The 52,795-nt window shown below is 69.5% G+C and carries 36 protein-coding genes and 8 pseudogenes; 24 read left to right on the forward strand and 20 right to left on the reverse strand.

Translation table 11 applies throughout. From position 1 onward, the window contains the following. Positions 1–1,080 precede the first annotated feature (1,080 nt). Both ACWCQ6_RS22820 and ACWCQ6_RS22825 read right to left on the reverse strand, forming a co-directional pair. Entirely contained in the window at positions 1,081–2,337 is a 1,257-nt protein-coding gene (locus tag ACWCQ6_RS22820) for a PP2C family protein-serine/threonine phosphatase (protein ID WP_451091920.1), read from the reverse strand. A 626-nt stretch (positions 2,338–2,963) separates the two neighbouring features. Then, positions 2,964–3,344 carry an antibiotic biosynthesis monooxygenase family protein gene (locus ACWCQ6_RS22825; RefSeq protein ID WP_451091922.1) on the reverse strand — a complete coding sequence of 127 codons (381 nt, stop codon included), beginning with the start codon at positions 3,342–3,344 and terminating at the stop codon, positions 2,964–2,966. Between the two features lie 732 nt (positions 3,345–4,076). On the opposite strand from ACWCQ6_RS22825, the gene ACWCQ6_RS22830 reads away from it, so the two are divergent. Then, positions 4,077–4,874, forward strand: a complete 798-nt coding sequence (locus ACWCQ6_RS22830; protein WP_451091924.1) for a hypothetical protein — start codon at positions 4,077–4,079, stop codon at positions 4,872–4,874. Positions 4,875–5,433: 559 nt separating this feature from the next. Next, positions 5,434–6,462, forward strand: coding sequence for an endonuclease/exonuclease/phosphatase family protein (locus ACWCQ6_RS22835; protein WP_451091926.1), 1,029 nt, complete (start codon positions 5,434–5,436; stop codon positions 6,460–6,462). Between the two features lie 228 nt (positions 6,463–6,690). Here the strand turns inward: ACWCQ6_RS22835 and ACWCQ6_RS22840 are convergent, their stop codons facing one another. Further along, positions 6,691–7,224, reverse strand: a complete 534-nt coding sequence (locus ACWCQ6_RS22840; RefSeq protein ID WP_451091988.1) for a helix-turn-helix domain-containing protein — start codon at positions 7,222–7,224, stop codon at positions 6,691–6,693. Positions 7,225–7,413: 189 nt separating this feature from the next. On the opposite strand from ACWCQ6_RS22840, the gene ACWCQ6_RS22845 reads away from it, so the two are divergent. The 5 genes from ACWCQ6_RS22845 to ACWCQ6_RS22865 are packed head-to-tail and all read left to right on the forward strand — an operon-like array spanning position 7,414 to position 12,804. Continuing rightward, entirely contained in the window at positions 7,414–8,871 is a 1,458-nt protein-coding gene (locus tag ACWCQ6_RS22845; RefSeq protein WP_451091928.1) for a Na+/H+ antiporter NhaC family protein, read from the forward strand. Positions 8,872–8,920: 49 nt separating this feature from the next. Next, on the forward strand, positions 8,921–9,859 hold the full coding sequence (locus tag ACWCQ6_RS22850; protein WP_451091930.1) for a dihydrodipicolinate synthase family protein: 939 nt from the start codon (positions 8,921–8,923) through the stop codon (positions 9,857–9,859). After that, entirely contained in the window at positions 9,852–11,054 is a 1,203-nt protein-coding gene (locus ACWCQ6_RS22855) for an NAD(P)/FAD-dependent oxidoreductase (RefSeq protein WP_451091934.1), read from the forward strand. The genes ACWCQ6_RS22850 and ACWCQ6_RS22855 overlap by 8 nt, the downstream gene beginning before the upstream one ends. Continuing rightward, a complete protein-coding gene (locus tag ACWCQ6_RS22860; RefSeq protein ID WP_451091936.1) occupies positions 11,051–11,341 on the forward strand; it encodes a 2Fe-2S iron-sulfur cluster-binding protein in 291 nt (96 codons plus the stop codon). Before ACWCQ6_RS22855 ends, ACWCQ6_RS22860 begins: the two co-directional genes overlap by 4 nt. Further along, positions 11,341–12,804, forward strand: a complete 1,464-nt coding sequence (locus tag ACWCQ6_RS22865) for an FAD-dependent oxidoreductase (protein WP_451091938.1) — start codon at positions 11,341–11,343, stop codon at positions 12,802–12,804. Before ACWCQ6_RS22860 ends, ACWCQ6_RS22865 begins: the two co-directional genes overlap by 1 nt. A 299-nt stretch (positions 12,805–13,103) precedes the next feature. Here ACWCQ6_RS22865 and ACWCQ6_RS22870 read toward each other — a convergent pair. The 7 genes and pseudogenes from ACWCQ6_RS22870 to ACWCQ6_RS22900 form a co-directional block, all read right to left on the reverse strand. Beyond that, positions 13,104–13,259 (reverse strand): annotated as a pseudogene (locus ACWCQ6_RS22870) (mycothiol transferase); the annotation flags it as partial. 255 nt (positions 13,260–13,514) lie between these two features. Further along, a pseudogene (locus tag ACWCQ6_RS22875) lies at positions 13,515–13,757 on the reverse strand (YybH family protein); the annotation flags it as partial. A gap of 327 nt (positions 13,758–14,084) precedes the next feature. Beyond that, the gene (locus tag ACWCQ6_RS22880) at positions 14,085–14,867 is read right to left on the reverse strand and encodes a GntR family transcriptional regulator (protein ID WP_451091940.1); all 783 of its coding nucleotides are present in this window, start codon (positions 14,865–14,867) and stop codon (positions 14,085–14,087) included. A 288-nt stretch (positions 14,868–15,155) separates the two neighbouring features. Beyond that, a complete protein-coding gene (locus tag ACWCQ6_RS22885; RefSeq protein WP_451091942.1) occupies positions 15,156–16,115 on the reverse strand; it encodes a sulfite exporter TauE/SafE family protein in 960 nt (319 codons plus the stop codon). Continuing rightward, the gene (locus tag ACWCQ6_RS22890) at positions 16,112–17,539 is read right to left on the reverse strand and encodes an MBL fold metallo-hydrolase (RefSeq protein WP_451091944.1); all 1,428 of its coding nucleotides are present in this window, start codon (positions 17,537–17,539) and stop codon (positions 16,112–16,114) included. Before ACWCQ6_RS22890 ends, ACWCQ6_RS22885 begins: the two co-directional genes overlap by 4 nt. Before the next feature lie 209 nt (positions 17,540–17,748). Next, complete coding sequence (locus ACWCQ6_RS22895) at positions 17,749–18,951, reverse strand: FAD-dependent oxidoreductase (RefSeq protein WP_451091946.1); 1,203 nt, start codon at positions 18,949–18,951, stop codon at positions 17,749–17,751. Positions 18,952–20,243: 1,292 nt separating this feature from the next. Then, complete coding sequence (locus ACWCQ6_RS22900) at positions 20,244–21,788, reverse strand: FMN-binding glutamate synthase family protein (RefSeq protein WP_451091948.1); 1,545 nt, start codon at positions 21,786–21,788, stop codon at positions 20,244–20,246. A 1,139-nt stretch (positions 21,789–22,927) separates the two neighbouring features. Here ACWCQ6_RS22900 and ACWCQ6_RS22905 point away from each other — a divergent pair. Beyond that, entirely contained in the window at positions 22,928–23,326 is a 399-nt protein-coding gene (locus tag ACWCQ6_RS22905) for a hypothetical protein (RefSeq protein WP_451091950.1), read from the forward strand. Between the two features lie 574 nt (positions 23,327–23,900). Here ACWCQ6_RS22905 and ACWCQ6_RS22910 read toward each other — a convergent pair. Both ACWCQ6_RS22910 and ACWCQ6_RS22915 read right to left on the reverse strand, forming a co-directional pair. Beyond that, positions 23,901–24,323, reverse strand: a complete 423-nt coding sequence (locus ACWCQ6_RS22910; protein WP_451091952.1) for a hypothetical protein — start codon at positions 24,321–24,323, stop codon at positions 23,901–23,903. Further along, a complete protein-coding gene (locus ACWCQ6_RS22915; RefSeq protein WP_451091954.1) occupies positions 24,320–24,754 on the reverse strand; it encodes a MarR family winged helix-turn-helix transcriptional regulator in 435 nt (144 codons plus the stop codon). The genes ACWCQ6_RS22910 and ACWCQ6_RS22915 overlap by 4 nt, the downstream gene beginning before the upstream one ends. Between ACWCQ6_RS22915 and ACWCQ6_RS22920 the strand changes: the two genes are divergently transcribed. Next, the gene (locus ACWCQ6_RS22920; protein ID WP_451091956.1) at positions 24,753–25,175 is read left to right on the forward strand and encodes a hypothetical protein; all 423 of its coding nucleotides are present in this window, start codon (positions 24,753–24,755) and stop codon (positions 25,173–25,175) included. The genes ACWCQ6_RS22915 and ACWCQ6_RS22920 overlap by 2 nt on opposite strands. 245 nt (positions 25,176–25,420) lie before the next feature. Here the strand turns inward: ACWCQ6_RS22920 and ACWCQ6_RS22925 are convergent. Together ACWCQ6_RS22925 and ACWCQ6_RS22930 are read right to left on the reverse strand one after the other, a co-directional pair. Further along, positions 25,421–25,611 (reverse strand): annotated as a pseudogene (locus tag ACWCQ6_RS22925) (cation transporter); the annotation flags it as partial. Between the two features lie 176 nt (positions 25,612–25,787). Further along, positions 25,788–27,065, reverse strand: a complete 1,278-nt coding sequence (locus ACWCQ6_RS22930; protein WP_451091958.1) for an MFS transporter — start codon at positions 27,063–27,065, stop codon at positions 25,788–25,790. A 500-nt stretch (positions 27,066–27,565) separates the two neighbouring features. On the opposite strand from ACWCQ6_RS22930, the gene ACWCQ6_RS22935 reads away from it, so the two are divergent. From ACWCQ6_RS22935 to ACWCQ6_RS22950, 4 genes and pseudogenes are all read left to right on the forward strand, one after another. Continuing rightward, positions 27,566–28,957 (forward strand): MBL fold metallo-hydrolase, encoded by a 1,392-nt coding sequence (locus tag ACWCQ6_RS22935; protein ID WP_451091960.1) that lies wholly within the window; start codon positions 27,566–27,568, stop codon positions 28,955–28,957. A 65-nt stretch (positions 28,958–29,022) separates the two neighbouring features. Next, positions 29,023–29,637 (forward strand): rhodanese-like domain-containing protein, encoded by a 615-nt coding sequence (locus tag ACWCQ6_RS22940; protein WP_451091962.1) that lies wholly within the window; start codon positions 29,023–29,025, stop codon positions 29,635–29,637. A gap of 558 nt (positions 29,638–30,195) precedes the next feature. Then, entirely contained in the window at positions 30,196–30,462 is a 267-nt protein-coding gene (locus tag ACWCQ6_RS22945) for a hypothetical protein (protein ID WP_451091964.1), read from the forward strand. Positions 30,463–30,523: 61 nt separating this feature from the next. Then, positions 30,524–31,465, forward strand: a pseudogene (locus ACWCQ6_RS22950) (alpha/beta fold hydrolase); the annotation flags it as partial. On the opposite strand, the gene ACWCQ6_RS22955 reads toward ACWCQ6_RS22950, so the two are convergent. Then, positions 31,417–32,541: an SMI1/KNR4 family protein gene (locus ACWCQ6_RS22955; protein ID WP_451091966.1), complete on the reverse strand. Its 1,125-nt coding sequence runs from the start codon at positions 32,539–32,541 to the stop codon at positions 31,417–31,419. The pseudogene ACWCQ6_RS22950 and the gene ACWCQ6_RS22955 overlap by 49 nt on opposite strands. 166 nt (positions 32,542–32,707) lie before the next feature. On the opposite strand from ACWCQ6_RS22955, the gene ACWCQ6_RS22960 reads away from it, so the two are divergent. Further along, a complete protein-coding gene (locus ACWCQ6_RS22960) occupies positions 32,708–32,974 on the forward strand; it encodes a hypothetical protein (protein WP_451091968.1) in 267 nt (88 codons plus the stop codon). Positions 32,975–33,951: 977 nt separating this feature from the next. On the opposite strand, the gene ACWCQ6_RS22965 is transcribed toward ACWCQ6_RS22960, so the two are convergent. Together ACWCQ6_RS22965 and ACWCQ6_RS22970 are read right to left on the reverse strand one after the other, a co-directional pair. After that, a complete protein-coding gene (locus tag ACWCQ6_RS22965; RefSeq protein ID WP_451091970.1) occupies positions 33,952–34,224 on the reverse strand; it encodes a DUF6225 family protein in 273 nt (90 codons plus the stop codon). 158 nt (positions 34,225–34,382) lie between these two features. Beyond that, a complete protein-coding gene (locus ACWCQ6_RS22970; protein ID WP_451091972.1) occupies positions 34,383–34,811 on the reverse strand; it encodes a DUF6083 domain-containing protein in 429 nt (142 codons plus the stop codon). Between the two features lie 508 nt (positions 34,812–35,319). On the opposite strand from ACWCQ6_RS22970, the pseudogene ACWCQ6_RS22975 reads away from it, so the two are divergent. From ACWCQ6_RS22975 to ACWCQ6_RS22985, 3 genes and pseudogenes are all read left to right on the forward strand, one after another. Beyond that, positions 35,320–35,430: pseudogene (locus tag ACWCQ6_RS22975) on the forward strand (DUF5959 family protein); the annotation flags it as partial. Between the two features lie 158 nt (positions 35,431–35,588). Beyond that, positions 35,589–35,864 (forward strand): hypothetical protein, encoded by a 276-nt coding sequence (locus ACWCQ6_RS22980; protein WP_451091992.1) that lies wholly within the window; start codon positions 35,589–35,591, stop codon positions 35,862–35,864. Beyond that, positions 35,861–36,421, forward strand: coding sequence for a cysteine hydrolase family protein (locus tag ACWCQ6_RS22985; RefSeq protein WP_451091974.1), 561 nt, complete (start codon positions 35,861–35,863; stop codon positions 36,419–36,421). The genes ACWCQ6_RS22980 and ACWCQ6_RS22985 overlap by 4 nt, the downstream gene beginning before the upstream one ends. Before the next feature lie 750 nt (positions 36,422–37,171). Here the strand turns inward: ACWCQ6_RS22985 and gap are convergent. Both gap and ACWCQ6_RS22995 read right to left on the reverse strand, forming a co-directional pair. Further along, positions 37,172–38,170: a type I glyceraldehyde-3-phosphate dehydrogenase gene (gap, locus tag ACWCQ6_RS22990; RefSeq protein ID WP_451091976.1), complete on the reverse strand. Its 999-nt coding sequence runs from the start codon at positions 38,168–38,170 to the stop codon at positions 37,172–37,174. 102 nt (positions 38,171–38,272) lie between these two features. Next, positions 38,273–39,229 (reverse strand): GlxA family transcriptional regulator, encoded by a 957-nt coding sequence (locus ACWCQ6_RS22995; RefSeq protein ID WP_451091978.1) that lies wholly within the window; start codon positions 39,227–39,229, stop codon positions 38,273–38,275. Between the two features lie 163 nt (positions 39,230–39,392). Between ACWCQ6_RS22995 and ACWCQ6_RS23000 the strand changes: the two are divergent. Beyond that, positions 39,393–39,617 (forward strand): annotated as a pseudogene (locus ACWCQ6_RS23000) (carboxymuconolactone decarboxylase family protein); the annotation flags it as partial. A gap of 170 nt (positions 39,618–39,787) precedes the next feature. Beyond that, the gene (locus ACWCQ6_RS23005) at positions 39,788–40,513 is read left to right on the forward strand and encodes a class I SAM-dependent methyltransferase (protein WP_451091980.1); all 726 of its coding nucleotides are present in this window, start codon (positions 39,788–39,790) and stop codon (positions 40,511–40,513) included. A gap of 341 nt (positions 40,514–40,854) precedes the next feature. Here the strand turns inward: ACWCQ6_RS23005 and ACWCQ6_RS23010 are convergent. After that, positions 40,855–41,034 (reverse strand): annotated as a pseudogene (locus tag ACWCQ6_RS23010) (DUF4240 domain-containing protein); the annotation flags it as partial. A gap of 368 nt (positions 41,035–41,402) precedes the next feature. On the opposite strand from ACWCQ6_RS23010, the pseudogene ACWCQ6_RS23015 reads away from it, so the two are divergent. From ACWCQ6_RS23015 to ACWCQ6_RS23035, 5 genes and pseudogenes are all read left to right on the forward strand, one after another. Next, positions 41,403–41,552 (forward strand): annotated as a pseudogene (locus tag ACWCQ6_RS23015) (aminopeptidase P family protein); the annotation flags it as partial. Positions 41,553–41,975: 423 nt separating this feature from the next. Further along, positions 41,976–42,995: a proline racemase family protein gene (locus ACWCQ6_RS23020; RefSeq protein ID WP_451091982.1), complete on the forward strand. Its 1,020-nt coding sequence runs from the start codon at positions 41,976–41,978 to the stop codon at positions 42,993–42,995. Positions 42,996–43,997: 1,002 nt separating this feature from the next. Further along, a complete protein-coding gene (locus ACWCQ6_RS23025) occupies positions 43,998–44,660 on the forward strand; it encodes a lysophospholipid acyltransferase family protein (RefSeq protein ID WP_451091984.1) in 663 nt (220 codons plus the stop codon). A 212-nt stretch (positions 44,661–44,872) separates the two neighbouring features. Beyond that, positions 44,873–45,055 (forward strand): LuxR C-terminal-related transcriptional regulator, encoded by a 183-nt coding sequence (locus ACWCQ6_RS23030; RefSeq protein ID WP_451091990.1) that lies wholly within the window; start codon positions 44,873–44,875, stop codon positions 45,053–45,055. 68 nt (positions 45,056–45,123) lie between these two features. After that, a complete protein-coding gene (locus ACWCQ6_RS23035) occupies positions 45,124–52,752 on the forward strand; it encodes a type I polyketide synthase (protein ID WP_451091986.1) in 7,629 nt (2,542 codons plus the stop codon). The last annotated feature ends 43 nt before the right edge of the window (positions 52,753–52,795 follow it).

Here is a 52,795-nt window from a genome sequence, read left to right on the forward strand (position 1 = left end):
TCCCCAGCGCCAGAACCAGCCCGAGCGGCACCAGTACCCAGGCCGCGACTCTCAGCCCGCTGCCCACTCCCCGCTGCTGCATGAACACCCCTCCCTTGAACCGCCCGAGGCTGGGCGAACCAGCAGAGGCTAAACGGTCTCGGGGCAAAAACGCACCTCACTCCCAAGACCGCATAGGCCGGTGGAGTCTTGGGCCCAGTCAAGTGCTGGCGCAGGGGCCTGTAGCACCAGTTTGGAAGACGCCGTATGCAGACTGCGGCTGACCTGCCAAGTTCCTGACCTGGTCCGGAGCGCGACTGTCGCCGCTGTTCCCCGTGCGTCTCCGGAAGATCCCGCCGGACCGGGCATGGAACGGGCACGCCAGCCACACCCCGCTCCGCGGGGCTTTAAGGCGCCGCGCCCCGCCCGCCCGTCCGGCGCCAGGGCCGGACGGGCTGCCCTCGCACTTCTTCCGCTCCTCCCCGCATGACCAACCAGAAGATCATCCCACCTGGTCAGCCAACGTGACAGTCCCCACCTAAGGGCTGTCCCGTACGCTCCCCGCCGTAGACTTATCAGGGGAGCTTGAGCCTTGCCAGACGTCCACAGGCGGGCCCCGCGAGATTGATCCCGCCAAGGGCGGCAGGATCGAAGTTTCCCACGGCTCCGGCGATCGCGGGCTCTCTCTCCAATGAGCGGAAGCCTCTGCCTCGCTTTGTGAGCGGTGGAATCCCCTCAGAAAGGACGTGGGCCAGATGAGCCGCCTTCTGAGCCAGGCGCCCATCAGTGACATCACACTGGCCGCTTCGGCTGTGCGCTGGATTTTCCCCCTCGGTATAGCAGTGGTCGTAGTCGCTGTTCTGCTTGGCCTCGTCTGGTGGGACGCGCGCCGTCGGTCTCGGGCACGACAGCAGGGACCACGGGCCGAACGTTCCTCCCGAAGCAGCGAAAACTTGAGGGCTGCAGATGATTTCGGGGAAGGTCTCAGCCCATATGAGATCAATCGCCCCTCTTCGCCAAAGGACGTACCCAAGGATGACAACGGTGGGGCTTTTGGCAGTGGAGGACCCGGCGGCTGACGGGTCGGCGACATCGGCGGCACTAGAGATGGCGGCGGCGAGCTGAACTGCCCGGCGCCGCACCGGACTTGCTGCACGGGGCGAGGCGCCTCATCCGTTGCGGACGGTCGTCACCGTCTCCTCGATCTGGCGAGGCTCGTGCACTCGCCCCCTCCGGCTCGATGGGGAACTTGCTGTAGGTGTGTTGGAGGGCGATCACGGCGGCGTCGTCGGCCAGGTGCCCGCCGACGTGGGCGAGCAGGTCGGTGCGCAGGCGGCGGATCAGTGCCGAGGGGCTCTCGTCCGTCCAGGCGGCGGCGCGCTCGGCCAGCGGGTAGAAGACACCCCGGGCATCGCGGGCCTCGATCAGGCCGTCGGTGTGCAGCAGCAGCACATCGTTCGGCTCCAGCGTGAAGGTGTCGACGTGATAGTCGGGGCGGCTCAGCTCACCCAGGCCCAGCGGCGGCGCGGGCCGGAGAACAGGCAGCGCGATGACCTGCCCTGCGTGCAGCAGCAGAGGTGGTGGGTGCCCGCACGTGACCATCTGCGTCCGCGAGGTCTTGTCGGGGATGTCGAGGACGGCAGCGGTGATGAAGCATTCCCCGGCTGTCTCCACTTCGGCGGGCTCCGCCAGGTTCCAGCACACGCTGTGCTCCAGGTAGGCCATGAGGGCGGGCAGCGCGGCCTGTCGGTGTGCGGCCTCGCGGAAGGCACCCAGCAGCAGGGCGGCGTCGCTGATCGCGGTCAGGCCCTTGCCCCGCGCATCGCCGATGATCAGCCGGGTGCCGGTAGGGGTGCGGACGGCGGCGTAGAGATCACCGCCGATCACGGCATGCTCCTGCGCCGCCAGGTACATGGACGCCACCCGCAGTGGGCCGATCCGGCGTGGCAACGGCCTCATGACCACGTTTTGCGTGGCTTCCGACACTGTCCGCACTTGCGTCAGTTCACGGATGTGCCGCACCTGCAGATATCGGAACACGGTCACGATCACCGAGACCACCAGCAGGGAGATGATCTGCGAATTGAAGTACAGCGTCCCCAGGAGGTTCTCGTGTGCCAGGCCGATGCCCAGCAGGGCCGCCACCGCGGTGCCACCCATCACTCCGGTCAGGACGGGACCGGCGAATGACGCCGTGATCGCGGGCGCCACGATCAGCAGCGGCCCCAGCGGCACACCGCGCGGGCTCAGCACATCGGCCAGCACGATGGCCACGATCAGCCCGAGCGGGACTGCCAGCAGGGCATCGGACGCTTGCCGAGTGCGCCGCCAGCGCGGAAGCCGCTCCCGCAAGCCCATAGGCCCAGGTCTACACCCACGAGGCCAGCCGCGCAGGTCGGGTCTCCTGACCCCGGATGTCTGGACACACGAGACACTGGATCCTGAGGATTCGAGAACGGACATCTCGTGGCCATCAAGAACTACCCGCCGAAGTTCAAGGCGGACGCGGTCGCGCTGTACGTCGCGGCCCGAAACGACAATCCGGTCGGTCGCCGCCGACCTGGGGGCCAATCCGGAGACGCTGCGGAACTGGGGCAGAGCAGCCGGAGCAAGCCGTCCGCGGGGACGGCGGACGCAGGAACCCGCCCAGCAGCCAGCTCCGCTGGAGGTCGAGAACGCAGCCCGGCGGAAGAAGGTCCGTGAGCTGGAGGAGGAACGCCAGATCCTACGCAAAGCGGCGAAGTATTTCGACGGGGAGACGCGCTGGTGAAACGCTTCCAGGCGGCCGACGCCCGCCTGACGGGCCGGGATACGGGCCGTGCACCGAGATTCCCGCCGCCAGGTCACCACCGAGCCGGTGCCCTTGCGGATGATCCGCAGCATGCGCTGGCCCCCGTCGCCATCGATCTCGCGGACGCGTACTCCGGCCCCGGACTACCTGGCGGGACGGCGCTTGCCGCGGACCAGGAAGTGGCTTCGGCCGGTCAGCCTGCTGTCGAGCGCTGCGGGACCGACGCTCGCATGAACCCGTGGCTCCGCTCCACTTTCGCCACATGCAGCGTGTAGCTCTGGTACCACTCGGCTCGCCCACGCTTTTGCGCCGCGCGGTGCTCGGCGTTGCACCGCCACTCCGTGAGGGCGTCGGCGTCGCGGAAGTACCCGACGGTGATGCCCAGCCCGCCCGGAGTCTGCGCGTGGTCCATCCCCAGAAACCCTGGGATGCCCTTCACCAGATCTTCCATGCGTGTGTTGGTCTCGCTGTAGCCGCTCTGGTCCTGGGTTCGCACCGTAGTGAAGACAGCTACGTAGTAGGGGGGTTCATACGCCTCGACGGGCGCGACAGGCGCTTCCGAGTGATCGCTCATGGCGCCACCGTAGGCGGGATGTGCCCAACGATCCAGCGTCTTTCCTGAATGGGATACATGAGGGATCGGGCCCTTGACCGAAGCCGCCTGAGCTCTCCCCAAGCTCCCGGAAACGGCCATGAGCCCACCGGCTCACAGAACGGCGCAAGGGACGGGGAACACCAGGGCGAACGTTGGCTGATGCGGCACTGGACTGCCGCATCGCGTTCGAGCAGACAGAACCCGGAGCAGTGGAACGATCACGGATTGACCGGTGTGATCACGGTGTCGGAGCCTTCCTGGATAACCCCGTTCAGCGAGCTGAGCCCATTCGCGCTCGCCGAGCATCTCGACCGCGCAGGGATCGCAGCATCCGTCAGCTCGGGCGGCGACGCCTACGGCTGTAAGGATGGGGGTCACCGTCGCCGGGGCGGCCTTACTGGTGTTACGACTGCCCCCGGGTGTCCTTGCTGTTGATCTGTCGGTCACTCCGGCGGGGGGATGCGGTCCGTCGACCGCGCGGGCAGTGACCGAACAGGAGCCTGTTGTCCCAGGCACTCGTCACAGTCCTCTCCTCCCGCCCGGCCGACGGTCTCGCGCTGACCGCCGCTCTCCGCTGCCTCAAGCGGTACCTGGCCCGGGAGGTCTACCAGTACATCAAGACCAAGCAACCGCCTGTGAAAGCGACTCGCCGAACCGTAAGAGCGCCTGTGAGCGCGTCCATTGTCAGTGCAGTGCGCTTCACTGTCCGCCATGAAGCTCACGCAAGGCACCGTAAACGACCTGCTGGCCCAACTCGGCCCGGCGGACGGCTTCATGTACCTGCCCAGCAGCCTGGCCCCGCAGGACCTGATCGACCTCCTCGACAGCAGGTACGGCGCCCCGCGCACCCTCATCCTTGATGGCTCCACCGACCCGACGGTCGACGAGTCCGGGGGCGCGGCTCTCCTCGTCCCTTTCGAAGACCGGGCCGTGACGATTCGGGCATGGGCGTACGGGGATCAGTGGATCGGCGCAGGTACGGCGCGGGACGCCGAGGAGGCCGAGCGTCCGGTGCTGGTGGTCGCTCGCAGGGAGGTGCAAAAACCCTTGGCAGTCGCTCCGGACGAGGACGTCGACTGGATGGAGCGGCTCAGACGGATCACCGGCTGGACACAGCCCGCCCAGCGGCCGGACATGAACTGGGCGGAGGTGGAGTCGCGCCTGGACACCGCGCTGCCGAGCGACTACAAGCGCATGGTCGAGACGTTCGGCGAGGGCGCCTTCGACGGATACCTGGACCTGAATCAGAAGCCGTGGACGGGTCTCAGGGAGGACGGTCTGCTCATCTGGGCGGGCACTGAGCACGAGGACCTGTACTGCTGGAGGGTCGATGGGGACAACCCCGACTGTTGGCCTGTTGTGGTCCGGTCCTTCGACGGCGAGGATGTCCCCTTCGACTGCCAAGCCGCTCAGTTCGTCTGCCGCATCCTCATCGACCCGCACCACCCGTACACGATGGCCCGCTATTTCGACACGCATTGGTTCATGAACTACCGGGAAAGCGGCTGACCAAGCCCATCCGCCAACGCATCCGCAGCCTGGCCGGCAGCGCCTTCGGGGAACAGGGCAGAGAAACAGACTCGCCTCGGCGCCGCCACCGGGCCGGCCATGAAGAACAACCCGATCGATGTCCTGGAGTCCCTCGTCCGGGAGGCCGGCTCCACGGACGTGGCGGCCGGCGATCTGCGGCCGTGGATCCGCCACGTCACCGCCCGCAAGCCCGCCACGCCGGGGACGCCTCGTGAGCCGCACGCCTGCAAGCGTCCATGCTCTGCGGTTCATTGCGCTGCCGGTCAGGCGGAATCGGCGTCCACTTGTGGCTCGGCACCAAGGCCGGCCTCGCCGCCGCCCTCGGTCGCCGCTGGTTACTGCGGCGCGGCCGTACTGGTCCCGGCCGTGACGTGAAGCAGGGGCCAACCGTGCGGTCAGCATCGGCTGCTGTCGCCGAAGCAAGGGGTGCGATCGTCCCTCTCCGCGTGAGTGGAGGACATGGCACGCGCATGCGGGAACAGAAACTGATTCGCCTGATGGCTCGTCCTGGAAGGCGAGGCCGAGTGGATGGGAAGCCATGGTGGAGCGGGCGGACAGCAGTGTGACATCGACGGTGAAAGCAGCACCCCGGAGGGCGCGGTGCCGGGCGGGGCTGTGTGAGGGGCGCGTGAGGGACCGGCCGACCTGGACGCGGGACGGAGTCCTCGCCGCGCTTGCGGTGCTGACGGCCGGGCTGTTGGCGTTCCACCGGGCCGTCCCCAACTTTGTGGGCCGCCTCGGAAGTTTGCTGGAATCCTTCCTGCCCTGGCTCGGTCTGGTGGTCGTAGTACTGCTCGGCCTGGCGCTGCTGCGGCGTTCGGCCACCGCGCTGGTGGCCTTGCTGCTGCCCGTGGCGGCCTGGACGTACCTCTTCGGCGGGCTGCTCCTGCCCGGGGCGGAGCCCGGCGCGCACAACCTGGTCGTGGTGCAGCACAATGTCAGCGACGAGAACACCGACCCGGCGGGCACGGCCCGCGCCCTGGCCGACGCCGAGCCTGATCTCATCGCTCTGGAGGAACTGGTACCCCCGGCGCTGCCTGTCTACAAGAAGATTCTCGCCCCCGGCTACCCGTACCACACAGTCCAGGGCACCGTCGCACTCTGGTCAAGGCATCCGCTCGCCGATGCCCGGCTGTTGAACATAAAACCCCAGGGGATCGCGGAGGCCTGGAGTCGCGGACTGCGGACCGTGGTCCACACACCGCACGGCGAGATCGCGGCATACGTCGCACACCTGCCCTCGGTCCGGGTCAGGGCGAGCGGCCTCGCATCCTCCTGGCGCGACGAAAGCGCGGGCCTGCTGGGCAAGGCCATCGCCGCTGAGAAGGTGGAAACGGCGATCCTGCTGGGCGACCTCAACAGCACGGTCGACGACCGTGGGCTAACCCCACTGACCTCACAGATGAATGTGGCAGAACGGGGCTTCGCCTTCAGCTTCCCCGCCGCCTTCCCGCTGGCCCGGATCGACCAGGTCATGGCCCGCTCGGCGACCGTCGACCACATCCGCACCTTGCCCGCCACCGGCAGCGACCACCTGCCGGTCGCCGCCCGGATCACATGGGGCTGAAGGAACGGCCTCGGTGACAACAAACCCGCGTATGCGACAACCAGCGTGCTTCGGCACAGAGCACTGGATCCACCTGCAGAAGACCAACCGAGGGGACGAAGCGCCGGACTGTGGTCATGGGGTTTCAGCGCCAGGCGTGGCGGATCTTCAATCGTCCGAATCCTCTGGTCCCGGAGATTCGATTCTCCGGCCCGCTGGGGCGGGAACGCCGCGGGGCCCTCGATGCGGTCAGGGCGTGGGTGGTGTCACCGACGTCAGGTAGGTCGCCGGCTCGTCCGTATTGTTGGTATACCGGTGGGGTCGTGTGGCGTCGAAGGTCAGTGCCTCACCCGCCTGTACGTCGTAACGCTGATCGGCGACGTGCACGGTGACCGTGCCGGTGATGACGTAGGCGCACTCGACCGCGGCATGGCTCCACCCCTCGTCACTCGAGGCCTGGCCCGGTCCGAGGGTGCCGAGGAGGACTTCGAGCTGGCCGTTGCTCGGGGTCAGGCGTTCGTACTGCACGAGGCCCTTCGGCATGAGCAGGCGGGGGCGTTCGTGCGGGCGGCTGTGGTGGGCCGTGAGCGGGGCCTGGCCATGGAACATCGCGGCGGTCGACGGGCCGAAGACGGTGCTCAGGGCACGGAGGGTCTTGAGGCTCGGCTCACGGACGCCCCGCTCGACCTGGCTGAGCAGGGTCGCGGACAGGCCGGTCTGCGCCGCGAGGTCGCGCAGGCTGAGTCCCGCTTCCGTCCGCAGGGTGCGTAGCTGGTCTCCCATCACGGCGGTCAGCCTAGCGGAGCCGTGCACTCTTGTGTACGCGAGTTCATGGGAGGCCTTGGACGCGCCAGCACGTTTTTGCTGGAGAGTCAATGGGTTGACAGAAGAGGCGCCGTGCATTTTTGTGTACTGGTGTAAATAAGTACACGCCTGGGTTGTCCTCGGCGTTTTGGAGAGAGGTACACCGCCATGAGCGCCGACCAGCATCTGGTCTTCCGCGGAGGAAGGGTGATGGCGTTCGTGCCGGTCGCCGTGTTCCTCGCGTTCTGTGTCGTCTTCTTCGTCGTGTTCAAGACGTTCGACATGACCGCGCTGGCCGCGGGGGGTGTCGTCGCGCTGCTCGTCGGCGCGCTGTTCGCCAAGCCGTATGCGGCGTACTGGTCCGCCGTGACGAAGGGGATCGGATCGTCCACCGCGGTGACGATCGTGATGATGCTGTTCTGCGTGGGGCTGATGTCCGCCCTGATCAAGGAGACCAACGTCTCCGGCGGGTTCGTGTGGCTCGCCGAACTCCTCGGCGTCAGCGGTGGCACCTTCACCCTGTTCACGTTCATCGCGGTGTGCATCATCTCGATGTCGACGGCGTCGTCCATCGGGACGATGTTCACGGCGTTTCCGATCTTCTACCCGGCCGGTGTGCTCCTCGGCGCCGATCCGGCGTTCCTCGCCGCCGCGATCATCTCCGGCGCGATCTTCGGAGACAACGTCGCCCCGATCTCCGACACGACCGTCATCTCGTCGTCGACGCAGACGTTCCGCCGGAAGTCCGGCACCGCGGACATCGCCGGCGTCGTGCGGAGCCGCGCCCGCTTCGCCTTCACAGCGGCAGCCGTCTCGGCCGTCGGGTTCTTCGCGCTGGGGTCGTCCGGCCACTCGACCGACTCGGCACACTCGCAGAAGCTGCTGGAGCAGGCCTCCGACCCGCTCGCGCTGGTGATGCTCATCCCCGTCGCGCTCATGCTCACCGTGGCGCTGCTGACCCGCGACATCTTCAAGGCGGTCACGGTCGGGCTGGCGACCGGGATCATCACCGGCCTCGCCTCGGGCCTGCTCACCCTTGACGGCATCATCGGCGTCACCGACGGGGCGCCCACCGGATTCCTGATCTCGGGCGTCAGCAACATGCTCAGCGTGATCGCTCTGGTGGTGACCGTGTTCGGCATCATGGGCGTCCTCACCGCCGCGGGCATTCTCGACTGGCTGGTGACCGCCCTCACCCGCAGCCGCCTGTCCAGCACCCCGCGCGGTGCGGAGTTCGCGATCGGCATCGGCATCTCGGGCACCACGCTGCTGTTCGGCGGCGTGAACTCGGCCGCCATGCTCACCTTCGGCCCGGTTGCCGACGAGATCGGCGCCCGCGTCGGCCTGCACCCCTACCGCCGGGCGGTCGTCATGGACTGCTTCGCGATGGGGCTCGCCGCCATCGTCCCCGTCCTGAGCTCCTATCTGTTCATCGGCGCGCAGCTCACCACCGGGATCAAGGGCGTTCCCGCCCTGGCCACGACGGAGATCTTCGTCGCGATGCTCTACCCGCTCGTTCTCACCGTCGTCATGGTCGTGGCGGCCGCAACCGGCTGGGGCCGCCGTTTCGAGGGCGCGGACGGTGTCGAACTGAAGGAGCCCGAGCGCACGCCGGCCCTGGTCTGAGCAACACCCCCCGGCAAACACCGCAGGACGACCGGTCATTGGAGGACCCATGGATCGCAACACAGTCAACTGGCGCGGCTATATCCCCGCCATCACCACACCGTTCACCCGCGACGGCGCGCTCGACATCGACGCGTTGCACGTGCAGGTGGCTTGGCTCGCCGACGAGGGCATCCAGGGGACGATCCTGGCCGGCACCAGCGGCGAGTGGTTCTCCATGTCCGTGAAGGAACGCGCGGAGCTGTTCGCGGCGGGCGCCGAGCACCGCAGCGACGCCTTCCCCGTCCTCGGCGCCTGCAACGCGTTCACGCCGGACGAGGCGGTCACCCACGCCCGTGCCGCCGAGGCGGCGGGCCTGGACGGCATCCTTCTCACTCCTCCGCCCTACATCGTGCCCAACCGGAAGGAGATCGTCGCGTTCTACCGGGCGGTGAGCGATGCCACCGACATCCCGATGACCGTGTACAACTGGCCGCGGGGCTGCGTCGTGGACATGGACGTGGACCTGCTGGCCGAGCTCGCGCAGATCGAGAACGTCGTCGCGGTCAAGAACTCGACGGGAGACTTCGCGAGCTTCCTCGCCGGGATGTACGCGCTGGAGGGCGAGGTGCGCTACTTCGGCCTGCCCACCAACGCGCTCGGCGCCGACCTCGCGATGCTCGGCCACGGCGACGGCCTGATGGGAACGGGCGGCATCCTCGGCCGCGACCAGGCCGACTTCTGGAACGCCGTCGACGCCGGGGACCGGGAGCGCGCGGTTCAGCTGGGCCGCAGGGACCGCGTCTACATGGACGCGTGGTTCCGTCCCGACTACGGCGTGCAGTTCGGCAACCAGCAGGCGATCATCAAGACCGCGCTGCGGCTGCGCGGCATTCCCGCGGGGTTCGTGCGGGCGCCGCTGCTCGAGCTCGCTCCGGACGAGGTCGCCCGCATCGAGGCGACCCTGCACGAGCTCGGCATCGAGACCGTCCCCCTCGCCGATGACTGAGCGCTACGACGTCGTCGTCGTCGGCGGCGGCCTGCTCGGCTGCCTCACGGCGTGGATGGCCGCCCGCGACGGTGCGCAGGTGCTCCTGGTCGACAAGGACCAGGTGAACCAGCACGCCTCGGGACAGAACGCCGGGAGCCTGCACTTCCAGCTCGAATACCGGATGGTCGAGGCGGGCGAGGAGGCCGCACGCGTCGCGGCCGAGGCGATGCCGCTGCATCTGGACGCCGCCGCGATGTGGGCGCGCCTGGAGGACGAGATCAAAGAGCCGCTCGGCGTGCGCCAGACGGGCGGGCTCATGGTCGCCGAGAACGCCGACCAGGTCGGGATGCTCGAGTTCAAGGCGGAGCTGGAACGCTCCTGGGGCCTGGACGTGCGTACGCTCGACCGCACCGCACTCGACGACTTCGCACCGTACCTGTCACGGGACATCGTCGCGGCCAACTACAGCCCGCTGGAGGGAAAGGCGGACGCCCGCATCGCCGCTCCCGCGGTCGGCCGTGCGGCCGTCGCGGCCGGGGCGACGGTGCGTGCACGCTGCCGCCTGGCCGGCGCGCACCGCGTCCCGGCCGGGTGGGACATCACCCTCCAGGAGACCGGCCGCGCAGGAGAGGAACGGACCCGCACCGTGCGGACCGCCGCGGTCGTGCTCGCCGCCGGTGTGTGGACGACCGAGCTCGGCAGGGTCTTCGACGCCGACCTGCCCACCGTCCCCCTCGCCCTCACGATGACCGTCACCTCGAAGGTCCCCCGGTTCATCCCCCACCTCGTCCAGCACGCCGGCGCGCGCCTGTCGCTCAAGCAGTCGCTCGACCACACGGTCCTCATCGGTGGCGGATGGCCGGCCCGGCTGATGAGGGACGCGGACGGCGTCCCGGCGTTCGACCGCAAGCACCAGCTCATCCCGCAGTCGATCGCCGGCAACGCACGCGCGGCCGTGAACACCGTCCCGGCGCTGGAGCGGGTGCCCGCCGTGCGCAGCTGGGTCGGCGCGACCACTGTGGCACCCGACCAGCTCCCGCTCGTCGGCGCGGTCAAGGGCGCGCCGGGCGTGTTCGTCGCCACCGGCGGATCGGCGTTCACCCTCGGGCCGAGCTTCGCTCGGGTGCTAACCGGCCTCATCGCCGGGCGCTCACCCGATATCGACCTGGCACCCTACGATCCGGCCCGCTTCACGGAAGGGAGCACCTCATGACGACGGGCGATGCCTGGCGCCGCACCGCACACGAGCGCGGCGACGCTGTGACGATCAGCGTCGACGGCGAGCCGGTCCGCGCCTGTACGGGCGAGACGGTGGCCGCGGCCATGCTCACCGCAGGGGCCGCGTTCGAACGAGACCGCAACCTGGCCCCCCGGGCGCCGCTGTGCAACATGGGCACGTGCTTCGAGTGCGCCGCCACCGTCGACGGCCGGCCGCTGACCCGCACCTGCCTCGTGCCGGCGCGCGCGGGCATGATCATCGACACGCCAGGGAGGCTGTGATGTTCGATCTCGCGATCATCGGCGCGGGTCCGGCGGGCATGTCGGCGGCGCTCACCGCAGCCGATCACGGTCTGACGGTCGTCGTCATCGACGAGCAGCAGCGGGCGGGCGGGCAGATCTTCCGCCAGCCGCCCCAGACTTTCGCGGGAAGTGTCCTGCACCCCACCGCCGGCTACGGCTGGGCCACCGATCTCATCCGGCGCTTCGAGACGGACCCGCGCCTGACGACGGAGTTCGGTTGGTCGGCGATCGGTGTCCTGCACGACGACGCGACCCCGGACGTTCTGCGTGTGGCGATCAACCACCCGGAACACGGCACTCGCGTGATCGGCGCGCGTCGGCTGCTGATCGCCACCGGCGCCTACGACCTTCCCGTCGCATTCCCCGGCTGGACGCTGCCCGGCGTCATGACCGCCGGCGCCGTCCAGACCCTCGTCAAGGCACAGAAGATCGCACCCGTCGGTGACGTCGTGCTGGCAGGCGCGCACCCGCTGCTGCTGCTCGTGGCCGACCTGCTCGTGCGCGACGGCGTCCCGGTGCGCGAGGTCGCGTTCGCGCAGAGCATCCCCACACCGGCGGAGCTGCGCCACGCCCTGGGCGCCGTACCCGGTCATCTGCGGATGCTCGCGGAGACGGGCGCGATCGTGGCGCGGCTGGTTCGCAAGGGCGTCCGCGTCTCGCCCCGGACCATCGTGACGGCCGCCCACGGCACGGAGCACGTTTCCCGGATCGAACTCACCCGGGTCGACCGGAAGTGGAAGGCGACGGGCGCACCCCGGGAGGTCGCCGCCTCGCATCTCGTGCTCGGGTACGGCTTCTCCGCGTCGACGGAACTCGCCCGTCAGATCGGTTGCGACCTCGTCTTCGACTCGCCACGGGGCGGCTGGGTGGTCGCACACGACGAACGACTGCAGACATCCGTCCCCGGAGTGTTCGTCGCCGGCGAGCCCACCGGTGTCGCCGGCGCCGACCAGTCCCGCGCCGAGGGCACGCTCGCGGGCCTCGGGATCGCCGCCGGCCTCGGACGCGCCGTGCCCCCGGCGGCGTTCACCGAAGCGGAACACGGTATCCGTAGCGCGACGCGATTCTCCACCGTGGTGCAACGCATGTTCGAGCCGGTCCGCGAGGCACTCGGCGACCTCGCGACACCGGAAACCACGGTCTGCCGATGCGAGATGGTCACCCGCGGCACCCTCGACGACTTCCTCGCATCGTCACCGTTCGTCAGCAGCGTCAATGCCGTCAAGCTCTCCTGCCGCACGGGCATGGGCCCCTGCCAGGGACGCTACTGCGAAAGCAGCGTCGGCACGATCCTTGCCTCGGCACGCGAGCAGCCGATCGGCCTCGGCGGACGCTTCTCCGCCCACCTGCCGGTCAAACCCGTGCCCGTCGGAGACCTCCGAGCCCTCGACGCGGCCCCCGAGCAGCCCGCACCGGACGGACCGGACATCCCGTGTCCATGACCGGCGTGCCACGCCCGCCGCGAGGACAGCGAGCTTGCCGTTCAGCTCGGTGATCTCGGCCTTCGCCGCGCGAAGTCGTCTGCGGAGTCCGGGGGTCGTCTCGTCGCGGGCGACTTCGCCGGGCGTCCGCAGGACGGGATTCGTCGTGGCCGCCTGCGCCGGCGCACCGCTGACGACGGCGGCCCGCCCCCTCCTCCTCCGCACGTCCACCGCCCGCACGGTGTTGGTCACGCGCGGGCCACCGTGTGTGCGGATCGGGGGAAGCCGCGCGGCAAGGTTCGCGTCCCGGAGAAGGTGGATCAGCGGCCGGTCGTGCCGTCGATGAGTTCGCGGAGGATGTCCGCGTGGCCCGCGTGTCGGCCGGTCTCCTCGATCATGTGGGTGAGTGCCCAGCGGATGCTGGGAGCGGGGCGGTCCGGCCGTGGTCGGGGAACCGGTGCGCCGAGCTCGGTGCACCTGTAGAGAAGGCCTTGCTGCGCCTGCTGGACGCAGCCGGCCTGTGAATCACCCACCGGGTATCGGGCGGGATCCCCTCCTTCTGGTCCCCACCACGGCCATGGTGCAGCCTGGTCCCCGCCACGGCCATGGTGCAGCGAACTCCGTCGGCTCTGCTGCGGGGCGCGGTATCCCGGGACCGGTCAGGATGCCGTGACAGCACTCATGCCGGTGCAGGCGGAGGGCGGGCCGGACGGTGCTTGGGGGCGCGCAGGTCAGCGGGTGGGCAGGACAAACTCGGGCTGGTCGAGCAGGCGCAGCCAGCTTCCGTCAGGCTGACGCCGGACGACCTGGGCCCGGGCGCCGGCCCCGTCCTTCGGCGGGGTCGAGGTGAGGGCAATGTCGCCGTTGATCAGCGTCGGCAACGGTGCTTCCGGCTCGAAGCGGGGGCGGTTGGCCAGCACCTTTTCCCACAGCGCGCGGATCGCCTCCCGGCCCACCGTCCGGTCGCCGGGTGGGCTTCAAACTCCTGCCCAAGCGGGTACTGCTCGCCGCCTGACCTCACTGTCGGTGGCCAGTGCGAGGATCCCCCATCGGCTACGCGAGGAAAGATATGGGCACCTGGGACGTCGGCCCCTTCGACAACGGCCCACCCAAAAGTCGTCCCTGTACGAGTGCGCCGCGTGCTCGGCGACCAGCGCCGGCAGCAGATCGCGAGCCTGTGTCCGACGCTCGCGCAGCAGCCGGGCGTAGAGGCGTAGGCGCTGCGGTAGTTGCCGTGCCGCAGCGGTGGAAGCCTGGTTCGGCTCGCTCCGTCGGCCCCCTGGTGCGGAGCCGATCGCCGGTCAGGGCATACGGACCGGAGCGCCCAGCCGGTAGCCGTCGTCGGTGGAGAACTCGGCGGCGACGGCGAAGCGATCTGCTCGGACGAGCGTCTGCCGCCACTCGACCTGGCGTCGGCCGGTGTCGTGACCGAGCCTGTCGATCGCGAACAGCGCTGTGGACTCGGGGCAGTCGAGCAGGGTGCGCTCTCCGCGGCCGGGCGCGACGGCCCGAATGCGCTCCCAGCCGCCACTGATGCGCGTGCCGCAGTGGCGTTCGAGCTCGTCATAGAGCGAGGTGTGGGTGAAGTCGACATCCAGGAGCGGGCGGGCCAGGTCCGCAGGCAGCCACACGCGATCGACGGCGAGCGGGTTCTCGTCGGCGAGACGGAGGCGTTCGAGGTAGACGAGCGGTGTGGATTCCTCAAGTCCCAGACGGGCAGCAATGACACCGTCGGCGCGCTGGTCGAGGACACGTACGACGCTGCGCTGGACTGCGCCGACCTCCTCGACAGATCGGAAAAGGCTGTACGCCTCACCGACCTTCTGCTCCAGCGGGCGGCCGGCAGTGAACCGGGAGACCTTGCCGCGCCGGGCGGTGACGAGGCCCTCCGCACGAAGCTGACGGAGGGCCTCGCGAACTGTGTGCCGGCTGACCTGGTACTCGGCGACGAGGTCGTGCTCGCCGGGGAAGACGTCGCGGAACTCGCCGTCCTCGAGACGGCGCAGCAGGTCGGCGCGCAGCTGTGCCCATAGCGGTTTGCCCGCGGATCGGGTAAGGGGACGGGGATCGGGTCGGGAGGTCACCGGTGTCCTCCTGGGGCTCGGGGGCTGACGGACGCTACTGGCACAAGGTGAATGTTCGTACATTTGCAGGGGCGGTGCAAACCCGCGCTCACCGGCTCCCCCGGGCAAAAGTGCGGAGATCTGGCCCCAGGGGTGGCGGCCCGGCGTGACCGCCACCCGTACCGCCGGGCGGGTTGTGTACGCCAAAGGCCGCGCGACAGGCTCGGATGCCCGTCGCTCAGGCGGCAGCCGATCAGCGTGGGCTGTCACCCGTCGCAGGGTGCACCAACCGCGGCCGTGCGGGAAACCTCAGACGATCACGTCGATGAGCATGAACACAGCCATCGCGAGCAGCAGCGCGGCGAAAGTCCGTTGCAGGGCGGCGCCGGAGAGCTTGGCTGCCAGCCGCTTGCCGTCCCAGGCGCCGAGGATGGCGGCGCCCACGAACGGACCGAAAATCGCGAGGTCGAGGGACATTCCTCCGGCAGCTACGCGGGTGGCGAGGGACGCGACCGAGTTGATGAGGATGACCACGAGGCTGGTGCCGACGGCCGCCCGCATCGGCAGGCGGAGCACCGACACCAGGGCGGGTACGGCAAGGAAGCCGCCACCGACACCCAGCAACCCGGTCACCGCGCCCAGGCCAGCTCCGGCCGCGCCGGTGCGCAGGTACCCGGCCCGGCCGACGGTCCTCCCGTGGCCGTCGGCGGTGTCGGCGCCGCCCGCCTCTTCCGGCGCGTGACCGCCCGCACGCTGTGCGGTCACGCTGGTACCACCGGCCGCCCGGACGACGGTCGCATCCGCAGGCCCGGGCGGGCCGGAACGGGACGCGCCGGACCCCACCGCCGGCCCGGGTGCGGTGGCCTGCGAGGCCGCCTCGGACGCGGGGGCCTGGCGATGCTGCGCCGTGCGGAGACCGCGCAGCATCACCACGGCGGCGAAAGCGGCCAGGACGGCGAACGCAGTGGTCAGCACGGCCTGCGGGATGCGGTGGGCGAGCATGGACGCCCCGATGGCGGGTACTACGCCGGCCGCGGCGAACAGGACGCCGGTCCGCCAGCGGATGTTGCCGGTGCCGACGTGGCGGACGAGGGCGATGACGGAGGTGACGGTGACGACGACCAGACTGGTGGTCCCGGCGTCGGCGGGTGCGACGCCCAGGAGATACACCAGGGCCGGGACCGCGAGCACACCCCCGCCACCGCCCAGCGCGCCGAGAGCAAGGCCGACCACGGCTCCGCAGAGCAGGGCGAGGATCAGCACGCTCACGCCGGGACGCCGCCCGGGGTCGTGTCGGCGGGGTACTCGACCTCACCGCGCCAGGCGGAGAAGCCGCCGCGCAGGTCGTTGGTGTCGAAGCCGCGGGCGCGCAGTACGGACGCGGCCACCGATGAGCGGTTGCCGCTCGCGCAGAACACGGTCAGCGGCTGGTCGGTCGGCAGCTCGCCGAGGCGGCCGACCAGTTCGGGCAGCGGGATGAGGCGAGCGCCGGGGATGGTGCCGCTTTCACGCACTTCGCCCGGGCCACGCACGTCCAGCAGCTCGAAGCCGTCCGCGTCCTTGGAGAGCCGGTCATCGAGGCCTGTGGCCTCGATGCGCACGGCGGCGGTCAGGTATTCGGCGCCGACGGCGTCAACCGGGGTCGTCAAGGCGCCGAGGACGCGGTCGAAGCCGATGCGGGCGAGCCGGTTACGGGCCTCGAGCGCGGTGGCCGGGTCGCCGCACAGGGTGATGCTGTCCTGGGCGTCGAGCACCTCGCCGGCGAGCTCGGCGAAGCGCCCGCCGAGGGGGACGTTGACCGCGCCGGGCAGGTGGGCGGAAGCGAACGACTCCGGGTCCCGCGTGTCCAGGACGATGGCGCCGCGCGCCCGGGCGTCGAGGAAGGCGGCCGGGTCGAGGGAGACGACGGGGGTGTTTTCGTCCAGGACTGGACGGGCCTGGCGATTGCGCACGGATGTGAACGCGAAGTAGGCGGGCGCGGCGGGCTGGCCTTCGGTCACAACGGAGACGAACTCGTCCTCGGTCATGTCGGCCAGGGCGTAGTTGTTCAGACGCTGGTTACCGATCGTGCAGCTCAGCTCGGTCGAGAGGTTCTTGCCGCAAGCCGAGCCGGCCCCGTGCGCCGGGTAGACACGTGTGTCGTCGGGGAGAGTGAGCAGGCGCTCCCGGGTCGAGTGGTACAGCGCGCGAGCCATGTCCTCGGCGGACCGGCCGCGGGCGCTGAGCAGGTCGGGACGGCCGACGTCGCCGATGAACAGCGTGTCACCGGTGAGGACACCGTAGGGGATGGCGTCGCCGGCATGTTCGCGCACGACGACGCAGATCGACTCGGGGGTGTGGCCGGGGGTGTGCAGGATCTCCAGGTCGACCTCGCCGAGGCTGAGGTGCTCGCCGTCGTCCAGGGGGTCGGTGTCGAAGTCGAGCGTGCCGGCGGAGCCATAGGAGATGCGGGCGCCGGTGCGCTCGGCCAGCTCCAGGTGACCGGAGAGGAAGTCGGCGTGGATGTGGGTCTCGAGGACCCGCTCGATGGTCAGGCCGTGACGCTCGGCGGTGGAGATGTAGTCGTTGACATCGCGCTGTGGGTCGACCACGACGGCCCGGCCGGTGGTGCGGTCGCCGACGAGGTACGAGGCGTGGGAGAGGCAGTCGAGGTAGAACTGCACGAAGACCAGCGGTCCGGTGTGGTTCGTCATGACGGGCTCCTGAGAATGAGCGGTGACGGTGCGCCGGGGCATCGGGCCCGGGGCGCGGGTGACAGGTCGGGCGAGGCGCGCGCCGTCTGTGCGGCGCGGCGACGGCTAGGTGGCCGGAAGCAGGGTGGCGATGTAGGCCGGGACCGCGGGCGCGACCCGCCGGTTCTCCGGCCGGTGCGGCGGTCGGGTTCCCGCTTTCGGGCGTCGGATCAGGCGAGCCCGCGGAGCATGAGGTTCCAGTAGAGGAAAGGCAGGCCGCGCCGCTTGAGGTACCACATGTCGGTGCGTTCGCGGATGGTGTTGATCACCGGGATCGACGGGGTGGGCTGACCGCTGTAGTCGAACTCGGCAAGCAGCATCTTGTTGCGGGCCGTGGTCAGCGGGCATGAGGAGTAGCCCTGGTAGGTGGCGGTGGGTTCCCGGCCGTTCATCGAGGCGAGGAGATTCTCGACGACCACGGGCGCCTGCTTGCGCACGGCCGCGCCGGTCTTGGAGTTCGGGGACGATCCGACGTCTCCGAGGGCCCAGACGTTGGGGTACCTGACGTGTCGCATGGTGTGTTTGTCGATCTCGACGTAGCCGGCCGGGTCGTCTGCTCCGGCGAGCGGGCTGCGCTTGATCCATTCCGGGGCGCTCTGCGGTGGGACGAGGTGGGCCATGTCGTACGGCAGGGTCTTCCTGCCTCCGGTGCCCAGGTCGGTGACGACCACCTCGCGGGCCTCGGGGCGCACCTCGGTGACTTCGCTTCCGTAGTGGACGTTGATGCCGTACCGGCGGACCACGTCATCGAGCACGCGCGCGAACTCCGGAACTCCGAAGATGGCGGCACCGGGTATCACGAGGTGGACGTCGATCTTGCCGAGGACGCCCTGTTCCCGCCAGTAGTCGGCGGCGAGGTATGCAATCTTCTGCGGGGCACCGCCGCACTTGATGGCTCCCGTCGGCATGCTGAACACCGCGCTGCCCGAGCGGGTCCCGCGGATGAAGCGCCAGGTCGCGGGAGCAGTGCGCGGCAGGTAATTGCTCGACAGGCCGTCCTCGCCGAGCCCGGCCTCCAGGCCCGGCACCCGATCCCAGTCCAGTTGGATACCGGGGCAGACCACCAGATGGTCATAGGAGACGGTGCCGCTGTCATCCAGCGTCACTTCCTGGGCTTCGGGGTCGATGGAGACCGCGGCGCGGCGGATCCACCGCACGCCCTTCGGCATCACGGTCTCCTGCGGGCGGACACTCTCCTTCAGCGGCGCTCGTCCGCCGCCTACCAGCGTCCACAACGGTTGGTAGTAGTGGTGAAGGCTCGGGTCGAGCACTGCGACGTCTCTTTCACCGGCGCGGCGGAGCCGAGCCGCGACCGAGATACCTGCGGTCCCGCCGCCGATGATCACGGTCCGGTGGTGCTGCTTGGTCACCAAGGGAACCCTCCATCAAATGTACGTACATTCACGTTAGGCGGCCCGACCCCGACAAGCAAGCCGCATACGCAAATCTCGCAGAAAATTGTACGTACATTTGATTGCGGCCTCAGCTGAGCACCCCTCCGCCTCACGCGGCCGGACCCCACTTCCCCCTGGCCCGGACGGCACGCCCCGCCCTCCGGCAAGGATCTCCCCCGCAATCCGGTGCTCAAGCTTCCCAGCGGAAGACCTTCTCGCGGCCGAAGGCCGTGCGTCCGTGGCCGAGCGCGGCAGCCGCTCGGCCACCGCCTTCTGCGGACGTCCAGCCGCCGCGGTCCCAGTCCCACCTGGATGATCCATGCGATCAGGGTGCGGAATCCAGAGAGGAACTTGGGCATGGTGCGCAGGTCCATCGCTTCGCGTCCCAGATCGACTCCGATGTCCAGCAACGCGAGACTCTGAGGGTTCAGCACCGCCATCAGCAGTTCCCGGATGCGCAGGCCCCAGTCGCCGGGGACCGGCTTGAAGACGGCGACCCAGCGGGCCGGGGCCACGTTCGCGGGATCGTCGCGCAGCGTGCCGGGACCGAGTTTCCCCTCTGCCACTGTGGACGGTATGCCGCACATGGCGAACCTGGTCCAGGAGCAACGTGGCGCGTGGAGGAAGCCGTTCACCATCGGTGCGCGGCCTCTGTCCCCAGGTCCGTGCCCCGCGCATCGCTCGTGAGGCCGCCGCGATCAGCGAGGCGGCCCGTGCGTGAGGGGTCGACATGCCCGGGACCGCCGTCGCTTCGCCGCTCGCCGCGATGGCCCCAGACGCGGTGACAGGTGCCTTCAACTACCTCCGGGCAGTGGAGGCCGGGGGCATCGACACCGCCGCCGGGTTCGTCGCCGCCGAGCCGCGGATGCCGGTGCTGCTCCTGGACGTCGCGAAGCGCATCGTCATCCCGGTCACCGGCCTGCCCGACCGGTACCAGGAAGAGGCGCCGTGCGACGAGTCGTTCGCTCTGTTCGAACCGGGGAATCTGCTTCCTGGGTACCTTGCGGTCCTGACACGTGCAGGTCGACGCCGGTGCGGCCGCAGGCGTCGACCTCACGGTCATCCGCTTCACCGCGCAGATCCCCACCGAACCGAGGACCGCGAGAGCGGGATGTGCGAGACGCCCGCGAGCACGTCATGGCGGGACGCCACGGGCTTTCGCCATGCCCGTCCCACCTGCCCGGGTCAACGGACCGTGGTTCGCGGTCGGCCCGGCCGACCGCCCCGTACCGACCGACCTCACAGATCGGGCACCGGCAACTCGTCACGCGTCAGCCGGCAGGCTTCCGGAGAGGGGTCGGTTCGGTGGTGAGCAGTGCGGTGATCTCCTGGGCGAGCTCCGGGCCGAGTTCGCCCCAGCCGTCCTTGTAGCCGTAGACGCTCGCCAGGGTGCGGGCGTCGTAGTCGCCGTTCATGATCTCGATGTCGGTGGTGGTGATGAGTGCCGGGTGGGCGACGCCGACAGCTCCCGAGACCTTCAGCAGCTCCTTGCGCAGGGTGCGCAGGTAGACAGCGGCCCGGGTGGCCTTCGAGGGCGCATCGATGCCGCGCACCAGCCACGGGTCCTGGGTGGCGATGCCGGTGGGGCACTTGTCGGTGTGGCATTTCTGCGCCTGGATGCAGCCGATGGACAGCATCGCCTCGCGGGCGACGTTGACCATGTCGACACCCAGAGCGAAGGCGACCGCGGCGTTCTCGGGCAGGCCGAGCTTGCCGGAGCCGATGAAGGTGAGGTCGTCGGTCAGACCCCGCTCGGCGAACGTGCTGTAGACGCGGGAGAAGCCCATCCGGAACGGCAGCGACACCGAGTCGGTGAAAATCAGGGGGGCCGCCCCGGTGCCGCCCTCGCCTCCGTCGATGGTCACGAAGTCGACCCCGCGATCACCAGGCGCCATCAGCGTGGCCAGCTCCTGCCAGAAGCTCATCTCCCCCACAGCGCTCTTGATCCCGACCGGCAGACCGGTCTCGGCAGCGAGCAGCTCCACGAAGTCGAGCAGCGAGTCGACGTCATGGAAAGCGGAGTGCCGAGAGGGGGAAGCGCAGTCCTCGCCGACCGGGATGCCGCGGATCCCGGCGATCTCGGGGGTCACCTTCGCACCCGGCAGCATCCCGCCGAGCCCCGGCTTGGCGCCCTGGGAGAGCTTGATCTCTATCGCCTTGACCGGGGCTCCTGCGACCACGTCCTTGAGCTTGTCGAGGTTGAAGGTGCCGTCCTCGTTGCGGCAGCCGAAATACGATGTCCCGATCTGGAGGACGAGGTCCCCGCCGTTTCGGTGGTACTGCGAGAGGCCGCCCTCGCCCGTGTTCTGCATCGCGCCGGCCAGCGCCGCGCCCTTGTTGAGCGCCGTGACGGCCGCGCCGGACAGCGATCCGAAACTCATCGCCGAGACGTTCACGACGCTCGCCGGGCGGAACGCCTTGGCGCGCCCGCGCGGGCCGCCCAGCACCTTGGCCGAGGGCAGCGGGGCCTGCGGGTCGTGCAGACCGGGCAGCGCGCCGGCGAATGTCCGCTGCTTCACGTACGCGTGCCCCTGCACGTGCTCGACGTCCACGTCCGTTCCGAACCCGAAGTAGTTGTTCTCCTCCTTCGCCGACGCGTAGATCCAGGTGCGCTGGTCACGGCTGAACGGGCGCTCTTCCTCGTTGGACGTCACGACGTACTGGCGCAGTTCCGGCCCGATCGTCTCCAACAGGTACCGGGCATGCCCTATCACAGGGAAATTTCTGAGCAGTGCGTGCTTCTTCTGGACGAGATCTCGGGCTGCCACCAGCGCCAATGCTGTTGCGGCGGCCGCGCCGATGCTCCGAGCACGCATAAACGTTCCTCTCCTCGACTGCTCGATACCCCACTCCATCGCTGTGCGACGGAAGCAGTGGGCGTTGGACGGCGGACACGGCCGGGCAGGCACCGGCGTCCGACGGCAAAGCACCACATAATGTTAAAGGGTCCCGCGGATGGACGAACGGGGCAGGGTGCGCGAGTCCGGCCGTGCCGCCGGCATCCTCTCCCCACGGCCGGCATCCGCTAAAGGACACCACGACCTCGCTCAGCTCCACACACCAGATGCCGTCCGGCAAGGCGTAGTGGCCCTGAATGACGCGCTGGCGGCCTGAATGAACACGCCGCTCCGGCAATTCCTCAGGCCGCCACAGCTGCCACGTCGGAGCCTCGTGAGAATCTGCTCATTACTTGGCGTACACACCAACAGTCATGAGCAGGACATCTCCTACCTCAACGACCAACCGACCATGTCGGACACAGTCCTAACGGCATGGATGATTCTCTTTCGCTCTCGCACAGCGTAGCGTTTTTACCGAAACGTCAACAATAGCATCGCGTGATTTTGCGTACGCTTTCGATCGGCTTGCGTGATGACTTCTTCGATTATCAGGAGCTGATTCAGGACGGAACCCTGAGCGGCTCGACTCCGAGGACGAACAGGTGGTGTGAAAATTGAAGCGGGCGAGGTTGGTCAGGCCGAACAGCGTAGGACACAAGAGTGAATTCTGGTATGGAAATCAGGGAATGTGAACCGGCCTGGCCCCTCGACGGGGCAGGCGCAAAAACGCTCAGCAAATCCGGTTGCTCCTTGTTGCCGGCCCGGTCACGCTGAGAAAACCTTCGGCAGGCCGACAGGTCATCGGACCTCGTTTCACTCCCGCTTCCATCTCGGAGATATTCATACCCGTTCAGGAAAGCCCGGCGGAGGCTTTCGATCTCGACGTCCATGACGTCGTGGAATCGGCCGAAGAATCGTTCACCGACTTCCCCGCCACATGGTGAACGTCCAGCCAGAAGTGCACCGGAGACTGCTGCGCGATCTTCAACTGCCGACATCGACAGCATCCACCCGACATGGTGAATGGTTCTCCTTCCGGTCGAGGCCGGAAGGGGAACTGCGGGCGAAACATCGGAGAGCGCTCACGAATACAATCAGAAAGCCGAGAAATCCGCGTGCCCGATAATCCCTTGTGCTCATGCACCGAATTTACCCTGCTACGCATTCCCACGCTCCCCAAGCAACGTTCCCATGCAACCTTTCCTGGGCAGCGCCCGTGCCCGCTACCGCGACGCCCCCTGCTCATCGTCGACGAACCCACCTCGGCCCTCGATCCCAAAACCGAAATCGAGGCATTCCGGGCCCTGCGCTCCCTCGCCGACCAGGGCACCACCGTGCTCCTCATCACCCACCGCCTCGCCGCCACCGTCACCGCCGACCTCATTCACGTACTCGGCCACGGCCGCCTCATCGAACGCGGCAGCCACGCAAGCCTCATCACCATCCAGCACGGCCACTACCGCGCTCTCTACGAGACCCAGGCCGCCCAGTACGCCACCGAGGCAAGTGCATGACCAGTCAGCGGGAGTGTCGCGAAATGGCGCACCAGTGCGGATTCGTGATCCATCCGACAGGTTCGTCCCTGGGCTGCCATCGGTAGTGGCTGCGGGCTGTTGCCTGGTGACGCCGGCACAGGTGGACCAGTGCAGAAGTCTGGCCGCGGTCACGGCAGGTGGGCTCAAGACGGTCGCGAGTAGGTGGCGTATGGCCGATACGGTCAACGTGACGGCCGAGTCTTCGTCCAAGTGCCGGTCACGCACCCACCGCCTGCCCACACCGTGCCCCGGTAGCCGCGTCGGGTCGAACGGCGGGCTGGACGAACAGCCCGACGCGAAACGCAGACAGGCTCGTAGCGGCCTACCACACACGCGAAACGCTGTCGGTCGCAGCAGCGCGGCGGTGCGCGTCTCGTGCAGCCGCCCCTCCTGCTCCGAACAGCGTCCGCGCTGGCCGGGAAGCCCGCTATGACTGCGCGGGAAGGCTCCCGTTTCTCCGCGCAGGGGGCGGGAGCCGTGGTTGTTCTGTTCAGCTGTAGGCCCTGGGCAGGAAGTTCCGGCAGGTGTCGCGTCGGATTCTGCCGGTCGCGTCCTACCAGGGGAACGGGGCAAGGTCAGGCTCGACCCAGCCGCTCTTCGCCTGCGGGCCGGCCAGCGTCGCCGGGCGGTAGTAGCGGGTCAGCAGACGCTTGTCGAGCAGCGAGGGGTAGCGGTCGGTGAACGCGGTGAAATCGCCCTCACCGAGTTCGGCCGCGTGGTGCCCGACCAGCTCCACCCAGGCACGGCTGACGGTCGCATGATATTTCTGGGGCGCGCCCGCATAGCGGGCGGTGCGCTGGATGCCATCGCTGACCAGGCCGACCGCTTCAGGCACACCACACCGTTGCACTGCCAGCCATGTCAGGTGCACATGTTCCCGGTGGCCGAACCGCTCGGCGCTCGCCATCACTTCGGCCATCAACGCTTCGAAGACGGGCGCATCGTCGGCCTGCGCTCCCGACTGGCGCAGGGTCATGAGGACACCTCCGTCAGGGCTTGCAGAGCGGTACGAAGGGTGGCGACAGCGTCGGCGGGCAGGTCGCCGAGCGCGCGGTGCTCCAACTCGGTGACGGTATGTCGGATCGTGGCGGCGGCCACGCGTCCGGAGGAAGTGAGCTCGATGAGAACTGCCCGGCGGTCTCCTGCGCGACTGCCTCGGGTGATGTGTCCGCGTCGTTCCAGACGGTCCAGCACGCTGGTCAGCGTCGTGGGACGAGTTCCCACGGCCGCGCCCAGTTCGGACACGGTTCGCCCGCGGCCGTCGGCAAGGTTGGCCAGAGCATTGATCTCGGAGGCGGTCAGGTCCAGGTCGACGAGCTCTGCGGCGAGCACCTGCAAGGTGGCGTGGGTAGCGCGCTGGAGCGCCAACAGGGCAGACCATTCGGATGACACGGATTCGGACTTCATGATTTCGAACTATACGATTTCGTATGACCTGTCGCAAGTCCAGATCCTCACCCCGGCGCTCTCCGGCAAATCTGCTGAATATGACCAGCCCGGTCTTGGTTCGGCCGACAGTTCAGCGTCGCGGAAGGGACATCACCGCGGCTGGAGGGCTGTTGTTCCCGTCGTCCGCGGGCGTGGCCGTACTGTCGGTGAACGTGAGCGACAAGGCAATACACGTCGAGGTGCTCAGTACGGCAAGCGAGGCAGCGTGTCCGAAGCGTGGAAGCCTTTCAGGCCGGATACGCAGTTCCTGCCTGCGGTTCCCCAACGATATGCCGAGAGCGGGTCGACGGGTTGTTCGGTGCTTGTGGTCCGCAGGCTCATCTGTGTGGATGCTGCGCGCAGACCGGAGCCGTTCGTCGAGCAGATGCCGGGGCGCTGACCAGGCGATACAGCCGGTGGACTTGCCACCTGTGACCGGACGGTTGGCGAAAAGCCCGGGACAAGCCAACCGGATCAAGATGCTCAAGCGCCAGATGTGCGGCCGCGCCGGGTTCCATCTCCTACGAAAGCGCACCCTCCTCCACATGAGACCATGCACATGCCAGACCGGCGCCGCTATGGCCTCCGCCTGTGCCCCAGAACTGCAGGCAGACCGAGAAGCCGGGGCCGGACGCGCTACCTCACGACTGCGACTGCGGAGGAGACCTCGATGGCGGAATCAAGGCCGAACCCGATCAGCGCGGCGGAGCAGGCGAAGGTGCCTGCGGTGATGGCGACGATCACCTCGATGACGACGTAGGTGACGGTCGCGGCGACCAACAGTCGGATCCAGCAGGTGAGCACCCCTCGGCGGCCGGGGACGGGCCGAGGGACATCGCGGTCGTCGGCAGCACCCATTCCCGTCGATCTCGGTGCACGTGCGGTCGGCGGCGACCTCGCTCGGCGACCGCGACGTCCACGAGTCGGTGACCGATAAAGAGGGCGGGCCAGCATCCTGGCCGGTGTCGGCGCGTATGGGATGGACTCTGTCGGACGTCGTAGAGGGCGGCTGTCAGGTCTTCGCGTGGTCGGTGATCCAGCGGGCGGCGAGGAGGCCAGAGGCGGCCGTGAGGACGGCGGCGGCGATGACGGTGGCGTGGAGGCCGAGGGTGTCGGCGAGGATGCCGGCGACGAGGGCTCCGGCGGCGTAGCCGATGTCGCGCCAGAAGCGGTAGGTGCCCAGGGCGTTGGTGCGCCAAGCGGGGTGGGCGTGGTCGGAGACGGAGGCGATGAGGGCCGGGTAGACCATGGCGGTGCCCAGGCCGAGCGCGACGGCTGACAGGATCCCGGCGAGCAGGGGCCGGTCGAGCAGGGTGAGGGCCGGGACGAAGCCGACGGCCTGGACGAGCATGCCCGTGACGATCAGGGGTTTACGGCCTGTGCGGTCTGCGAGATGGCCGGTGAGGATCTGGCCGACGCCCCACAGGATCGGGTAAAGACCCTTGATGAGGCCGACGGCGGCGATCCCGAGGCCGTAATCGGTGAACAGCAGGGGGAAGACGCCCCACGTGAGGCCATCGTTGAGGTTGTTGACCAGTCCGGCTTGACTGGCGCCGCGCAAGGAACGGTCGCGCCAGGAGGTCCGCGCGAACGCGGATGCCAGCCCGACGTTCTCTCCGGTGGGCAGGGGCTCCGTGTGTCGGGCGAGTTCGAGTGCGACATGCGCGGCGGTGTCCCGTACCAGGAGGGCCAGAGCGAGACCGGCGACGACGAAGACGACGCCGATGAGTTCCGGAATGGGGCGCAGGCCGTAGGAGGTGGCAAGGTAGCCGGTGAGCAGGGCGGCAGCGCCAACAGCGGTGTAGCCTGCGGCCTCGTTCAGACCAGTGGCCAGACCCCTGCGGTTCGGGCCGACGAGGTCGATCTTCATGTTGACGGTCATCGACCAGGTCAGGCCCTGATTGAGGCCGAGCAGGACGTTCGCGGCGACGATCCATCCCCAGGACGGCGCCCAGGCGAGGACGAAGGGTACGGGGACGCCGATCAGCCAGCCGGCGATGAGGAGTTGCTTCCGGCGGAAGCGTGCCGTCAAGGCGCCGGCGGCCAGGTTCGTCAGCGCCTTGGTGAGGCCGAAGGCGATGATGAAGGAGAACACGGCCAGGTCGCTGGTCAGACCGAAGATGTCGGTACCGATGAGCGGCACGGTGGTTCGTTCCAGGCCCACCAGCCCGCCTACGGCGATGTTGACGGCTACGAGCAGGGAGAACTGAAGCCAGTTCTCCCGCAGGCCGAGGCGGACCGGACGCCCGGAGGCGTCGGACGGCGCAGTGAGTGCAGGCGTGGCGTTCACAAGCTGATCTCCTCCGGGCACGTGCGGAGTGGCGGAAGGCGCACCGCCGGACCCGGGCTACGCCGATGCGCGTGTACGGGCAAACCCGCCGTGCGCGTAGGGCGAGGCGTCACTCGCCGAGCCAGCGCGCCATTCTCGATGGCCCCCATCCAGCCGGAGGCACGTACGCGCAGTTCAGAATACCCCCTTGGGTATTGATCCTCGAGCACCTCGGCACGCAACCCACTGTGATCCTGAATACCTAGGGGGGTATTTGACTTCCCTGGGGTACCGGCTTACGGTCGAGTGCATAGATACCTGGGGGGGTATTGAAGCAAGGGATACCTCGATGCGTGAAGCAGGTCCGGACATCTTCGCGGCCGAGCTCGCCCATGGCACGGCCGTCATCGACTCCGCGAATGCGACGAGTATGCAAAGGCTCCATCCCCCCAGCACCCCGCACCCCGCACCCCGCACCCCGCACCCAACGTCGGGTGCGCGTTCTTCATGAAAGGATTGCCGTGTTCTTCACCCAGTACTACCTCGACTGCCTCTCCCACGCGTCGTACATGATCGCCGACGAGCGCACGGGCCAGGCGGTGGTCGTCGACCCGCGCCGGGACGTCTCCGAGTACCTGGCCGACGCCGCCGCGCGCGGTTTCACGGTGGTCGGCGTGATCAACACGCACTTCCACGCTGACTTCATCGCCGGCCACCTGGAGATGGCGGACGCGACCGGCGCCTGGATCGGCTACGGCCGCCGGGCCGAGACCGAGTACCCCATCCGTGAGCTCGCCGAGGGTGAGCGGATCTCCCTCGGCGACGTCACCATGGAGATCATGGAGACGCCGGGGCACACTCCCGAGTCCATCAGCGTCCTCGTGTACGAAAACGCCGACGACACCGTGCCGTACGGCGTCCTCACCGGCGACGCGCTGTTCATCGGCGATGTCGGCCGCCCCGACCTGCTCGCCTCGATCGGCGTCACCGCCGAGGAGCTCGGCGCGATGCTGCACGACAGCGTCCAGAACAAGCTGATGGGCCTTGCCGACGAGGTCCGCGTCTTCCCCGCGCACGGCGCCGGCTCCGCCTGCGGCAAGAACCTCTCGACCGAGAAGCAGTCGACCATCGGTGAGCAGCGCACCACCAACTACGCGTGCGTGCCGATGGGTCGGGAGGAGTTCGTCGCGCTCGTCACCGCCGGCCAGTCCGCCGCGCCCGGCTACTTCGCCTACGACGCCGAGCTGAACCGCAAGGACCGCGCCCGGTACGGGGCGGCAACGGCCCCCCGACCGCTGACGCTCGCCGAGTTCACCGGGCTGCGTGCCGCCGGGGCGGTCGTCGTGGACGCACGCGACCCGCAGGAGTTCGCGGTCGGACACCTGCGCGGCGCGGTGAACGTGCCCGCCGACGGGCGGTTCGCCGAGCAGGCCGGCACCGTGCTCGACCCGGCCGACGAGTTGGTCGTCATGGCACCGCAGAACCGGGAGGAGGAGGTCGTCACCCGCCTGGCCCGGATCGGCTTCGACCGCGCCGTCGGATACCTGCGAAACCCCGAGGACGGCCTGGAGACGCTGGCGGACGAGGTCACCCCGGCGAGCCGTGTGACCGCTGCACACCTGCGCACCGCCCTCTCCGGGGACAACCCTCCCGTCGTCGTGGATGTCCGCACCTGCGGCGAACGCGAGGCGAATGGCCTCATCGGCTCCGCCCTGCACATCCCCTTGAGCGAACTGCCCGCCCGCAGCGACGAGCTGCCCGCCGACCGGCCCCTCGTCCTGCACTGCGCCGGCGGCCACCGCTCCTCCATCGCGGCCAGCCTGCTGCGCCGCCGAGGGTTCCGGGACGTCTCCGACCTCCTCGGCGGATACGCCGCCTGGGCTCTTACAGCCTCCGAGCCCGTCACTGCCTGAGCAGCATCCCCACTGTGAGGGGCCCCGCAGCCCGCCGGGCCCCTCACACCCCAACATATACCCCCATGGGTATATTCGAGCGACCTGAAACGGAACCCCCTGTGAACACAACCCCCGCCCCCGCCCTCACCCCCACCGCGCTGCACCGGCTCGTCCAGGAAGGACGGGCCCCACGCCTGCTCGACGTACGTACGCCCGGTGAGTTCCGTACGGCGCACATCCCGGGCTCGTACAACGTGCCCATGAGCATCCTGCGCGAGCACCGGGCCGAGCTCGTGGCCCACCTCGACGAGGACGTCGTGCTCGTCTGCCGCTCCGGGGCCCGTGCCGCCCAGGCCGAGAAGGCCCTGGCCGACGCCGGCCTGCCGAACCTCCGCGTCCTGGAGGGCGGCATCGTCGCCTGGGAGACGGCCGGCGCACCCGTGAACCGGGGGCCCGAACGGTGGGACATGGAGCGCCAGGTCCGGCTCGTGGCCGGCTCGATCGTCCTGACCACCGGCCTCGTCGGCGTGTTCGTGCCCGGCGTACACCTGATCGGCACGGCGATCGGCGCCGGCCTGACGTACGCGGCCGTCAGCAATTCCTGTGCCATGGGCGTCCTGCTCTCCAAGCTGCCGTACAACCGCGGGCCGCGCCCCGACATCCGCAGGGTGATCGCAGACCTGCGGAGCCCCCGGTAACCGCCCTGGTCGTCGCTTCCTTCCTCCTCATCGGCCTCAGCTGCGGCGTGCTCGGGGCGGCGGGTTTCTCGCCGTCCCGGCCCTCGCCATACTCGGCGGGCCGCTGTCTCCGGGCACTGGACCGGGTCGGATTCAAGATCGTGGCCAGCGGGATGTGGCAGTCCCTCGCCGAAGACCCCCAACGAAGACCCCCATGCCCGGCCCATGCCGCAGGAGCAGCTGGAGAAGCTCTTCCTCGCCCTCGCCTGACCCGCGTGGGGAAGTACCCGCCGCCAATGACCGCCTTCCGCCGGACACCGCCCCAGCTCGCTCGTACGGATGCCGTGCGCGACACCGGCGAACCCGGCCGGGCGATCGCCACGTCCGAGTCGGCATGAAGACCGGCACCCGACGCACCGGCGAACCCAGCCCCGTGGCTCCATTGCCGGGTATCGCCCTCGTCCGACACCTGACCCCATACGGATCACTCCCCTTGTGTGGCCCACGCACATCCCGCCCCCGACCGCCCCTTCCCTAGCGTGTGCGTCGCATCGGCATCGTGGCCGGGGAGGCAGGGAGATGCGAAACGGACGGGGCACTGGGCGTCGGTGGCGGCTGCTGCCCGCCCTGGTCCCGGCAGGGGTGGCAGGGCTGCCGGCCGCCGGCGGAAACGCCGTGACCGCCGAGCCACCCGCGTATCTCACCCTTGAGGCGAGCCACGGAGTCGGCACCGTCGCCAACGGCTGGGAGCGTGTCGACCACTATCTCGACACAACCAGCGGATTTCGCGCCGAGGGCTACCCCTCGGACGGCCGAGGCGACCATCACGACCGCCAACCACCTTGAACCGGGCTGGCACAGCACGGCCACCTCCCAAGTCGCCAACCGGCTCTCTGAAGGACCCGAAATGGCCTCACTCCGCACCCGCCGTGTCTCCACCGGCCGGCTGACCGTCCAGATCCTCGACATCCGGGACGAGGGCGAGCCGGTCGTCTTCGTCCATGGCAACGTCTCCTCCTCCGTCTTCTGGCGCACCGCCCTGCTCACCCTTCCGCAGCGCTACCGCCCCATCGCCGTGGACCTGCGCGGCTTCGGCGGCACAGACCCCCTGCCGGTCGACGCGACACGCGGACTGCTCGACTACACCGACGATCTCGCCGCGCTGCTCGCCGCCCTAGAAGTCGACCGGGCACACCTGGTGGGCTGGTCCATGGGTGGAGGGGTGGTCATGCAGTATCTGCGGGACCACCCGGCCGCGGTGCGTTCACTGACGCTGGTCAGCCCCGTCTCCCCGTACGGCTTCGGCGGTACGCACGGGCCGGACGGCACCCTCAACTCCCCCGACGGAGCCGGCTCGGGCGGCGGCACGGCCAACCCCGAGTTCGTCCGGTTGCTCGCCAAGGGTGACCGCGGCGAGGAATCGCCGCTCTCGCCCCGCACCGTCCTGGCCACCTGCTACGTCAAGCCGCCGATGCGCCCCGAGCACGAGGACGAGTACGTCGAGTCCATGCTCACCACACGGACCGGTGACGATCACTACCCGGGCGACAGCTCGTCGTCCTCCGCCTGGCCGGGGATCGCGCCGGGCACCCGCGGGGTGCTCAACTGCCTTGCGCCGACGCACCTCCGCATCTGCGACCTGCACATGATCGATCCCAAACCGCCGGTGCTGTGGGTACGCGGCGAGGACGACGTCATCGTCTCCGACACCTCGATGTTCGACCTGGCACACCTGGGTGCGATCGGCGTTATGCCGGGCTGGGACGGGACCCCTGCCCAGCCGATGGTGGCACAGACCCGTCATGTCCTGGACCAGTACGCGACGGCCGGCGGCTCGGTGCGAGAGGTCGCCGTGCCCGGGGCAGGGCATTCCGTACACCTGGAACGCCCCGAGGAGTTCAGCGCGGCCCTGTTGGGGATCCTGTCTGCATAACAGTGTGCACCACGCGTCCGGGAGCCGTCCGAAGCCGACGGGCCCGGACGGGGGCGGCGCGTCCTTCCTGAGCATTCCAGTGCGCCGTGCCGCCCTTCGGTCCCGGCGCCTACAGGCATCCTCCAAGCCCGAGCCGTGGGCAGGGGTACGGAACGCGCGCCCGTGTACAGCCGGCTCCTGCCCCGCCCCCGTTCGACATCCCACTGCAACAGGCCTCCCGGGGCCGGGTACAGGCGGTACGGCTCCCATGGCCCGCCACCGTCGTCCGCGGCCGCCCGGGCCCAGAACTCGTTGAACTCGATGAGGTCGAGGCTGCCGGGCGGGCCGTTGGGAATCAGGAGGCCGAGGTAGTCGTCGAAGTCACCGTAACCGAACCGCTCGACCAGTTCCTTGTAATCTCCGGGCAACGCTGTCCCGAGCCGGGACTCGACCGTCGCCCAGTCGACAGCCTCGTCGCCCCGCTCCCGTGTCCATCCGGTGGCTGCGACGACCTGGTCCACCCAGGACGTCTGCTGCGTCAACCCATCCGACTGCTCCTTCGGTGCGGCTTTCGCCAGCGGTTGCTGCCGCGATGTTCCGACCTGCGCGTCCGGCTGCCGAGGGACCGCCTCCGCGTCCGGGTGCTGGTGTACGGCCTGCCCGGCCACCAGCACCACCGGCTTCACCACCCCGTCGTCCCGGACCCCACCGCAGCCGACCCACCAGTCGGCGTACTTCCACGCACACATCTCGACGACCTGGTCCCCGAAAGGGACGAGGAGTGGCGCTCCAGTGCGTCCGGTCACCGTCGGATCGACGTACCCGTCCATGGCCAGGTTACGCAACTGCCCGTACTGTGCTCTCAGTTGCTTGATCAGCACACTCAGGTCGATGTCCTCGTCCGCCGGCAGGCAGGCATGGTCCTCACCATGACCGGCCCGGCTGCACACCAACTTCTGGCGGTTGTGAGTCACCAGTGTGCGAACGGCAGCGAGCAGTTCCTGTTCATCCATGACCGGGCAGTCAAGCACGGGCCTCTGACACCGCGTCGCCCCGTGCGCCCTCGGGCGCACTGCAGGCGGCCACGCGATCCAGTTGGCTGGTGACGAGGCAGTGTTCCAACCCTGCGCCATTCGGATTGGAACAGCGCACTACCTCGTCCTTGTCTCAGGTGAGCCGTTGAGAATCGCTGAGATCGCGGCACTGTTCGCCCCACCCTTGCGTGCCGTACTGACCGCCGAGACACTCCAGGCGGCCTGGCTCGCCGAAACCGCGGGCACCGGCCCGGTCACCGATTTCGGTGAACCGTCGAGCGAACCCCTGCGGCCGGACCTGATCCGCGTCAGCATCCCCGTGAACTACCTGCTGGAGCAGTTCAGTGCCCTCCGCGAGTTCTACCGTCATGCATCCCGACGACATCTTCTTCTCGTGCTGTGGTGGGACTGACACAAGCCCTCCCTGTCGGGACACGGCGACGCCTGGGGAATTGCGTGAGCGTCTACACAGGGGCGCCGGCGGATGACATCCGGCAGCTGACGGGAGCAGACGGCCGGGGTGCAGCAGAGCCCGGTGCGCACGATGTGGCGGGCGCGACGCCCGGCCGCAGACTTCGGTGAGGGCATGGCCCACCGGGCCACGTGGGTGGTGGCACGCCTGGCTCGCCAGCCGGAGGAACACGGCTTCACCATGGCCCACCTGCACGACACTGTGTCGTGCAGGTGGCGCAGCAGGATTCTCCGGCCCAGCCCGCGGCCGACGCGCCGAAACGGCCGTCCGGCACCGCGCTTCCCCCCGGGCCAGCGATCGCTCCCTGCTGCTTGATGAAACGAAACAGGGTGACTCGCAGGGACACGACTGCGGTTCAAGCGTTCTGCGCTGCCGGGCTCGCGTCAGCGGGAGGGGTCGATTCCCCAGGCGGCGGCTCGGGCGGCGGCCGCGCGGTCGGGGAGGTTGCGCATGGCAGGGATGTGCTCGATGCGGGTCCCTCACGGTGCGTGGCATGATGTGCAGTCGCTCGACGATCTCTTGGCCGGCTCGGCCGACGGTCAGTTCGGCCAGCACGTGGAGCTCCTGTGGCGAGAGTCCGCCAGGCCGCCGCCCGTCCACGGAGGGGGCGGCAGCGACGGTCTCCTCGAACGTCGGGCCTACGTACGGGCTGACGGTCGCGGCGATGGCTCGGTCAGCGAAGTGAACACGGCGCGCGCCGGACCACGGCGTCCACGACTGCCTCGAGTTGGCCCTGCCCGGCATCAGCGTTCAGCGACCGGCTGTGGGTGAACATGACCGGGCCGCTACTCCCCAGTCCTTGGATCTCGACACCATCGCGGGCCTGGCAGTGGCGCATAGCTGTCGGACGTGTGAGGCGGGCCGGACCCTCACGCCTTGCCGGGCATCCACAGCACGACTGAGACCTGCGGCGGGAATCAGTCGAGTACGTTGTACTCGCCGGCCGTCCAGTCCGCGAACAGGGTCAACGCCTTTTCGGTCTCCGTGCGCTCCGGACTGGTCGAGGTGGCCGGCCACCAGTTCTCGACGTGGTGGGCGTCAACGAGGACGGATTCCCGATACCCGTCGAAGTCGCCGGGGTCTTCGGCGACACCGATGTGGATGGGCGTGTCGTCGGGCAGGTCTTTGATGGCTTCGCGGAGCTGTGCCGCGTTCCATACGTGCGGCGTGTGGTCAAAGGTGTCGGTCATGGGCACAGGATGCAGGACCGGGCTCGTAGTCCTGGTGACGACACGGCTGTCCCGCGGACCAGAGCGCTGATCCGGGGGTACAGGCGGTAGGAGTGATGGAGGCATCACCAAAGGTGCACAAACCCGGCTGCGCCACACAGCACCGGCTGACCCTTTGGTCAGCCGGTGCCGGGGAGGCCCCAGCCCTCAGGAAAGTTGAACAGGCGCTGTGCCCGCCGTTCGTTCTCCTGTCGGAGCGCGGTGGTCCAAGGCCAGGGGTCTTCGGGCTGGAGGCAGGGGCAGACCGTTCGGTGCGCGATCCGGCACTGGGTACCGGGGAGAGGTTCTGCGTCCCACAAATTCATGGCGGCTCCGTCCGAAGTGATGATCCAGCGCCTGCGCGGGGGCACGGTGTGGGCGGGGACGATGATGCGGGGTTCAAGGAGAACCCAGTGGCCTGCGTAGTGGGTGGAATAGCGTTCCTGCGGGAGGTCGCAGAACGGACAGTCGGGTGGGGCGGGCGGCCGTGGAGCGGTAGCGCCTTCAAGGAGGGCCTGGAACGCGTTGTCGGTGCTGTCCGGACCTGGTGTGCCTTCGGTGTCCCCCATACTTCTCAGGGTCCGGACGGGCCATCAGGGTGGGTAGGGCGCAATCCAGCCGTGCCCGGTGAAGGACGACGGGATCAATGTGATGTGGAGCGCCTTGTGAGGCGTACACCGGCGCAGGGGTTCCGCGGTGTCAGGCCGAACCGGCGTGCGCACGGTCATCGCTGTCTTCCGCATTGGCAATCGATTCGCAGCTCGATTCCCTCTTGGGAACCGCCGACAAAATGGGGTGGAAAGTGCCCTCCAGCCAGGCGAGGATCTCTCTGCTCGCCGACGAAAGGGCAGCTATGGGCGACGGTCCTCCGAGGGAGCTCATCTCTCTCGCCGGTGACGAGGGGAACAGTGCAAAGGTCTGTGTTCTGGGGCTTAATGCCAGGTGAGCCGCCGGACTCGACGCCGAGATCGTCGTCAGGACGCCCTTCGTGTCGGGCCGTATCGGCCTGGCGTTGTACGTTTCGAGGCTGGAACGCTGGACCGGCTCGACGCCGGTGAAGACGTGGCCTGGATGGAGATGAGCAGCGGCCCGTCCATCTTCATCCAGCTCACCGGCGAGCGTGGCTGCCCGGAGGTGGTTGTGGAGGACGAGTCCGGGTCCATGGTCACCATGCGGGTTCCGCTCGTCCCGCCGGACGACTGGATCGCCGACCACCACCGGCGTCTGCGCCATGTGATGGATCACTGGGTTCCGATGCTGTCGGAGCAGGGAGGCAAATTCACCGCCGGCCCGCGCCGCGGCCTGGCCGACATCGGTGCCGGCCCGATGCATTGGGAGCGGGGGATATGTCACTCGGCACGCTCGGCAAGCACGCGCCCGGCAAAGCGGGCCGACCAGTGCCGGTCACGGCCACCTGGAAACGCGCTCACGGGATCGCCGCCCCCGCGTATGCGATCAACGGTGCGCTGGACGCGCGCCGTTGCACCTCGCTCTGCAGGCGCCTGGCGAAACCAGTCCGCGGCGGGCACACTGCCACAGTGCCGACGGCCGCGTACTGCCCGGACGTGGCGGACCCGGCCCGCTCAAGCACGCAACTGACGTCGTTCCTGGAGACCGTATGAGCAGCGCCCTTCTCGTGATGGACGTGCAGCGAGCCGTCGTGGATATTGCCGACGACGGCTCCGGATACCTGCCGCGCCTGCGCAGGGCGATCGATGGTGCACGGACGGCAGGCATTCCTGTCATCTACGTGGTCATCGCATTACGCCCGGGGTTTCCGGAAGTCGCCCGGCACAACAGGGCGCTCACCGCCGTCGCGCGAGCCGGGCTCCATGTCGAGGGCGAACCGGGCACGGAAATCCACCCCGATGTCGCTCCCCGGCCGGGTGATGTGGTGGTCACCAAGAGGCGGGCAAGCGCCTTCGCGGGCAGCGACCTCGACGTGGTGCTCAGGGCACACGGCATCGACAGCCTCGTCCTCACCGGCATCGCCACCAGCGCCGTGGTGCTGCATACCCTGTGCCAGGCCAACGACCTGGACTTCGGCCTCACCGTCCTCTCCGACGCCTGCCTGGACACCGACGCCGAGGTTCACCGATTCCTCACCGAGAAGCTGTTCCCGCAGTGGGCGGATGTCGTCGCCGTGGACGACTGGCTCAATGCCACCACACGCCGTTAGCGGCAGACCGGGGGGAGACCGGTGTGCGGTGGCGCACCTCGGCGCGTCGCCGCTGCTTCGGGCATGACCCCGCCATGACGCTCCATCACTGGACGCAGGGTCCCTGTAGGCAGCGATGCCGCCTTCGACAGGCCGGGCGGGCAGCGGTGCCGGCCGCTTTCCATCGCCCTGTCCTCCGCGACCGGTCTGACCGGGCACTGCTCGCCGAGAATCGGCGGGGCGCGGACCTGAACAGCAACTCCGTGGTGGCAATCGCCGACCGGGTGCTGCCGGCCCTGACGCAGGCGATGGGCCTGCTCAAGAGCGCGGATGCGGTGGAGGCCGACAACTTCCGCAGCACCGTCCTGGTCACCGTCGAAACGGCCATCCGGGCCCGCAAGGGCGAGCCAGGCCCCAGCCCGACCGACTTGACCCGCAAGACCACCGAAGCCCTCGGCACCGCCGGGGCTGCCACCGTGGCAGCACGCCCGCTCGCTGAGCCCGGCGTGGCCCATCCACCTGCGTGGAAGCCAAGCCATGCAGGCACAACCTCGACACCGGGAACGGGTTGCCGGACGCCTCTCACGCGGATCCATGACGGCGGCGTGGGGTCGGGACGACCGGGCAGCGCGTCACGGCTGGGTGTGCGCACTCTGCGTACTGTGAATCAGTTGCGGAACCCTCTGGTCGGCCCGGACGGCCGACCAGAGCGTTCACAGGAGGTGCAGGGCAGCTGGGCCGCCGGAGGTGGAGTACCGCCCTGGTATGCGGTCAGCGGGTGGCGAGGAGCTCAAGCGTATCGATCACGCGGTTCGAGAATCCCCACTCGTTGTCGTACCAGGCGACCACCTTGACATGGCGCCCATCGACTCGGGTAAGGGCCGAGTCGAAGATCGACGAAGCCGGATTGCCCGTGATGTCCGATGACACGAGTGGGTCGTCCGAGTACTCGAGTACGCCGGCGAGCGGTCCCTCCGCTGCGACGCGGTAGGCAGCCAGCACCTCGTCGCGCGTCACGTCGCGGGTGACGGTTGTGTTGAGTTCGACGATCGAGCCCACCGGAACCGGAACCCGTATCGAGTCCCCCGACAGCTTGCCGTCGAGGTTCGGCAGCACGAGGCCGATCGCCTTGGCCGCGCCCGTCGTGGTCGGCACGATGTTGACAGCGGCGGCACGGGCCCGGCGGGCGTCACGGTGCGGACCGTCCTGCAGGTTCTGCTCCTGCGTGTAGGCGTGCACCGTCGTCATGAAGCCGTGCTCGATGCCGGCGAGGTCGTCGAGCACCGCGGCCAGTGGCGCGAGCGCGTTGGTCGTGCACGAGGCATTCGAAACGATGGTGTGCACGTCCGGGTCGTACGCATCCGTGTTGACCCCGAACGCGAGTGTGACGTCGGCGCCGTCCGACGGAGCGCTGACGAGCACCTTCTTCGCACCGGCGTCGAGGTGGCCGCGGGCAGCCTCGGCCGACGTGAAGCGGCCGGTCGCCTCGAGCACGATGTCCACGCCGAGCTCGGCCCACGGCAGCTGCGCCGGTTCGCGCGCGGCAAGCACCATGACGCGACGGCCGTCCACGACGAGGGCGTCCCCGTCGACGGTCACCGGGCGACCGAGTCGACCGGCCGTCGTGTCGTAGGAGAGCAGCCGCGCGAGGGTGACGGGCTCCGTGAGGTCATTGACGGCGACGACCTCGAGGTCGCTGTCGCGCTCGAGCAGTGCGCGGAACACGTTGCGTCCGATGCGGCCGAATCCGTTGATGGCGATGCGAGTCATGAATGGTGTCCCTTCGTTCGGCACCAATTTCGCGTGCTGTGTCCGTCCACGACAGCGGCTTGATCGCCACGGTTCAAAAGGATCTCGCCAGGTAATGGCGGGCTACTCTCCCTGAGTAAAGGTGCGCCGGTACTCGCTCGGTGTCGTGCCGAGGATCCGCTGGAAGTGCAACCGCAGATTGGCGCCGGTGCCAAGACCGACGTCGGTGGCGATCTGCTCGACGCTCCGCTCCGAACGCTCAAGCAGTTCGCGGGCCAGGTCGACACGGGCGCGCATGACCCACTGCATCGGTGTGTATCCCGTGTCCTCGACGAAACGCCGCGAGAAGGTGCGCGGCGACACCGCCGCATGCCGGGCGAGCGCCTCTAGGGTGAGGGGCTCGCCGAGCCTGTGAAGGGCCCACTCGCGGGTGGCGGCGAACCGCTCCCCAAGTGGCTCGGGCACGATGCGTGGCACGTACTGCGCCTGACCACCGCTGCGGTAGGGGGCCGCGACAAGGCGCCGGGCCGCATGGTTCGATGCGGCCACCCCGAGGTCGCCGCGCAGGATATGCAGGCACAGGTCGATGCCCGAGGCTGCGCCGGCCGACGTCAGCACAGTGCCCTCGTCGATGAACAGGACGTTCTCGTCGACCTGAACGAGCGGATGCCGTGCCATCAGTGCCCGTGTGTAATGCCAGTGCGTCGTGGCGCGCTTGCCGTCGAGCAGGCCCGTGGCGGCGAGCGCGAAGGCGCCCGTCGAGATGGCGGCGAGCCGCGCGCCCCGGGCGTGGGCGGCGATCAGTGCGTCGAGGACGGCCTGCGGGGGGTCGTCGCGGTCCGGGAACCGGTAGCCGGGGACGAAGACGATGTCGGCCCACTCAAGTGTGTCGAGGCCGTGGGCGACGCCGTACGACAGGCCATCGCCGCCGGTCACGAGACCGGGTACTGGCCCGCACACCCGCACCTCGTACGGCATGCTCGCGCGAGTCGCGAAAACCTGCGTGGGAATTCCGACGTCGAGTGGCTTCGCACCTTCGAGCACAAGGACGGCGACGCGATACAGGCGGGAGGCTGGCACGGGAGAGAGGTTACGTGGGGTGTGCCTTCGACAGACACACTGCCTGGATCAGTCGGATGACACCGGCCGGACCGTCTTCCCCGTCGCGGTCCAACGGCCGCCCCGCCCTTCGCTCCGCCTCCAGCCGTTCCATCGGCGTGGTCCGCGCTTGAGGCCGCGATGTGCCGCCCTGGAACTGGCGGAACAGGGCAACCGTATCGCCGATGCCGCCGGCGGCGTCACCGACGACGCATGGGAGAGTGCCACCCGGCACTACGACGAGAACCAGCTGTCCGACCTGGTCATGTTCATCGCCCTGGCCAACGCCACCAGCCGCACGGGCGTCACCGTCCGCCGGGGCGCGGCGGACGACTACGAGCCCAGTACGTTCGCCGATACGGCGAACTGACCCGTAGACCCATGTCGGGGCGGCCGAAGCAGGCAGGGTCGAGGTCGCCGCGCAGTACAGTGCGCTCGACACCCCGGCCTCCGCCGCGCAGGCCGAGGAACTCACCGGCTGTGTGGTGCGCGGCGAAAATCGGTAGCCGTCCGGGAGCGGCTCTGCCTACGTTCGGTCGCATGGCTGACGAATCCTTCGGGCACCCGCGGCTCGCCGCGATCTACGACCCGCTCGACCCCGACCGCAGTGATCTCGACGCCTACCTCCGGATGACGGAAGAGTTCAATGCGCGCCAGGTCCTGGACATCGGCTGCGGCACAGGCGTGTTCGCGCTCCTCCTGGCCGACCGCGGGATCGAGGTCGTCGGTTTCGATCCCGCCCGGGCATCGATCGATGTCGCCCGGGCCAAACCGGGCAGTGAGCGGGTTCGGTGGATCTGTGGTGATGCAATGGCCCTTCCGCCGCTGCAGGTCGACCTCGCGACGATGACGGCGAACGTCGCCCAGGCCATCCTCGATCCGCAGGCATGGCAGATAACACTGCGGCGAACCCACGAAGCGCTGTCGGCCGGCGGGCGTCTGGTCTTCGAGACGCGCGATCCGGCCAGACACCTCTGGGAAGAGTGGACCCGCGAGAAATCATACCGTGTGGCGGAGATTCCGGGCGTCGGCTCCGTGGAGAGCTGGGTCCAGCTGCTGGAGGTGAGTCTGCCTCTGGTGACCTTCCGCTGGACCTACGTCTTCGCAGCGGACGGCCAGGTGCTGACATCGGATTCGACGTTGCGGTTCCGAGAGCGGGAAGAAATCGAGAGGGACCTGGTCGCGCACGGATATGTGGTGGAGGGCGTGCGTGATGCGCCTGACCGGCCAGGAAAGGAGTTCGTCTTTCTGGCGCGACGTCCGTGACCTGACGAGTTCTCAAGCAACCGACGGACCCTGGGACGGCCTCGGCCGGGTAGGCGATGTACGTCTCGCGGTAGCTGCCGGTACTCAAGCTGCGGAGACCACGATATCCCGGGCCGTTTGCCAGCGACGGCTCGCTCGAACGAGCCGACAGGCACCTCGAAAAACCTTTGTCGGTGGACGACTTGGCCGCACACCTCGGCGTTTCGCCCCCGCACGCCGGACCGATGCTTCGCAGACCGGCTCGACATGGGCCCGGGTGCGTGGTTGCTCTCCAGCCGAGTGGCCGCGGCGCGCGTGTAAAGGACGGCGTCGCTGGACAGGTCCTGTCCGTACTCCTTGCGGTCCAGCTGGTAGAGCTTCCATGACAGTTGTTCGGCAAAGCCGGTGACCAACGACAGCGGGGACCGGGCAAGGCGTTCGGTCACCGCGGCTGCACGAAGGTCTGCGTCAGGGTCGGGCTCCGGGGGCCTGCAGTCCTCGATGAGCTGCCAGAAGGCGTCTTCGCTCATGCCGACAAGCATGCCGTAGAGGTCTGACGCTCCCCCGGGAAGCGGTGCGTAAGTGAGGCAACTGCGGTCGAGCGGACGCTCGATCAGCCGGCCCCACGTACCGATAGCTTCGCCCCCGCATGCTCAAACGAGCCAGCCTGGAGCACTTTCGACACCGAGCATGTGGCCTGCCGCGTAGGGATCGCTGGGCAGTTGGAGACGAAGGCTCGGTCGGCGAGCGCGAGTTCAGCGGCGGTCCCGTACGTCCGGACCACGTCGTCCTCCGGGACGATGCGACCGACGACCGTGGCCGATCTGTGCCAGTGGCACTCCTGAGCGCCGAGCACGCGCGATGCGGGATACCGTCCGGGAGCCGCCGAGCAGTGGCAGCGAGGGTATCCGAGCCGCCCTGGGAGGCCGCCGTCACCACCGAGGAGGAACGTGACGCCGAACTCGAAGAGGCGCTCAGCGTTCTCCGCCCCGTCAAGGACGACCGGGAGATCGTCGAACTCCGCAAGGCCGTGGACTCCTCGGTACGCGGATTCACCGACGGGTCGATATCGCGGACGGTCCCGGTCGGCGCACCGGTGGCGACTGCCGGGTCCGTCGTACGAGCGTCCCGGCAGGGCAGGCCGAGCACGAGCTCCGAGTCGGCGAGGGAGCGGTGCCGGTCCCATCCGGACGGCTCCACCGCACCTCAGGAGTGGCCCGATGTCGGCATCCGGATCCAGGACAACCTGGTCGTCGCCGACCACGGTCACGAGAACCTGTCGGGATCAAAGGACGAGGTCGATACGGGGACGGCCCGGTTCGCCGGCTGACAGCGTTGACACCGGCACCAGGTTCACCGGGGTCTTCTTCGCCTGCTCGCCCTGCCCCTTGACGTCACGCGATCCTGAACCGGCCGAGTTCGTCGACGCCGGTCGGTTCCGACCGCCTCACACCCTGCCCTCACCAGCTCTGTGGAGGACCACATGACCATCCACCAGGTACTGACCACCGACTACCACACCGGCGGTGAACCGTTCCGTATCGTGCCCGAACCGCCGGTCGCCATCGAGGGGGCCACCGTCGCCGAACGCCGCATATTCGCCATCGGCAACCCCGACGTGGACAACCTGCGCAAGCTGCTGTGCTTCGAACCCCGCGGACACGCCGACATGTACGGCGGGTTCATCACCCCACCCGACGACGAGGGCGCTCACTTCGGCGTGCTGTTCTGGCACAAGGACGGCTTCTCAACAGCCTGCGGCCACGGCTCCATCGCGCTCGCCGTCTGGGCCGTGCAGACCGGTCGTGTCGCCCGTGACCCCTCCGGCATCACCACAGTTGTCATCGACGTGCCCTCAGGCCGGGTCACCCTGCGCGTGCACACCACAGGTGAACAGATCTCCGGCGTCGACTTCGTCAACGTCCCCGGCTACCGGCTCGCCGAACACATCGCCGTCGCCACGTCCCGCGGGGACGTCGTCGTCGATGTCGCCTACGGCGGCGCCATCTACGCACATCTGGAGGCAGCCGGCGTAGGATTGGCTGTCACCCCCGAGCACTACTCCGACCTCATCACGATCGGGCGCGAGGTCAAATGGGCGCTGAACGAAAGCGAGTACGCCCGTCACCCCGTCGACGACCGCCTCAGCGGCATCTACGGCACCATCCTGTATGACGACCTCGGCATCGACGAGAACGGCAACCCGCATCAGCGAAACGTCACCGTCTTCGCCGACGGCCAGGTCGACCGTTCCCCATGTGGCTCCGGCACCTGCTCCCGCGTCGCCGCGCTCGCAGCGACCGGTCACCTCAAGCCAGGCCAGATCCTCGTCCACGACTCGATCGTCGGCACCCGCTTTCACGCGCGGATCGTCGAGGAGTTGGCTGTCGACGGCTACCCCGCCGTCGTCGCCGAGGTCACGGGGAAGGCATACCGGACCGGCGAGCACCGCTTCGAGCTGAGTCCCGGGGACGACCTCGGCACCGGCTTCGTCCTGCGGTAGCCACCCTGGTGACCGGCTGAGCAAGCGCGTGCGTGATGTCGGTGTCCCCCGTACGTCTCTCACTCAGAAGTCCGGCTCGGCCCGGCCCGCCCGGATGCCGCGGTCCACGGCTCGCGCGCAAGCGGTGACGGCCGTCGACCGGACGGCCGATGAACAGTGCGTAGTGCGTAGACGGTGATCGCGGTGACGGCGATGCCATCGAGCAGGACTGCGGCCCTCGGGGCGATGCGGATGCCACGACCTGCGGGACGATGCCGGAACTGTAGGTGCAGAGGATGTGCTGGCGACGGCCCAGGACGATGGCCGGCCGGATCTGGTCGTTGACGTCGCCGCCCGTGACGTCGAGCACCGCGTCGGCGGCGTCGGCCCCGAAGCCCTCGGTCATCCGTGCATGGGCCTGCTGGCGGCTGATCTCGCGAACAGCACCTCCCCCCAGTGCCGCCGCAATGGCCCCGGCCTGCTGCCTCTCTGCCCTGTCCTACCGTGAGGCACGCGTCCCGCCGTACCGCAGTGTCCACATCCGTCATCAGCGTCAGCAGAGCGTCACGAACATCATCAGAAAGGCAGGCAGTTCGGACGTCGACAGGCTGTGCTTCGTTGAACGTCACGAGGATTCCGTAGGGTCCGCCAGCCGAAACCTGCTCTCGGCGAAGCGGATGGCCCAGATCTTGTCGGCCCACACCGTTGCTTCAGGAACTGCCAGTGGCAACTCTGGAAGGTCCAGCCAGCTCAGTTCCTCGGATGTGAGTTCACAGTGCCGTTCCGGTAGTACGAGGGAACTGATCGCCGACCGACGGGTGCGGCCCGCTCGGGTTCGCAGTCGGCGCCGGTGCCGCGTTACGTCGGCCGGTGGCGGCGGTCAGCCGGCCGCCGTGGCGTCGTACGGGCGCCACCGGTCCTCCCAGCGCCTGCCGATCCGCAGGATGAGTACGAGAACTCACGACGGGGCGACAACCGGCGGCCGACGATGAGACCGACATTGTCCAGACCGGGAGATCGCACGTGCTCAGCCACCTCGCCGACTTTCTGGTGCCTGCGTTCGGCCGGCTGTCGGTGACCACCGACCCTGGCGCCGAACTCGCACCCGGCAGCATCATCGCCGCCAACCACACCTCTCTCGCAGACCCCGCCGTTGTACTCGCCGCCTTGCATCGCCTGGAAATCGAGCCGGTCGTCATGGCGGCCGCAGGCCTGTGGCGGATCCCCGCGCTCGGACACGCTCTCGCCCGCGAAGGGCACATACCCGTGCACCGCGGCGAGAGCCGAGCCGCCAAAGCCCTCGACCTTGCCGCCAAGGCCGTGGAGCAAGGACGCCACCTCCTCATCTATGCCGAAGGCCGCCTGCCCCGGCGCAAGGACGCCGGCGAAGCCGCCCCTGGCACCTTCCGCACCGGTCTGGCCCGGCTCGCTGAGCGCACCGGCGCCCCTGTCGTGCCCGTGGGCCAGGCCGGCGCCCGCCGGATCACCTCGGGCCGCACCGCCAAACAGCTCGCCGGTCTGGTAACCGCGCCCGTACGCCGACCCGCGCTGCACGTCCACGTAGGCACGCCGCTGGTGCTTACCGGCGACCCCACGGCCCGTACTGCGCAAGCCCGTTCCGCAGTGACCACGGCATGGCGGACAGCTGCTGCGCGTCTCGGCGAGCGCACCACGCCCGCCGCATAGCCTCCACACGCGGTCGTGCTGTTGCTCCGGCGACCGTGGCTGCGCGCTGGCCACCTGACGGACGAAAATCCCGTTGGCGGGCTGCCGTCCAGCTGCGCCGATGTCTCTGTTTCCCAGTCGACGCCCTGCTGCCCGCAGGTCCGCAGGAGCGGCGCGCTGTCCTTGCTGGACCAGGACTGCCCGCCCCCGACGCGGGCATCGACATCCTCCTCGTGCCGGTCCATCCGCAGACGGGCCGCTACAGCAACCGGGAGACAGGACGCAAACTGTTCATCACCACCAGCACGGTGGAGCAGCATCTGACGCGCGTCTGCCGCAAGCTCAGCGTGAAGCGCCGCGGGGAGCTGTCGGTGAAGCTCGCGCCCCTGCTGGCGGAGTCGCCGCTGCTGGCCTGACGGCCTCTATCGGGATTGACAGCGAACACGATCCCGGAGCTCGTCTCGTCCAGCGGTGCTCCGCGTCCGTGGAAACGACAGGTGAGGCGTACCCCATCGGTGTCGAACCGCCGCCGGGAGGCAACCTGGTGCACGGTGCCGCCGTCCTCAACGGCGGGTCGTCTCTAGGAGGTCATGCGGTGGGCAGGCACGCCGACATCGTCAAACCACTGCCGGAACTGCTCGGGCACCACGCCCGGCGCCTCGGGGAAAAGGTCTGTTTCGAGGACCGGCTCAGGCGTGTGACCTACCGGGAGCTGGAACGGAGGACCGCACGGCTGGCCGGTCACCTGGCCGGGCTCGGCGTGACGCGCGGTGACCGGGTGGCCGTGCTGCTCGGCAATCGTGTCGAGGCGGTCGAGGGCCTGCTCGCCGTCACCCGGGCGAGCGGCGTGGGCGTTCCTCTGGACCCCGGGAACTCGGAGGAGGAACTGACCCGCCTGCTGGACGACAGCGGGGCACGGGTGATCATCACCGATGACGTCTGCCTGATGCGGCGGCAAACGCTGCCGCTGCGCCCCGGGTTGACCGTGGTGGTGGCCGACGGCGGCGCCGAGGACGAGGCCGGGAGCGCGCCTTCGCACGCGGACCGCTTGGAGCCGGCGGACGGAGCCGAGGTTGCGGGCGCGGACGGGGTTCTGCGGTTCGAGGAGTTGGCGGGTACGGAGCCTCGGACGCCGGCCCGGGACGATCTCGCGCTGGACGAAGTGGCCTGGCTGCTCTACACCTCGGGCTCCTCCGGTGTACCCAAGGGTGTCCTGTCCACCCAGCGCAGCCGGCTCTCGCCGGTCGCGACGGGCCTTGCCGGTGTCCTGGACCTGTCCGAACGGGACCGTGTGCTGTGGCCGTTGCCCCTCCATCACGCGATGAGCCAGATCGTGTGTTTCCTCGGGGTGACCGCGGTGGGGGCGAGTGCGGTACTGCTGCCCCGGTTCTCAGTGGCGGGGGTGCTCGGCGAACTGCGCCGTGGGGACGCCTCGTTCACCTTGCTCGGCGGGGTTCCGACCACGTATTCGGCGCTGCTCGACGCGGTCCGGGGCGAGGAGGGCGGTGAGGACGGCGGTGGTCTCGGCGGCCCCGCGCTGCGGGGTTGTGTCAGTGGTGGCGCGGCGGCGGGGCCCGGGTTCCACGAGTCCTTCGAGGCGATCTGCGGTGTGCCCTATCTGGAGCACTACGGCAGCACGGAGGCGGGCCCGGTCACCATGCCGGCGCCCGGCGAGGCGAGGGCGTCCGGGTCGTGCGGCCGGGTGCTGCCCGGCGTCCGGGTCAGGGTCGGCGGGGGCCCCGACGGCCGGGACAGGGGCGAGGGCGAGTTGTGGGTCAGCGGGCCCGGGGTGATGGCCGGTTACCACGGCAGGCCGGAGGCCACCGCGGAGGTCGTGCGCGACGGCTGGTTCCGCACGGGTGACCTGGCCAGGATCGATGCCTTCGGCGGGCTGGCGATCACCGGCCGGGCGAGTGATCTGATCATCCGGGGCGGGGTGAACATCCATCCCTCGGAGGTGGAGGCGGTGCTGCGGCGGCTGCCGGGGGTGGCGGACGCCGCCGTGGCCGGACGCCCGCACCCCGTCTTCGGCGAGGTACCGGCCGGCTATCTGGTTGCCGAGCCCGGCAGCGTGCTGGACAGGGGGCACGTCCTCGCGGCCTGCCGTGCGGAACTGTCCGGCTTCAAGGTGCCCGCGGAGCTGTTCGAAGTGGCGGACATCCCCCGTACCGCCTCCGGGAAGACCGTGCGGCGGGACCTCGCCGGGCTGCCGGCACGAGCGCTGGGATCGGACGCGGATCGGAAGCCGTCGGAGGACCTGCTGGCCCTGGTGCGGGGCGAGGTGGCGGCCGTGCTCGGCTGTACGGCTCAGGCGGTGGAGCCGAGCACGGCGCTGCGGGACCTGGGCATGGACTCCCTGACGGCAACGGTGCTGCGGGAGCGGTTGTCGGCGGTGACCGGCCTGCCGCTCTCCGAGGCCGTCGCCTTCGACTTCCCCACGGCCGCAGCGCTCGCCGCTCACCTCGGGGAACGGAACGCTGCCGCGCCGGCCGGCGCCGGGTCCGTGGACCGGAGTGCGGCCCGGTCGGACGACGATCCCGTCGTGATCGTGGGGATGGCTTGCCGCTATCCCGGAGAGGTGACCTCTCCCGAGGAGCTGTGGCGGCTGGTGGCCGACGGGAGGGACGCCATCGGCCCCTTCCCCACCGACCGGGGCTGGGACGTCCGGGGGCTGTACGACCCGGACCCCGGGCGGCCCGGACGGACGTATGTGCGCGAGGGGGGTTTCCTCTCCGGTGCGGACCGCTTCGACCCCGGCTTCTTCGGCATCTCGCCCCGCGAGGCACTGGCCATGGACCCGCAGCACCGGCTGCTGCTCGAAGTTGCGTGGGAGGCCTGCGAGTACGCCGGTCTCGTCCCCGGCACTCTCCGTGGCTCGGCGACCGGGGTGTACGTCGGGCTGATGTACAGCGACTACGCGCGCGGCCTGGCAAGGACGCCCGAGCATGTCGAGGGGTACCTCGGCCTCGGCAACGCCGGAAGTGTCGCCTCGGGTCGTATCGCGTACACCTTCGGTCTCGAAGGCCCGGCCATCACCGTGGACACTGCGTGTTCCTCGTCCCTGGTGGCCCTGCATCTGGCGGCCCAGGCTCTGCGCCGGGGTGAGTGTGCCTTCGCGTTGGCCGGTGGCGCCACGGTGATGTCGGGGCCCACTTCGTTCGTGGAGTTCAGTCGCCAGCGGGCACTGGCGCCGGACGGCCGCTGCAAGGCGTTCGGTGCGACCGCCGACGGCACGGGGTGGGCCGAGGGGGCCGGCATGCTGCTGCTGTGCCGGTTGTCCGAGGCGCGCCACGCGGGGCTCCCGGTCCTGGCCGTGGTGCGCGGCTCGGCGGTGAATCAGGACGGGGCGAGCAATGGGCTGACCGCACCGCACGGGCCGGCGCAGCAGCGGGTGATCCGGCAGGCGCTCACGGACGCGGGGCTGACTCCCGGGGACATCGACGCCGTGGAGGCGCACGGCACCGGAACCCGGCTGGGCGATGTCATCGAGGCGGAGGCGTTCTTCGCGACGTACGGGCGGCAGGAACGGCAGCGTCCCCTCCGGCTGGGCTCGGTGAAGTCGAACATCGGTCACACCCAGGCCGCTGCCGGAGTGGCCGGTGTGATCAAGATGGTGCAGGCGATGCGCCATGGTGTGCTGCCGCGTACGTTGCATGCCGAAGAGCCGACGCCCCGTGTCGACTGGTCGTCGGGGCGGATCAGGCTGCTGACCCGGCCGGTGGGATGGCCCGCGACGGATCGTCCGCGCCGGGCGGGGGTGTCGTCGTTCGGGATCAGTGGCACCAACGCCCATGTGGTGCTCGAAGAGGCTCCGGGGGGCGGGGAGCCCGCATCGCTGAGCGCCCCGGCGCACGGCGGGACTGCGAAGGGCCTTGTCGCAGCCGGGGTGGAGCCGGAGTGTGCGGCGGTCCCCGGGCGGGCCGCGGTGGCCTTTCCGGTGTCGGCCAGGAGCGTGCCGGGGCTGCGGGCCCAGGCGCAACGGCTGTACGACCATGTGGTCGCCGCTCCTGACGTGTCCCTGGTGGACATCGGGTACTCGCTCGCCACCACGCGAGCGGCCCTGGATCACCGGGCCGTGGTGGTGGCCCGGGACCGTGCCGAGCTGCTCGGCTCCCTGCAGGCCGTGGCGGAGGGCGGCGGCCGGGCCGGAGTGCGCACGGGCACGTCCCGCCATCGCGGCTCACCGGCCTTTCTCTTCACCGGTCAGGGCAGCCAACGTGTCGGCATGGGCCGCGAACTGTACGGGTCGCGGGATCTGCATCCAGCCTTCGCCGATGCGCTGGACGAGTGCTGCGCCTTGCTCGACCCGCTGCTGCCGGTGCCGCTGCGGGACGTCATGTTCGCCGGGCCCGGCACGGAGACGGGCGCGTTGCTGGATACGACCCGGTTCGCGCAGCCGGCGCTCTTCGCTCTGGGGACGGCGCTGTTCCGGCAGTTCGAGGCGTGGGGGGTGCGCCCCGGTCCGGTGGCCGGGCACTCGGTGGGCGAGGTGACGGCGGCGCATGTCGCCGGCGTGTTGTCCCTCGCGGACGCGTGCGCGTTGGTGGCGGCCCGGGGCCGGCTGATGGACGCGCTGCCTTCGGGCGGCGCGATGGCGGCCGTGGCCGCCGGGGCGGACGAGGTGGCCGCCCACCTCTCCGGGGCCGGGTCTGCGGCGGAGATCGCCGCGGTCAACGGGCCCGCTTCTGTGGTTGTCTCCGGCGACGAGCCGGCGGTGCGGGAGGTGGCCGCGTACTTCCGCGAACGAGGCCGTTCGGTGACGTCGCTGCGAGTCGGTCATGCCTTCCACTCCGCTCGGATGGAGCCCGTGCTGGCCGAGTTCGCGGACGTGGTCCGGCGTCTGTCCTTCGCCGCGCCGCGGCTGCCCCTGATCACCGCTGTTGCGGGCCGTGCGGCCACCGTCGAGGAGGTGTGCACGCCGGAGTTCTGGGTGGACCACGTCCGCCGTCCGGTCCGCTTCGCCGACTCGGTGGCGTACCTGGGTGATCAAGGCGCGGCACACTACGTCGAACTGGGTCCGGACGGGGTGCTCACCGGCCTGGTACGCGATTGTCTCGCCGTGTCCGGGGTGGACACGGGCGAAGCGGGCGGCGGCGAGCGGAGCCCGGTACCGCTGGTTCTGCCGACACTGCGCGGGAAGCGGCCGGAGGCCGATGCCCTGCTCGGCACGGTGGCCGCGCTGCATGCCCATGGCGTTCCCGTCGACTGGCGGGCTGTCTTCGCCGGGTGCGACGGGCGGCGCGTCGCACTGCCCACCTACGCCTTCCAGCGCCGCCGGTACTGGCTGGAGACCGGCCCGGAGCAGCCGCCCGTGTCCCCGACGGGCGGGCCCGCCCATCCGTTCCTGCGGTCGTGCATCCGCACGGCCGACGACGACGGGCTTCTGCTGAGCGGGGTGCTGTCGGTTCAGGATCAGCCGTGGCTCGCCGACCATGTGGTGGCCGGGGAGACCTTCCTTCCGGCAGCCGCATTCGTCGAAATGGCTCTCCATGCCGGCGAGTTGACGGGTGCGACCGTCCTGGACGAGCTCGTGCTGACCGCGCCGCTGACCTTGCCCGCCACCGGTGCCGTCACCGTGCAGGTGAGGGTGGCGGGGGCGGACGAGGCGGGGCGGCGGGCTGTGCTTTTCCACTCCCGGCCGCATGCTCCGGCAGGTGATGAGCCCTGGCTCCGGAACGCCGCGGGCACTCTTTCGCCGGCGCAGGAAGCGGCCCCGGACGGGACCGGCGGTGTGCCCCGGCCGGACACGTCCTGGCCGCCGGAGGCGGCGATGCCGCTGGAGGCGGCGATGCCGCTGGAGGCCGACGGTCCGGGCACCGGACCGTATGAGCGACTGGCCGCCGACGGGCTGTGTTACGGCCCCGCTTTCCGGGGCATGCGCGCCGCTTGGAGGCACGGGGAGGAATTGTACGCGGACATCGACTTGCCCGAAGCGGCCCGGACTCCGCACCGGGAGGCGGGCGGCCCCGAGTTCGTCCTGCATCCCGCGCTGCTCGACGCGGCACTGCACGCCCTGGCCCTGGACGGGCTAGTGCCCCGACAGGCAACGTTCGCCCCGACGCGACGCCCGGCACGCGCTCTCGCCGCACCGCCCGCCAGCCCGAGTACATCCAGTACGAGAACTTCCGGCCGGCACGCCGAGAGCACCCACCGCGCGCCACTCCTCGACGGGCAAACGTCGCCTGCCGCAGCACTGGTCGCGAACGGTTCCGGAGCAGCCGGTCCGGCAGCCGTCGGCCTGTCCCTGCCGTTCGCCTTCAGCGGGGTGCGGGTGCACACCGCTGGCGTGCAGCGCTTGCGGGTAAGGGTGGCCCCCGGGCCGGACGGTCGGGCCGGAGTGGAACTGACCGACGATACGGGCTCACCGGTGGCGACGGTCCGTTCGCTGACACTCCGGCCTCTCGCGCGTACCGGCCCGGCGACGGACGCAGTCACCGGTGCTCTGCACCGGACGGACTGGGTGGCGCCGGCCGAGCCGTCCGCACCTGCGGTGATGCCCCGCTGGGGGGTTCTGGGCGAGGCGGGCACACGGCTGGTGGATGCTCTCGCGCCGCCGGGTTCCGGCGTCCCGGTGCACCCCGCCCCGGCGGCTTGCGACGCGTCGTCGGTCGTCGTCGTGGCGCCGTGCCCGTCGCCGGACACGACCGGCGACGGGCAGGACCGGGCTGCCGGTTTGCTGCGGGCAGCCCGGTGGGCGCTGAGGCTCGTGCAGGAGTGGCTCGCCGAGCCGCGTCTGTCCCGCTCGCGGCTCGTCCTCGTGACGTCCGGTGCCGTCGCTCCGGCAGATGACGGATTTCCCGCGGACGGTGCCGGTCGTGGGAGTGACGGCCGATCCGGCGGGACGGTAGCCGTACCGCTGCACACGCCGGTGTGGGGGCTGGTCCGCTCGGCCCTGCGGGAGAATCCCGGCCGCTTCGCTCTGATCGATGTGGACGAGCACCCCGACTCCTGGAGTGCCCTGCCCGCCCTGCTGGCCGCCCCGGTGCCGGAGGCAGCCGTACGCCGGGGGACGGTGTACGTGCCGAAGCTGGTGCCACTGGCCGAGGCGGCACCGAAGCCACGCAAGCGGCGGACGCTCGCCCCGGAGGGAACCGTCCTGGTCACCGGCGGCACCGGTTCCCTGGGCAAGCTGGTGGCGCGGCACCTGGTCACCACTCACGGCGTCCGGCATCTGCTGCTCGCAGGCCGACGCGGGCCGGACGCTCCGGGGGCGCGGGAACTCGTCGCGGAGCTGTGCGAGGCGGGCGCCCGGGTGACCGTTCACGCCTGTGACGTCGCGGACCGGACCGCGCTCGCGGCCCTGCTCGACACGATTCCGGCGGCCCACCCGCTGACCGGCGTGGTGCACACTGCGGGGGTGCTGGACGACGGCGTCGTCGCGGCGCTCACCACCGACCGGATGAGGCGGGTGATGCGCCCCAAGGCGGACGCCGCTCTCGCTCTGCACGAACTGACCCGGGATCACGACTTGGCCGTGTTCGCGCTGTTCTCCTCGGTGGCGGGTACCTTCGGCTCCGCGGGTCAGGCCAATTACGCCGCGGCCAATTGTGTGCTGGATGCCCTGGCGCGGCACCGGGGTCGGCTCGGACTGCCCGGTACGTCGATCGTCTGGGGCCCTTGGCAGCAGGACGACGGCATGATGGCGCACCTCGGCGACGCGGATCTGCGGCGGATGGCCCGCTCCGGGTTCGGCCCGCTCGGGCCGGAGGAAGGCCTGGCGCTCTTCGACGCGGCCGTGGCCGGTGACGATCCCGTGGTGGTGGCGGCCCGCCTGGCCCCGGCCGCTCTCCGCGCCGGTGGAACGGCGGCGAACCGGCTCCGAACCCCTGCTGCCGACGGGGACGGCACAGGCGACGGGAGCAGGGACCGAATCGGCCGGTTGCCGGCGGCTGCTTCCTCCGGCGAGATGCGCGGGATGCTGCTCACGCAGGTCCGGACCCTGGCGGCCCGCGTCCTGGGCCTTCGGGAGGGGACAGACGAGATCGACGAGGACGCCCTGCTGGCGGACCTGGGGCTGGATTCCCTGGCCGCGGTCGACCTGCGCAACGAGCTGGCGGCGTGGACAACAACGGTGGCTACGGAGCCGAGTACCAGTTCTACGACAGCCTGCTGAGACCCCGGCAGTTGCAGACCGAGGGCCAGGACGGCACTCGCAT

Source organism: Streptomyces sp. NPDC001880, from assembly GCF_053594575.1.

Bases quoted from the DNA above. Each gene is read 5' to 3' on its own strand.
- ACWCQ6_RS22820 (WP_451091920.1), bottom strand. From the start codon at position 2,337: ATGGGCTTGCGGGAGCGGCTTCCGCGCTGGCGGCGCACTCGGCAAGCG.
- ACWCQ6_RS22825 (WP_451091922.1), bottom strand. From the start codon at position 3,344: ATGAGCGATCACTCGGAAGCGCCTGTCGCGCCCGTCGAGGCGTATGAA.
- ACWCQ6_RS22830 (WP_451091924.1), top strand. From the start codon at position 4,077: ATGAAGCTCACGCAAGGCACCGTAAACGACCTGCTGGCCCAACTCGGC.
- ACWCQ6_RS22835 (WP_451091926.1), top strand. From the start codon at position 5,434: ATGGTGGAGCGGGCGGACAGCAGTGTGACATCGACGGTGAAAGCAGCA.
- ACWCQ6_RS22840 (WP_451091988.1), bottom strand. From the start codon at position 7,224: ATGGGAGACCAGCTACGCACCCTGCGGACGGAAGCGGGACTCAGCCTG.
- ACWCQ6_RS22845 (WP_451091928.1), top strand. From the start codon at position 7,414: ATGAGCGCCGACCAGCATCTGGTCTTCCGCGGAGGAAGGGTGATGGCG.
- ACWCQ6_RS22850 (WP_451091930.1), top strand. From the start codon at position 8,921: ATGGATCGCAACACAGTCAACTGGCGCGGCTATATCCCCGCCATCACC.
- ACWCQ6_RS22855 (WP_451091934.1), top strand. From the start codon at position 9,852: ATGACTGAGCGCTACGACGTCGTCGTCGTCGGCGGCGGCCTGCTCGGC.
- ACWCQ6_RS22860 (WP_451091936.1), top strand. From the start codon at position 11,051: ATGACGACGGGCGATGCCTGGCGCCGCACCGCACACGAGCGCGGCGAC.
- ACWCQ6_RS22865 (WP_451091938.1), top strand. From the start codon at position 11,341: ATGTTCGATCTCGCGATCATCGGCGCGGGTCCGGCGGGCATGTCGGCG.
- ACWCQ6_RS22890 (WP_451091944.1), bottom strand. From the start codon at position 17,539: ATGACGAACCACACCGGACCGCTGGTCTTCGTGCAGTTCTACCTCGAC.
- ACWCQ6_RS22900 (WP_451091948.1), bottom strand. From the start codon at position 21,788: ATGCGTGCTCGGAGCATCGGCGCGGCCGCCGCAACAGCATTGGCGCTG.
- ACWCQ6_RS22910 (WP_451091952.1), bottom strand. From the start codon at position 24,323: ATGACCCTGCGCCAGTCGGGAGCGCAGGCCGACGATGCGCCCGTCTTC.
- ACWCQ6_RS22920 (WP_451091956.1), top strand. From the start codon at position 24,753: ATGATTTCGAACTATACGATTTCGTATGACCTGTCGCAAGTCCAGATC.
- ACWCQ6_RS22915 (WP_451091954.1), bottom strand. From the start codon at position 24,754: ATGAAGTCCGAATCCGTGTCATCCGAATGGTCTGCCCTGTTGGCGCTC.
- ACWCQ6_RS22940 (WP_451091962.1), top strand. From the start codon at position 29,023: ATGGGTATATTCGAGCGACCTGAAACGGAACCCCCTGTGAACACAACC.
- ACWCQ6_RS22945 (WP_451091964.1), top strand. From the start codon at position 30,196: ATGCGAAACGGACGGGGCACTGGGCGTCGGTGGCGGCTGCTGCCCGCC.
- ACWCQ6_RS22955 (WP_451091966.1), bottom strand. From the start codon at position 32,541: ATGGATGAACAGGAACTGCTCGCTGCCGTTCGCACACTGGTGACTCAC.
- ACWCQ6_RS22965 (WP_451091970.1), bottom strand. From the start codon at position 34,224: ATGACCGACACCTTTGACCACACGCCGCACGTATGGAACGCGGCACAG.
- ACWCQ6_RS22970 (WP_451091972.1), bottom strand. From the start codon at position 34,811: ATGGGGGACACCGAAGGCACACCAGGTCCGGACAGCACCGACAACGCG.
- ACWCQ6_RS22980 (WP_451091992.1), top strand. From the start codon at position 35,589: ATGTCACTCGGCACGCTCGGCAAGCACGCGCCCGGCAAAGCGGGCCGA.
- ACWCQ6_RS22985 (WP_451091974.1), top strand. From the start codon at position 35,861: ATGAGCAGCGCCCTTCTCGTGATGGACGTGCAGCGAGCCGTCGTGGAT.
- gap (WP_451091976.1), bottom strand. From the start codon at position 38,170: ATGACTCGCATCGCCATCAACGGATTCGGCCGCATCGGACGCAACGTG.
- ACWCQ6_RS23005 (WP_451091980.1), top strand. From the start codon at position 39,788: ATGGCTGACGAATCCTTCGGGCACCCGCGGCTCGCCGCGATCTACGAC.
- ACWCQ6_RS23020 (WP_451091982.1), top strand. From the start codon at position 41,976: ATGACCATCCACCAGGTACTGACCACCGACTACCACACCGGCGGTGAA.